Source organism: Pseudoalteromonas sp. XMcav1-K, from assembly GCF_044005875.1.
GTDB lineage: Bacteria > Pseudomonadota > Gammaproteobacteria > Enterobacterales > Alteromonadaceae > Pseudoalteromonas > Pseudoalteromonas spongiae.
The window spans coordinates 1-57671 of record NZ_JBIPJE010000038.1 but is presented as its reverse complement, the minus strand read 5'-3'; the positions used below and the strand labels follow the sequence as shown (position 1 = coordinate 57671).

Annotated in this window: 57 protein-coding genes and 1 rRNA gene (1 of these 58 running past the window's edge); 8 read left to right on the top strand and 50 right to left on the bottom strand. The window is 40.9% G+C overall.

The features are described from left to right. Positions 1-2269, top strand: partial view of an alpha/beta hydrolase family protein gene (locus tag ACHSBP_RS08010; RefSeq protein ID WP_395388493.1) — the 3' portion only. 197 nt of this gene lie to the left of the window's left edge; the window shows 2269 of its 2466 coding nt (coding positions 198-2466); the start codon falls outside the window, past its left edge; the stop codon is at positions 2267-2269. Between the two features lie 149 nt (positions 2270-2418). Beyond that, positions 2419-3105 carry a response regulator transcription factor gene (locus ACHSBP_RS08005; RefSeq protein ID WP_010561224.1) on the top strand — a complete coding sequence of 229 codons (687 nt, stop codon included), beginning with the start codon at positions 2419-2421 and terminating at the stop codon, positions 3103-3105. Positions 3106-3186: 81 nt separating this feature from the next. Here ACHSBP_RS08005 and ACHSBP_RS08000 read toward each other — a convergent pair whose 3' ends face one another. The 13 genes from ACHSBP_RS08000 to ccoG form a co-directional block, all read right to left on the bottom strand. Beyond that, positions 3187-4899 carry a TonB family protein gene (locus ACHSBP_RS08000; protein ID WP_010561225.1) on the bottom strand — a complete coding sequence of 571 codons (1713 nt, stop codon included), beginning with the start codon at positions 4897-4899 and terminating at the stop codon, positions 3187-3189. 84 nt (positions 4900-4983) lie between these two features. Further along, positions 4984-6498, bottom strand: coding sequence for a YifB family Mg chelatase-like AAA ATPase (locus tag ACHSBP_RS07995; RefSeq protein WP_010561226.1), 1515 nt, complete (start codon positions 6496-6498; stop codon positions 4984-4986). 59 nt (positions 6499-6557) lie between these two features. After that, complete coding sequence (locus tag ACHSBP_RS07990; RefSeq protein WP_010561227.1) at positions 6558-7178, bottom strand: trimeric intracellular cation channel family protein; 621 nt, start codon at positions 7176-7178, stop codon at positions 6558-6560. A 2-nt stretch (positions 7179-7180) separates the two neighbouring features. Beyond that, positions 7181-7582, bottom strand: coding sequence for an ACT domain-containing protein (locus ACHSBP_RS07985; protein WP_010561228.1), 402 nt, complete (start codon positions 7580-7582; stop codon positions 7181-7183). A 65-nt stretch (positions 7583-7647) separates the two neighbouring features. Next, entirely contained in the window at positions 7648-8247 is a 600-nt protein-coding gene (gene leuD, locus ACHSBP_RS07980) for a 3-isopropylmalate dehydratase small subunit (protein WP_010561229.1), read from the bottom strand. Continuing rightward, positions 8247-9647, bottom strand: a complete 1401-nt coding sequence (gene leuC, locus ACHSBP_RS07975; RefSeq protein ID WP_010561230.1) for a 3-isopropylmalate dehydratase large subunit — start codon at positions 9645-9647, stop codon at positions 8247-8249. Before leuC ends, leuD begins: the two co-directional genes overlap by 1 nt. Positions 9648-9708: 61 nt before the next feature. Then, entirely contained in the window at positions 9709-10788 is a 1080-nt protein-coding gene (gene leuB / locus ACHSBP_RS07970) for a 3-isopropylmalate dehydrogenase (RefSeq protein ID WP_105171115.1), read from the bottom strand. Beyond that, entirely contained in the window at positions 10785-12332 is a 1548-nt protein-coding gene (gene leuA / locus ACHSBP_RS07965) for a 2-isopropylmalate synthase (RefSeq protein WP_010561232.1), read from the bottom strand. Before leuA ends, leuB begins: the two co-directional genes overlap by 4 nt. A gap of 366 nt (positions 12333-12698) precedes the next feature. Then, positions 12699-13805: an EAL domain-containing protein gene (locus tag ACHSBP_RS07960; RefSeq protein WP_010561233.1), complete on the bottom strand. Its 1107-nt coding sequence runs from the start codon at positions 13803-13805 to the stop codon at positions 12699-12701. Between the two features lie 242 nt (positions 13806-14047). After that, positions 14048-14680, bottom strand: a complete 633-nt coding sequence (locus ACHSBP_RS07955) for a thiol:disulfide interchange protein DsbA/DsbL (protein WP_010561234.1) — start codon at positions 14678-14680, stop codon at positions 14048-14050. A 10-nt stretch (positions 14681-14690) separates the two neighbouring features. After that, complete coding sequence (locus ACHSBP_RS07950; protein ID WP_010561235.1) at positions 14691-15317, bottom strand: thiol:disulfide interchange protein DsbA/DsbL; 627 nt, start codon at positions 15315-15317, stop codon at positions 14691-14693. A gap of 9 nt (positions 15318-15326) precedes the next feature. Continuing rightward, positions 15327-16301, bottom strand: coding sequence for a serine/threonine protein kinase (locus tag ACHSBP_RS07945; protein ID WP_010561236.1), 975 nt, complete (start codon positions 16299-16301; stop codon positions 15327-15329). Beyond that, positions 16302-17726: a cytochrome c oxidase accessory protein CcoG gene (ccoG, locus tag ACHSBP_RS07940; RefSeq protein ID WP_010561237.1), complete on the bottom strand. Its 1425-nt coding sequence runs from the start codon at positions 17724-17726 to the stop codon at positions 16302-16304. Positions 17727-17853: 127 nt separating this feature from the next. Here ccoG and ACHSBP_RS07935 point away from each other — a divergent pair, with 127 nt between their 5' ends. Further along, entirely contained in the window at positions 17854-18201 is a 348-nt protein-coding gene (locus tag ACHSBP_RS07935; protein ID WP_040641533.1) for a hypothetical protein, read from the top strand. Between the two features lie 518 nt (positions 18202-18719). Here ACHSBP_RS07935 and ACHSBP_RS07930 read toward each other — a convergent pair. Genes ACHSBP_RS07930 through gspC form a run of 13 tightly spaced genes read right to left on the bottom strand, consistent with a single transcriptional unit; the run spans position 18720 to position 30538 of the window. Further along, positions 18720-19313 (bottom strand): UPF0149 family protein, encoded by a 594-nt coding sequence (locus tag ACHSBP_RS07930; protein ID WP_010561240.1) that lies wholly within the window; start codon positions 19311-19313, stop codon positions 18720-18722. 9 nt (positions 19314-19322) lie between these two features. Next, positions 19323-20090, bottom strand: coding sequence for a type II secretion system protein N (locus tag ACHSBP_RS07925; protein WP_010561241.1), 768 nt, complete (start codon positions 20088-20090; stop codon positions 19323-19325). A 1-nt stretch (position 20091) separates the two neighbouring features. Then, positions 20092-20562 carry a type II secretion system protein GspM gene (gene gspM / locus ACHSBP_RS07920; protein WP_010561242.1) on the bottom strand — a complete coding sequence of 157 codons (471 nt, stop codon included), beginning with the start codon at positions 20560-20562 and terminating at the stop codon, positions 20092-20094. Then, the gene (gspL, locus tag ACHSBP_RS07915; protein ID WP_010561243.1) at positions 20559-21755 is read right to left on the bottom strand and encodes a type II secretion system protein GspL; all 1197 of its coding nucleotides are present in this window, start codon (positions 21753-21755) and stop codon (positions 20559-20561) included. Before gspL ends, gspM begins: the two co-directional genes overlap by 4 nt. Then, a complete protein-coding gene (gspK, locus tag ACHSBP_RS07910; RefSeq protein WP_010561244.1) occupies positions 21752-22735 on the bottom strand; it encodes a type II secretion system minor pseudopilin GspK in 984 nt (327 codons plus the stop codon). Before gspK ends, gspL begins: the two co-directional genes overlap by 4 nt. Continuing rightward, positions 22735-23355, bottom strand: a complete 621-nt coding sequence (gene gspJ / locus ACHSBP_RS07905; RefSeq protein WP_010561245.1) for a type II secretion system minor pseudopilin GspJ — start codon at positions 23353-23355, stop codon at positions 22735-22737. Before gspJ ends, gspK begins: the two co-directional genes overlap by 1 nt. Then, on the bottom strand, positions 23356-23730 hold the full coding sequence (gene gspI / locus ACHSBP_RS07900) for a type II secretion system minor pseudopilin GspI (protein WP_010561246.1): 375 nt from the start codon (positions 23728-23730) through the stop codon (positions 23356-23358). After that, on the bottom strand, positions 23723-24307 hold the full coding sequence (locus ACHSBP_RS07895; RefSeq protein WP_010561247.1) for a prepilin-type N-terminal cleavage/methylation domain-containing protein: 585 nt from the start codon (positions 24305-24307) through the stop codon (positions 23723-23725). The genes gspI and ACHSBP_RS07895 overlap by 8 nt, the downstream gene beginning before the upstream one ends. A 21-nt stretch (positions 24308-24328) precedes the next feature. Then, positions 24329-24754, bottom strand: a complete 426-nt coding sequence (gspG, locus tag ACHSBP_RS07890) for a type II secretion system major pseudopilin GspG (protein ID WP_010561248.1) — start codon at positions 24752-24754, stop codon at positions 24329-24331. 38 nt (positions 24755-24792) lie between these two features. Then, positions 24793-26013, bottom strand: a complete 1221-nt coding sequence (gene gspF / locus ACHSBP_RS07885) for a type II secretion system inner membrane protein GspF (protein WP_010561249.1) — start codon at positions 26011-26013, stop codon at positions 24793-24795. Positions 26014-26015: 2 nt separating this feature from the next. Then, positions 26016-27524 (bottom strand): type II secretion system ATPase GspE, encoded by a 1509-nt coding sequence (gene gspE, locus ACHSBP_RS07880; RefSeq protein WP_010561250.1) that lies wholly within the window; start codon positions 27522-27524, stop codon positions 26016-26018. Further along, positions 27517-29583, bottom strand: a complete 2067-nt coding sequence (gspD, locus tag ACHSBP_RS07875; protein WP_010561251.1) for a type II secretion system secretin GspD — start codon at positions 29581-29583, stop codon at positions 27517-27519. Before gspD ends, gspE begins: the two co-directional genes overlap by 8 nt. Positions 29584-29605: 22 nt before the next feature. Next, on the bottom strand, positions 29606-30538 hold the full coding sequence (gene gspC, locus ACHSBP_RS07870) for a type II secretion system protein GspC (protein ID WP_010561252.1): 933 nt from the start codon (positions 30536-30538) through the stop codon (positions 29606-29608). 230 nt (positions 30539-30768) lie between these two features. Between gspC and hslR the strand changes: the two genes are divergently transcribed. The 3 genes from hslR (at position 30769) to pckA (ending at position 34035) form a co-directional block, all read left to right on the top strand. Then, complete coding sequence (hslR, locus tag ACHSBP_RS07865; protein WP_010561253.1) at positions 30769-31191, top strand: ribosome-associated heat shock protein Hsp15; 423 nt, start codon at positions 30769-30771, stop codon at positions 31189-31191. 40 nt (positions 31192-31231) lie between these two features. Then, positions 31232-32071 (top strand): Hsp33 family molecular chaperone HslO, encoded by an 840-nt coding sequence (gene hslO / locus ACHSBP_RS07860; protein WP_395388492.1) that lies wholly within the window; start codon positions 31232-31234, stop codon positions 32069-32071. 353 nt (positions 32072-32424) lie between these two features. After that, positions 32425-34035: a phosphoenolpyruvate carboxykinase (ATP) gene (gene pckA / locus ACHSBP_RS07855; RefSeq protein WP_010561255.1), complete on the top strand. Its 1611-nt coding sequence runs from the start codon at positions 32425-32427 to the stop codon at positions 34033-34035. A gap of 50 nt (positions 34036-34085) precedes the next feature. Here the strand turns inward: pckA and ACHSBP_RS07850 are convergent, their stop codons facing one another. The 23 genes from ACHSBP_RS07850 to ACHSBP_RS07740 form a co-directional block, all read right to left on the bottom strand. After that, complete coding sequence (locus tag ACHSBP_RS07850; RefSeq protein ID WP_010561256.1) at positions 34086-35450, bottom strand: TrkH family potassium uptake protein; 1365 nt, start codon at positions 35448-35450, stop codon at positions 34086-34088. A 1-nt stretch (position 35451) separates the two neighbouring features. Beyond that, positions 35452-36105 carry a potassium channel family protein gene (locus tag ACHSBP_RS07845; protein WP_395388491.1) on the bottom strand — a complete coding sequence of 218 codons (654 nt, stop codon included), beginning with the start codon at positions 36103-36105 and terminating at the stop codon, positions 35452-35454. Positions 36106-36350: 245 nt separating this feature from the next. Then, complete coding sequence (locus ACHSBP_RS07840) at positions 36351-37046, bottom strand: response regulator (protein WP_395388490.1); 696 nt, start codon at positions 37044-37046, stop codon at positions 36351-36353. Next, positions 37043-38077 carry a DUF4118 domain-containing protein gene (locus ACHSBP_RS07835; RefSeq protein ID WP_395388489.1) on the bottom strand — a complete coding sequence of 345 codons (1035 nt, stop codon included), beginning with the start codon at positions 38075-38077 and terminating at the stop codon, positions 37043-37045. Before ACHSBP_RS07835 ends, ACHSBP_RS07840 begins: the two co-directional genes overlap by 4 nt. A 231-nt stretch (positions 38078-38308) precedes the next feature. Then, complete coding sequence (locus tag ACHSBP_RS07830) at positions 38309-38689, bottom strand: DUF6768 family protein (protein WP_395388488.1); 381 nt, start codon at positions 38687-38689, stop codon at positions 38309-38311. A 52-nt stretch (positions 38690-38741) separates the two neighbouring features. Continuing rightward, positions 38742-39212 (bottom strand): RNA polymerase sigma factor, encoded by a 471-nt coding sequence (locus ACHSBP_RS07825; RefSeq protein WP_395388487.1) that lies wholly within the window; start codon positions 39210-39212, stop codon positions 38742-38744. Positions 39213-39516: 304 nt separating this feature from the next. Further along, on the bottom strand, positions 39517-39771 hold the full coding sequence (locus tag ACHSBP_RS07820; RefSeq protein ID WP_395388486.1) for a hypothetical protein: 255 nt from the start codon (positions 39769-39771) through the stop codon (positions 39517-39519). A 9-nt stretch (positions 39772-39780) separates the two neighbouring features. Next, positions 39781-40488 (bottom strand): hypothetical protein, encoded by a 708-nt coding sequence (locus tag ACHSBP_RS07815; protein WP_395388485.1) that lies wholly within the window; start codon positions 40486-40488, stop codon positions 39781-39783. A 348-nt stretch (positions 40489-40836) separates the two neighbouring features. Further along, positions 40837-41079, bottom strand: a complete 243-nt coding sequence (rpsQ, locus tag ACHSBP_RS07810) for a 30S ribosomal protein S17 (RefSeq protein ID WP_010561264.1) — start codon at positions 41077-41079, stop codon at positions 40837-40839. Next, positions 41079-41270 carry a 50S ribosomal protein L29 gene (gene rpmC, locus ACHSBP_RS07805; protein WP_010561265.1) on the bottom strand — a complete coding sequence of 64 codons (192 nt, stop codon included), beginning with the start codon at positions 41268-41270 and terminating at the stop codon, positions 41079-41081. The genes rpsQ and rpmC overlap by 1 nt, the downstream gene beginning before the upstream one ends. Further along, on the bottom strand, positions 41270-41683 hold the full coding sequence (gene rplP, locus ACHSBP_RS07800; protein WP_010561266.1) for a 50S ribosomal protein L16: 414 nt from the start codon (positions 41681-41683) through the stop codon (positions 41270-41272). The genes rpmC and rplP overlap by 1 nt, the downstream gene beginning before the upstream one ends. A 13-nt stretch (positions 41684-41696) precedes the next feature. Beyond that, positions 41697-42395, bottom strand: a complete 699-nt coding sequence (rpsC, locus tag ACHSBP_RS07795) for a 30S ribosomal protein S3 (protein ID WP_010561267.1) — start codon at positions 42393-42395, stop codon at positions 41697-41699. A gap of 11 nt (positions 42396-42406) precedes the next feature. Beyond that, positions 42407-42739, bottom strand: a complete 333-nt coding sequence (rplV, locus tag ACHSBP_RS07790) for a 50S ribosomal protein L22 (RefSeq protein ID WP_010561268.1) — start codon at positions 42737-42739, stop codon at positions 42407-42409. 12 nt (positions 42740-42751) lie between these two features. Further along, entirely contained in the window at positions 42752-43030 is a 279-nt protein-coding gene (rpsS, locus tag ACHSBP_RS07785; protein WP_010561269.1) for a 30S ribosomal protein S19, read from the bottom strand. A gap of 16 nt (positions 43031-43046) precedes the next feature. After that, the gene (rplB, locus tag ACHSBP_RS07780; RefSeq protein WP_010561270.1) at positions 43047-43871 is read right to left on the bottom strand and encodes a 50S ribosomal protein L2; all 825 of its coding nucleotides are present in this window, start codon (positions 43869-43871) and stop codon (positions 43047-43049) included. A gap of 17 nt (positions 43872-43888) precedes the next feature. Next, positions 43889-44191 carry a 50S ribosomal protein L23 gene (gene rplW / locus ACHSBP_RS07775; RefSeq protein WP_054979005.1) on the bottom strand — a complete coding sequence of 101 codons (303 nt, stop codon included), beginning with the start codon at positions 44189-44191 and terminating at the stop codon, positions 43889-43891. Beyond that, positions 44188-44793, bottom strand: a complete 606-nt coding sequence (gene rplD, locus ACHSBP_RS07770) for a 50S ribosomal protein L4 (RefSeq protein ID WP_010561272.1) — start codon at positions 44791-44793, stop codon at positions 44188-44190. The genes rplW and rplD overlap by 4 nt, the downstream gene beginning before the upstream one ends. 17 nt (positions 44794-44810) lie before the next feature. Then, positions 44811-45446 carry a 50S ribosomal protein L3 gene (gene rplC / locus ACHSBP_RS07765; RefSeq protein WP_010561273.1) on the bottom strand — a complete coding sequence of 212 codons (636 nt, stop codon included), beginning with the start codon at positions 45444-45446 and terminating at the stop codon, positions 44811-44813. A 27-nt stretch (positions 45447-45473) separates the two neighbouring features. Then, a complete protein-coding gene (gene rpsJ / locus ACHSBP_RS07760) occupies positions 45474-45785 on the bottom strand; it encodes a 30S ribosomal protein S10 (protein ID WP_010561274.1) in 312 nt (103 codons plus the stop codon). A gap of 738 nt (positions 45786-46523) precedes the next feature. Continuing rightward, positions 46524-49157: a TonB-dependent siderophore receptor gene (locus ACHSBP_RS07755; protein ID WP_010561275.1), complete on the bottom strand. Its 2634-nt coding sequence runs from the start codon at positions 49155-49157 to the stop codon at positions 46524-46526. A gap of 298 nt (positions 49158-49455) precedes the next feature. Next, entirely contained in the window at positions 49456-52080 is a 2625-nt protein-coding gene (locus ACHSBP_RS07750) for a TonB-dependent siderophore receptor (RefSeq protein WP_010561276.1), read from the bottom strand. A gap of 235 nt (positions 52081-52315) precedes the next feature. Beyond that, on the bottom strand, positions 52316-52591 hold the full coding sequence (locus ACHSBP_RS07745; protein WP_010561277.1) for a hypothetical protein: 276 nt from the start codon (positions 52589-52591) through the stop codon (positions 52316-52318). A 58-nt stretch (positions 52592-52649) separates the two neighbouring features. Further along, on the bottom strand, positions 52650-55571 hold the full coding sequence (locus ACHSBP_RS07740; protein ID WP_395388483.1) for a TonB-dependent receptor domain-containing protein: 2922 nt from the start codon (positions 55569-55571) through the stop codon (positions 52650-52652). Between the two features lie 321 nt (positions 55572-55892). Here ACHSBP_RS07740 and ACHSBP_RS07735 point away from each other — a divergent pair, with 321 nt between their 5' ends. Then, entirely contained in the window at positions 55893-56645 is a 753-nt protein-coding gene (locus ACHSBP_RS07735; protein WP_010561279.1) for a LytTR family DNA-binding domain-containing protein, read from the top strand. 100 nt (positions 56646-56745) lie between these two features. After that, entirely contained in the window at positions 56746-57135 is a 390-nt protein-coding gene (locus ACHSBP_RS07730; protein WP_395388482.1) for a hypothetical protein, read from the top strand. 423 nt (positions 57136-57558) lie between these two features. Here ACHSBP_RS07730 and rrf read toward each other — a convergent pair. Further along, a 5S ribosomal RNA gene (rrf, locus tag ACHSBP_RS07725) occupies positions 57559-57671 on the bottom strand; the annotation flags it as partial.

Here is a 57671-nt window from a genome sequence, read left to right as displayed (position 1 = left end):
AGTTTCGTTTTTTGGTAATACACTAAAATGGCAAAACTTAAGCAAGGTAAATGCACTAACTGAACCTGGCTTACAAGCACTTAAGTTCACATTAACAACAACGCGCTTCACACCTGCAACACTTAAGTTAGATGGTGTTAAAGAAGCGAGCTTTTATCTTAATGGCGAGTTGCTCTCTAAAAAAGGCGACGCTTATAAACTACCGCTAACAACAGGACAACACCAAGTAATCATTATTACTGAAAGTGTTGAAGATTGGGGCAAGGTAGCTTTAGATTTAACCAGCGAAATTGAAGAGAGCAAAATCAGTGTTTCTACTGATGCGCCAAACACACTAAGCGCAAAACAATTATTTGATAGCAAAACCGTTAGTAACCTAAGCATTTCACCAAACGGTAAGCACTTAATTTGGCAAACGCGCAGCTATAACGATAAAAATGCAAATAAGGCAATTAGAGAAACTGTTATCAAGTCGGAAAAAGACAACGAGATTGTTTACTCATTACCAGCTAACGCCAGCAATTTTGCTTGGTCAGACGATAATATTCACCTTGTATACACAAGCAGTAAGGTGCTTTATAAACTAAACCTTAAAACGCTAACCACCAGCGCATTAAGTGAAGATCTATCTGGTATCAGCAATGTCGATTTTTATGATAACGACACGCTTATTTTTACTTGGGTTAAACGCCCTGAAAAGTCGACATCGCTTACTAAGTATTATCATGGTTTAGAAGATCGCTGGTCGTATGCACGCAATAAAACCAGTGTTTACTTATACGATGTAAATTCAGGCTTAATGCGCCAAGTTAGCCCAGCTGAATTTAGTGTTAGCTTACAAGATTTTGATAACGAGCGCGGTACGCTGTTATTAAGCCGTTCTATTTCTGATTATGCTGCACCGCCACATATGCTAACAGAACTGCTGGAATACAACTTAAAAGACAATAGCCAAACTACTATTGGCAAGTACCGCACTTTTAATAGTGCGCAGTATTCTAGTGATGGTTTATACATTACCGCTGGCCCTGAATTCCGTGAAAAAGCAGGTAAAACGGTTGCTGACTCTCAGCTTAGTAACAATTACGACACGCAACTGTATTCAGTAAGCTACGATGGTAAAAACATCACCGCGTTATCAAAAACATTTGATCCAAGCATTGGCCAATTTAGCGTATTAAAAAATGACGATGTGATTTTAAATGTCGGTGAAGAAGACAAACGCCAGCTATATGTATTTGATGAAAGTAAAAAGCGTTTTAATAAAGTAAAAACGAATCTTGACGTAATTGAACGCTTTAGTGTGTCTAATGAGAAGTCACCTACCCTTGTTTTCGCTGGAACTGGCGCACAATTGCCACAACAAGTGCAGTTAAAAACTAAACTCTCTAATACTAAGTCAAAAACCTTATTTAATAGCAAAAAAGCATTCTACGCTAATACCCAATTGCCAAGTTTGGAAGAATTTAATTTCACTAACGATCAAGGTACTGAAATTAAAGGGCGCGTTTACCTACCAAGTAACCTTGATAAACAAAAGCAATACCCTGCGTTAGTTTACTACTATGGCGGTACTTCACCTGTAAATCGCGCATTTACCGGCCGCTACCCATTTAATTTATGGGCAGAAAATGGCTATGTGGTTTACGTATTACAACCTACAGGTGCAACTGGCTTTGGCCAAGATTTCTCAGCTAAACACGTAAATGCATGGGGTGAATACACAGCCAATGACATTATTAAAGGCACTCAGGCATTCCTAGATAAATACAGCTTTGTTGATAAAACTAAAGTAGGTAATTTAGGTGCCTCTTACGGTGGCTTTATGACTATGTTGTTGGCAACCAAAACAGATATGTTTAGCGCATCAATTTCCCATGCGGGTATTTCAAATATTACCTCTTACTGGGGCCAAGGTTGGTGGGGTTACTTATATTCGGGTGAAGCCTCTAAAAACAGCTTCCCGTGGAATAACGCTAAGCTTTATTCAGAGCACAGCCCAGTATTTAACGCTGATAAGGTAAAAACACCGTTATTACTTATTCATGGTGATGCTGATACCAATGTACCTGTAGGCGAGAGCCACACTATGTACACTGCCTTAAAGCTACTAGGTCAAGATGTTGAACTAGTTGAATATAAAGGCGCAGACCACCAGATTTTTGCGCGCGATAAACGCTTCCATTGGTGGAATACCATGCTTGCATATTTCGACAAACATCTAAAAGAACAACCACAATGGTGGAACGACTTATATACACAAAAATAAGATTTAAGTATTACTAAATAATAACGGCCCACAATGGGCCGTTATTATTTCTGTACACATGCATTTTGTGACATAACATTTCTATTTTTCATTCAGTGCAAAATTGGTGATAATATTGCTTCGGGCAGAAAAACACATTAACGAGCATTATGACAATACAAGTACTTCTAGTTGAAGATGACTCCTTGCTAGTAAGGCGCATTCAATCACATTTTAGCAATAGTGATTTTAGTTTTGTGGTAGACGAAACCGGCGCAAATGCAGCTGAAATCATTCGTTCTAACCACGAAATCAAACTAGCGATTGTTGATATTGTACTGCCGCAGGTAGACGGCCTAGTGCTCGCTAAAGAGATAAATCTAGTTTCCGATATCGGTGTGGTTGTACTTTCAAGCCGCGATTCGCAAGAAGATCGCATTTTAGGGTTAGCACAAGGTGTAGATGACTACATTTGTAAGCCAGTTGATTTACTTGAGCTAGAGCTAAGATTAAAAGCGCTTGCTAAGCGTCTTAACTTGTTTCAAACCAATGACGAATACATTGAATATTCAGATATCAAAGTGCACCCAGAACATCGCACACTTATCATTGCCAGTGGCGATGAAATACGATTAACTGAAGCAGAACATAAAGTACTAATTTCATTAATAGGTAATGCTGGTAAACCAACTAGCCGTGAAAAACTATCGGAAGAAATCGGTCAATCTGACTGGAGCCCATCAGACAGAACCGTTGATGTATTAGTTGGTCGCCTACGCAAAAAACTCGGCGATGAAAAAGAACAAAAGCGTATTGTTACAGTACGTGGCAAAGGCTATATGATTGCCCTAGGTTAATGATAACAATTTACTTAACTAGCGAATAAACATAAAAAAGGCCGCTTTTGCGGCCTTTTTTAATTGATTAATGTTAGCTTTTTACCAAGTGCCAAGTTTTGAATTTTCGTAAGCTGCTAATCGCGCTTTCGCTGCATCAACAAAGTAATCTTTATCCCACGCCTCTTTAACTGCTTTTTCTTGCATATCAATGGCTTCTTCAAATTGACCTAATTTTGCATAGGCCGCTGCCATGTATTCATATGCCCATGGGTCATCTTTCTCATCAACCACTTTTTTGGTTAATTCAATCGCGTAATTTAGCTCACCTTGATTATGTGAGTCGCGCGCATAAACACCAGCAAGTTCACGCATTGCAATATAATCACCCTGCTCAGAAGCGGCGGTTAGCCACTCTTTTGCTTGATTAAGCTGCTCTTTGTTTGCGTTCGTTTTTTGTAAAACACATTTTGCAGCCAAGGTTTGTGCTGGTGTATGACCAAGGTCCGCTGCAGTACCTAAAATACGCAAATTACAACCCGAGCCTAACAACATAAGTGACGCAAAATCACCGCCTTGCGCTGCTTTTAAACGCCAGTAGCTCGGCATTTCTTCACGCGGTTTGGCAATAATCTTTTTCAGTTTTACATTTTGGCGATTAAGGTAATTTGAGTAGGTATTATTTCGCGTTTCATTGTTATAGAAAAACTCAGCTAAAAATGGACCATATTCAGCTTGTTCATCGCCGCTTACCAAGACGTGCCAGTTATTCATAGTTTTAACTGCCAGTTCATCGAGTTCTTTCGGTGCTTTATAATCACCAGTTGCCTCAAAGCGAAGCGTATTACCTTGCTTATCTAACCATACTAAATATGCAAAGTTATAAAAATCTTCCTCGAGCTGAGTGTTATTAGAAAAGTTATCGGCATTGCTCGCGAGTAAATTCGCCTCACCTTGTGAACTTGAAACCGTGTCGTCTGGTAAATAAGCCACCTTCAACATGTTGTCGTCGCTCATTAACTCTAACATATCAGCTAATTCTGCTTGTGCTTTGCTGTTGCCACGCTTTGCTTTAGCAAGTAATTGTTTGTGTTTGCTCGCTAGCTTTTTACGCGTTTCTTCTGGAATATCTGTACGTTTAAACATGCCGCTAAACTGCGCTTGGCTAAACTTTCGTAATGTACCGCCCACTTTTAAGATTTGGTAACGTGAATTTTCAAGTTTTTCACGTACACTCTGTGCAAATTCATCAGTAGGATAGCTTTGTAACAACTGCATATCTCGCACAATACCATTGCGGTCGATATCAAATAGATATCGCGCCATACCTGGAATACCCTCTTTAAATAAACTACCTGGGTACTTAGCTTCTGGATTTTCAGTGCGTTTAGGTGGCGGGTTATACGCACGGCCAAATGGCAATGCATAACGAATATTCTTGCTACCAGCTTTACCATAAAAACCAATTAATTCATCTGCTTTGGCTTTTGCAGCTTTGGTTTGCGCTGGGGTTAAGCGGCGTTCAACTGTTTTTAATGCTTGCCTTGCTGTTAGAAAGCCATTTTCAATGGCTACGGCTAAGTATGCGTATGCTAAAACGGGGTCTTGCGGTACGCCCTGTCCGCGTAAGTATTGAACACCCAAATTAAATTGGCTTTTACCATGACCGAGGTGAGCTGTTTTTTGAAAAAGTTTAAAGGCTTGCGCGTAGTCTTGATTGAGATAGAGATCCATCGCGCGATCAGCATTTGCGCTTGCTGAAAAGCTTTGACCCACCAATAAAATACCGGCTATTACACTCGCTAACTTTTTCATTTCAACTCCTGTCAATTGCACCAAACTTCATGTTAACAGCTGGTTAATAGTGGTGCAACTGAGGAAACGCCTAAGCTGCAGTATTTATACACGTGTGAGCGTATTTAATAGTCGCTCGAAGGCACGGTAACTAATCGCCTCTTTAATATGTGTCAGCGCAACCGTTTTTTCAGCGGCTAAATCAGCAATGGTGCGCGCTACTTTTAGCACACGATGATACGACCGCGGCGATAAATCGAGCTTATCAGTAACAAGTGCCATAAACGCTAAGCTTTCATTATCGAGAGTAACGACTTGATCAAGTTCGCTATTGCTAAGTAATGCATTTAACTTGCCCTGACGTTGGTATTGTCGCTGTTGCGCGGCAACAACCCGATTACGAATAATCTCAGAGCTTTCGCCTTGCTGTGTTGACTGTAATTCGTGGGTTTTTAGTTTAGGAAGTTCTACTTGCAAATCGATTCGATCAAGAAATGGCCCTGAGACACGACTTAAGTATTTAAGAATTTGTTCTGGCGATGCGCGATTATCACGATGACACCCTGTAGGGCTGGGGTTTAACGCACAAATTAGCTGAAAATTAGCTGGGAACTCTGACTGCCTTGCTGCGCGCGATATAGTGACTTTTCGTGTTTCTAATGGTTCACGCAAACTGTCTAATACTTTGCGTTCAAACTCAGTAAGCTCATCTAAAAATAGCACGCCATTATGGGCAAGGCTGATTTCACCTGGCTTGGGATTAGAAGAACCACCAACCAAAGCAACCGCAGAGCAAGTATGATGCGGTGCACGAAACGGCCTTACCTGCCACTCACTGTTGTTGATAGTTTTACCGATAATTGAATAGACAGTTGCAGTTTCAAGCGCTTCAGATTCAGTAAGTGGCGGCATAATGGTCGCCATTCGTGCTGCCAACATGGATTTTCCAGTACCAGGCGGACCAAGAAACATTACATTGTGTTTTCCCGCTGCAGCTATTTCAAGTGCGCGCTTGGCCTGAGCTTGACCTTTTACTTCTGCCATATCAATTGTGTAGCGCGAAGTTAACGCTTCAGCTTGTGGGCTATTTAAAGTAAATTCAATCGCTTGCTGGCCCGTTAAGTCTTGGCAAACCTGATTTAAACTACTGGCATGCTTGGTATTGCAGTTTGTTACCAACGCCGCTTCACTGGCGTTGAACGCTGAAATATAAACCGTTTTGCCACTATTAACGTTTGCGATTAACGACGATAGCAGCCCCAACACCGGACGAATTTCCCCACTTAAAGACAGTTCGCCAAAAAATTCAAGTTGTCGCAAATCGAGCTGGCCCAATTGATTAGAAGCCAACAAAATACCAACTGCTATGGCTAAATCGAAACGGCCACCTTCCTTCGGTAAATCGGCAGGCGCTAAATTTACAGTAATGCGTTCCTGCGGAAATTTAAATTGGCTGTTGATGATTGCGCTGCGCACACGATCTTTAGCTTCTTTAACTGATGCCTCAGGCAAACCGACTATGGTAAATTTAGGTAGGCCACTGGTGATATGTATTTCAATGGTAACAAGCGGGGCATCCATCGCGACTTGTGCGCGAGAATAAACACAGGCAAAAGACATTCCATTGTCCTTAATTTATTTCTTTCTTTTAGTGTAGCGTATATTTAACGCTCAGCTGCTTACTTTTCTTTATTGTATTTAAACACGTGTAGGCTCCAGCCCCACTTTATTGCGCCCATACGTAAGCTTAATGTACCTAGCATTCCCACCAACATGGCAATATTTGTTGATACGCCTAAGTTCAAACTTTGAGTATACAAAATACCACCAAAAATACAGGTAGTTGCATACAGCTCACTTTTTAAAACCATAGGTGTGGTACGCGCAAGTACGTCACGGATCATGCCACCAAAACAGCCGGTAATTGTGCCCATTACAATTGCGGTTAGGTCTGGCATGCCTAAACTTAACGCTTTTTGCACCCCCATAACTACAAAAAATGCCAACCCTAATGCATCAGCTATTTCAAGCAACACTTGTGGAAAGCCGCGTTGACGATTGAGCCATACAATGGTGATGGCGCTAGCGATAAAAATCGAAATCAAATATGTGGGATCTTTTAACCAAAAAACCGGCACATCTAAAATCACATCGCGCGTTGTACCGCCGCCTATTGCAGTCGCGGATGCTAAAACCACTACACCAAAGCCATCTAGTTTCTTTTTATAAGCGACAAGTGCACCAGAAATCGCAAAAACGGCAACGCCAAATAAATCAATCCAATGGAATAACGAATCCATAATTAACCTGCTTGCTGCGCTAACGTTTCAAGCACATCGATAGCTTTGTTTGCATCTTGCTTGGCAACTAAAATATGGTCGTGATAAAAGCCCGCGATCACATTTGCGCTAATCCCATGCTTTGCTAACGCACTTGAAAATGCCGCCGTTAAGCCTACCGCATCAAGGCTTGAGTGAATTTGCAGTGTGATTAACGAAAATTCTGAAGCATATTCTAACTGCCATTCCACGGCTTGTTGTTTGGTGAGAACTAACGTCACTCCTTCAGGCTCGTTGATGCGCGCAAATACCTTATCCATATCAAACGCTTCAACATTTGATACAGATACAAATACATAGCTTTGCGGCTGTAACAGCGGTCGCATATTTTTTATCAGTAGTTGTAAGTTCGTTTCGCCAAACATAATTATTTTCCTGTATAAAAAAAGGCTGTAAACACAGCCTTTTTCATTCTAATTTCATCTGGCAGTTATTGCCAAGCTCTTTGGCTTGTAAGTTGTTGTTCAAAGGCATCAATCTTATCGTTTAGTGTTTCTGTTACACCAATAAAATCTAACCCTGATAACAAGCGCTGTTTAATATCGGGACGAATATCAAACTTAATATCATCAAAGTGTTCGCTTTTAATAACTTGATTTTGCAAATCAATTTCAACATTTACTTGGGAAATCTGCTCTGTTACGTGAAATAGGTGATCAAGTGTTTCGCTCGGAAATGCGATAGCAAGTATTTGATTATTCGCACAATTATTAAAAAAGATATCGGCAAAGCTCTGAGCTAAGATTACCGTAAAACCATACTGCTTTAATGCCCATGGCGCGTGCTCACGCGATGAACCACAACCAAAATTATCGCGTGTTAACAACACGCTAGCGCCTTGATATCGCGCTTCATTTAAAATGAACTCAGGGTTCGCATCGCCATTATCTAAATAACGCCAATCGTAAAAAAGCGCCTTATCAAAGCCATCACGACTTGTTGATGTTAAGAACTGCTTCGGAATAATTTGGTCTGTATCGACATTATTTTTATCAAGTGGTGCCATTAAACCGCTGTGAAAAACACTCATTAGATACCTCCTCGAATATCAACAAATCGACCATGAATAGCTGCAGCTGCTGCCATTGCTGGGCTTACTAAGTGCGTGCGACCACCTCGGCCTTGGCGACCTTCAAAATTACGGTTAGATGTCGACGCACAGCGTTTGCCAGCACCTAAGCGATCATCATTCATAGCTAAGCACATTGAACATCCAGGCTCTCGCCATTCAAAGCCTGCTTGCTTGAAAATATCAGCAAGGCCTTCGTCTTCTGCTTGTTTTTTAACTAAGCCTGAGCCTGGTACCACTAACGCTTCAACGCCGACCGCGACTTGCTTACCTTTAACGAGCGAGGCTGCCGCACGTAAATCTTCAATACGACTATTTGTGCAACTGCCAATAAATACCGTGTCGACCGAGAGATCTGAAATCTTTTGGCCCGGCTTTAAGTCCATATAAGCCAGCGCACGACGAATTGCATCAGCTTTAATCAAGTCACTTTGTGCATCTGGATCTGGGATTAATTGGTCAATGCCAATCACTTGCTCTGGACTTGTACCCCAAGTAACCTGTGGCTGAATATCCGCAGCATTCAATACAACGGTGTGATCAAACACGGCATCATCATCGCTCTTTAGGGTTTGCCAATACGCAACTGCTTGCTGCCAATCATCGCCTTTTGGTGCAAACGGACGCCCTTCTAAGTAGTCGTAAGTTGCTTGATCAGGTGCAATTAAGCCTGCTTTAGCACCCATTTCAATGCTCATATTACATAGTGTCATGCGCGCTTCCATTGAAAGCGCACTGATTGCTTCACCGCAAAACTCTGCAACATAACCTGTACCACCTGCGGTACCTAATTTACCAATGACCGCTAAAATTATGTCTTTTGCGGTTACACCAAGGTTAATTTTGCCATCAATTTGGATTTTTAAACTCTTGGCTTTTTTCTGCTGTAATGTTTGTGTTGCTAATACATGCTCTACTTCTGAAGTACCAATACCATGCGCTAACGCCCCAAACGCACCGTGAGTCGAAGTATGGCTATCGCCACATACAATGGTTGTACCCGGTAAAGTGATACCTTGTTCAGGCCCCATTACATGCACAATACCTTGGTTAATTGAATTAAGATCGTAAAGTACAATGCCAAACTCTTCACAGTTTTGCTTTAGTGCAATTAATTGGTTTTTTGAAACTTCGCTTGCAGCATCTAATGAGCGACTTTTTGTCGATACGTTATGGTCCATTGTTGCAAACGTCTTTTCAGGACAACGGACTTTACGGTTTGCTTCACGCAGGCCTGCAAATGCCTGTGGTGATGTAACTTCATGTACTAAGTGTCGATCAATATAAAGTAAATCACTTTCTTCATTAATGGCAGTAACTTTGTGAGCCTGCCAGATTTTATCGTATAAGGTCTGAGCCACGTCATTCCCCTTGCTATTATCGGTGACGGAGGCCTGTTAAATTCAGGCCTAAAATTTAAAATTAAATACGCGCAATAATTTCTTTTGCAACGTCTAACGTGGTGTAACCCGCGGTAGGGAAAATATCTGGAGTTCCCACTCCGGCTGCAACAGCTTCTGCCACTGCCTTTTCAATCGTGCGTGCGGCTTCATCTTGCTTAAGTGAGTAACGCAGCATTAACGCCGCACTTAGAATTTGTGCGATTGGGTTAGCAATGCCTTTGCCAGCAATATCTGGTGCTGAGCCACCAGCAGGTTCATACAAGCCAAAACCAGTTTGATTTAAGCTTGCCGATGGCAATAACCCCATCGATCCTGTGATCATTGCGCATTCATCCGATAAAATATCGCCAAACAAGTTATCGCATAGCAATACATCAAACTGACTTGGTTCTTTTACAAGTTGCATCGTTGCGTTATCGATATAAATATAATCAAGCGCCACGTCTGGATAATCTTTGCTTACTTCGGTTACCACTTCACGCCACAGTACGCTCGATGCCAGCACATTTGCTTTATCTACCGAAGTAACTTTGTTTGCACGTAACTTAGCGGCTTCAAACGCAAAGCGCGCAATGCGTTCAATTTCTTTACGTGAATACCTTTGTGTATCGAATGCGTATTCATCAGCACCTTCGCCACTACGGCCTTTATCACCAAAATAAATGCCACCGGTAAGTTCACGTACACATAAAATATCAAAGCCTTTTGAGCTAATATCTGCACGCAGTGGAGATGCAGCACTCAATGCAGGTAATAATTGTGCTGGGCGCAAGTTGCAGAACAAGCCAAAATGTTTACGAAGCGGCAATAATGACGCACGCTCAGGCTGCTCTGATGGTGGTAAGCCTTCCCATTTCGGACCGCCAACTGAACCGAACAAAATAGCATCAGCTTGTTCGCACGCAGCTAGCGTAGTATCTGGCAATGCCTTGCCAAATTGATCAATCGCTGCACCACCAATAGCGTGATGATTTAAGCTCAATGAAAAATTAAACTTTTCACTAACCGCATTTAATACGTCGATTGCGGCGGTCATCACCTCTGGTCCAATGCCGTCACCGGCTAATACTGCGATGTCGTAATTTGACTGGCTGCTCATACTGCTTTCCTTTGTAGTTTTAGATCAGACACTTGCTGCGCCCGATAAATTAAATTGTGAACTCGAACCAAAGCGCGTACTGACGCTTCTACTATATCTGCTGCTAAACCTGCGCCGTGATACTGACGACCGTCAAACTTAGCAATAATATCAACCTGACCAAGCGACCCCTCGCCTTGCCCTGTTGCGTCTAAATTATATTCAATTATTTCAACATCCATATTAGTCATACGTTTAATAGCTTTGAATGATGCTTCAACCGGACCGTTACCCGTAGCAGCTTCAGTTACTTCTTTACCACCTATGGTCATGCCAATACTGCTGCTAGCAATTGACTGAGAATTTGATGTTGAATGAACAAATGACAATTGATAGAAATCGCTTTCATCCGATTGATTATTAAAATAAATCATGGCTTCAAGGTCATAGTCATAAACCGTGCCTTTCTGATCGGCTAACGCTAAGAAGCTTTTGTACAACGCATCCATATCGTAATCTTCAGCTTGATACCCTAATTCGCTTAAACGATGCTGAATAACATGACGACCTGAACGCGAAGTCATATTTAATTGGTTGTTTGGCACACCGACTGTTTCTGGCGCCATAATTTCGTAAGTGTTTTGTGCCTTTAATACTCCGTCTTGGTGAATGCCCGAACTGTGAGCAAACGCATTTTCGCCAACAATGGCTTTATTTGGTTGCACTGGCATATTGCAAATTTGACTGACTTGTCGTGATGCGCGATAAATTTCTTCGCTGACAATATCGGTATGTAATTTAAGGTGATCTTCACGCATTTTTAAGATCATCGACACTTCTTCAAGTGAGCAGTTACCCGCGCGTTCACCTATACCATTAACCGTACACTCAATTTGACGTGCGCCCGCTTGCACTGCGGCAATTGAGTTAGCAACTGCTAAACCTAAGTCATTGTGACAATGCACACTTAAACGTGCTTTATCGATATTAGGCACGTTATTCATTAAATGTGTGATCATTGCGGCATATTCATCTGGCGTTACATAACCTACGGTATCAGGCAAGTTAATAGTTGACGCTCCTGCATTAATCGCAGCTTCAACAATGCGGCATAAATCGCTATGCGGCGTACGCCCTGCATCTTCACAAGAAAACTCTACGTCATCAGTGTAGTTTCGCGCTTGCTTAATCGAACGCACCGCCATTGCTGTTGCGTCATCAAGGCTCATGCGTAATTTATGTTCAAGATGTAATGGACTGGTTGCGATAAAGGTATGAATACGACTTTTTTCAGCTGGTTTTAATGCTAAACCACATGCTTCAATGTCTTTTTCAACGGCACGCGCTAAACCACAAATTGATGGTCCTTTAACTTCACGGGCGATGCGTTCTACTGCTCTAAAATCAGCTGGACTAGAAACCGGAAACCCAACTTCCATAACATCAACGTTTAGTCGGCTGATTGCATGAGCCAGCTGAAGCTTATCGTCCTCTGTAAGGCTTGCTTTTAATGCTTGCTCACCATCGCGTAACGTCGTATCAAATATCCAAATTTTATCGCTCATACCTGCACCTTTGCCCTAATATAAAAAAACCCCGCATTTAGCGGGGTTTTTGCAAACTTTTCAGTCAAATACACTAAGCCCCGCTTCTGCAATTACGCAGTAAGAGGTTGTTTAGAAGTAGGCTAATCGTGTTTTTTGACATTTTTATTTAGTTTCCATCATTAACTAAGGCAATTTAACCATTAGCAAAAGAACAAAACAAGCATAAAAAATCCAAATAATCGGTATAAAAAGCGATTTAAAAGGAATTTAAATACAAAAAAACAAAGTTTATTGAAATATATTTTCACTTTTGACGAATTTAGAAAAATATTAGTCAATCGTGATAAGTGTTATGCATAAAAAATAAAATTAAAAATGAGCAAATTAAATACGATTATTTTTTAACATCTCAAAAACTTGGTTTACAGGGATCGGTGGCGCTAAATAATATCCTTGCATAAAACTACATGAGAAATTGTTTTGCACGAGCTTCTGCTGCTGGTAATTTTCAATGCGCGCAAATATGTAATTAATTGAATGGTAGTGATAGGCTTGCGATACCTTATCCATTTGCTGTTTATCTAAATGCTGAAGTTGCGCAACCGGTACTTTTACTTCATCAATCACTAATGGTAACTTTTCAATATTACTAAGCACATCATCATCGCCATCAATCGCTAAACTAAAACCCAGTTCTTTAAGCCCAGTTAATAATTCAATGACCTTAGCATTTGAGCTATAGAATGCGTCCAACGGGAACTCAAAAACGATTTGTTCAGGATTAATTCCCGCGATATCTAGATGCTGGCTCATCACTTTAAGTAAGTCATACTGTTCAAGATCGATAAGCGATAAGTTAATCGAAAGGCGTACGCTGCTAAATGCAGGCAATACTTCGGCAATGCGCTTAAAGAATACTTCGCTAAAGGTCGCGATCATCTGATGATTTTCGATAGCGTTCATTACTTCGCGCGTACTCAACTGAATACCATTTTCTTGAAAACGCACAAGACATTCAAACCCTGATAGTTTTTCATTTTGGCTGCGAAATTCCGGCTGAAAATCGAGATTAATACAATCTCGTCGTGAGAGAAGTGAAGCTAATTTGTCTTTATCGATAATTTTCTCAGTCACCGAACGCTGACTAAATACTTGGTTAAAATCACTTAATTTTACCGGTTTATTAATTTGTGCGACGAGTTCACAAGGTAAGAATAATGGCACCGCATCTTCATCATTTAGCAGTAGGACTAAACGACCTTTAAAACCTGTGCCAAGCAACCAGCTCGACATATCAACATCAGTAAACGCGCTTACTGCGATAACTAATGTGTCGTCACTGGTGCCCTGTACAACTTCACTTTGTAAACTAGCGAGATTGCCCGTAGTGAAAATTCTGCCAGCCCATAGATATTCTATACACTTTTGTGTAGTAGCCCGTTGTTCTTCACTACTATCAAATATGTATACGGTTTGTTCTTTTAATTCCATGATAAAAACCATTTAAATGTGTAATTTAAGTCAAGCATAAATAAATTAATTTACCAGTTGCGCGACGTCAGCAAATTGAGCGAATTAATCTCAACCGCAACTTAAAACAGTGCTTACTCGTACTCTTATTTAAGCTTAAATTACTGAGTGAAAATTATGGTTTATGCAACCATCCCTGAGATAATGCAAAATTTAAACACAAAAAAAGCGCCTAAACAGCGCTTTTTTACTAATTGCTTAAATTATTTTTGAGCAAGGTAATTGATAAGATTCGCCATATCTTCAGCACTTGAAATGCCTGACTTACGGCCAAAGTTAACTTTGTACTTACCATTAACAATAAAGGTTGGTACTGAACCCAATGCACCTTTGCTCTTAAAGAACTCTTGTTCTTTGCTCATTTTCTTCGCTTTAGTGCGTACGCCGAAGCTCTTGTAATATTTATCGAATATTGCAGCCTCAACACCTTTAGCTACAAATACATCTTTTACGTCTGCAACTTCATTAAAGCTTTTACGCTCACCGTGAATATGGTTAAAAATACCTGCTATCACTTGGTCTTTTTGTGGCAGCGCTTCAGCTGTCGCTAACGCTTGTGACAACATTTCTTGATTTTCTTTTGAACGACCGCCCATAAAGTTAACGTGCGCTTTTTTAAATGCCACGCCGTCTTTTAGTAAAGGTTTAATGTCGTAAATCACGTTTTCCATGTTGTTACATGCAGGGCAGTAGAATGAGAAAAACTCGGTGACTTCTGGCTTTTTAGTTGCGCGATCTGAGATCACTTCGTAGTGCACGCCTTCTTCAAACTGGTTGGCAATTGCCACAACAGGCAGTGCTAAAGCTAAAAGAGCAGCTTTAAAAAATGCTTTCATTATTACTCCGTTATTTTTCTAATAGATAGTCAACGAGCGCTTTTAGCTCATCGTATGATTTAATACTGGTTAATTCGATACGGTAAATATCGTTAACAATAAATGTTGGTACGCCAGTCAACGCACGTAGGTCTGAAAAACGCTTTTGCTGTTCAACCATGTACTGTTCTTGCGCAGCAATTGCCATGCTGCCAGCTAGCTGGTCAAATTTTTCTTCTGTCACAATATCGTTTAATACAAATAAGCGACGCACATCACCGATTGTTGCGAAGCTACCGCGATTGCGATGAATAAATGAGAAGATAGCATCGCTCGCTTCACTCGCTTTACCAGCTTGTTTTGCAACTAAGTAACCAACAGAAAGCAACGATTGAGTTTTTGGGTCAATGCCGTTTAAAAAGTTTACATGACTTTTAACAAAAGTATCTGCTGGTAGTTCTTTATTTAATCGCTGGGCGATCATTTCAAAATTGTAGCAATGCGGGCAGTAGTATGAGAAAAACTCGGTTACTTGTGGTTTTTCAGATTTTTCAGTTTTAATACGTGAAAAGTGTTTCCCCTCTTCAAACGTAAACTCCTTAGCAAATAGTGCTAACGGAAAAATTAATGCAACAATTAAAAATAACTTCTTAGTCATAGGGTTCTCTTATGGCAAAAGCTTTAACGGTGCTTCGTGCAACGCAGCCAATTGCTCCTTTAAACTTAATATTTGTTGTTCCCAGTATTTGTCTGATGCAAACCACGAAAAGTTCCGTTGAAATGCTAAATCACTCCAACGTTTTGCAAGCCAGCCCATATAATTAATCATACGTAAGGCGCGCAAAGGTTCGATCAGCTTCAGTTCTTGCAAATCCAGTGATGAGAATTCGTCATATGCACACAACAACGTATCCATTTGCATGCGTTGTTCACTTTCATCACCGCTTAACATCATCCATAAGTCTTGAACTGCCGGCCCCTGACGTGCGTCATCTAAATCAACGAAAGTCAGTTCATTGCCTGTCCACAGAATATTGCCAATATGGCAATCACCATGCAAGCGGATCTCGTTAATTGGCGAATATTTCTCTTCAGTTAACGTGATAACCTGTTGCAAAACAGTCATAAACGGTGTTTCTAAGCTTGGCGATATTAAATTACTATCTATTAGAGAACGTTTAGCGTCGTGCAAAAACTCTTGGCAACTTATTGTTGGCCTAACTGCAAACTGTTTAGTTTTAGCCACATTATGTAAACGACCGATAAAACGACCTAAAACTTCCAGGTGATCGTAATTATCTGCTTCAAACGTTCTACCACCTACACTCGGAAACAGCGCAAAACGGTAGCCTTGGTATTCAAATAAACTGGTATTGTCGCGTTTTATTGGCGCGACAACTGGCACTTCACCGTCAACCAGTTCATAACTAAAATCATGCTCTTCTTGTATTTGCAAAGAACTCCAACGCTCTGGGCGATAAAACTTCACTACATAACGTTTGTTATCTTCAGCCACAAACTGATAAACGCGGTTTTCATAGCTGTTGAGCGGTAAAAGCCCCGATATAGGGTAAACGCCAATGCTTTCAACCGCGTCTAAAATACGTTCAGGCGTTAAATCACTAAAATCAAAAGTCGACATTTAACGTCCTTTAAAGAACTTACTTGGCTGTGCAAGTTGCGTCTGCGTTTGATCTGTACGCTGCAATACAAAATGAAATTCGGTAATTGGCGATTTCAAATCATACGGATCAATTGCAATTGACAACGGCAGGCTATACGACTCACCGGAACGAATATGCACTTGTGTTTTACCAATAATATTAAAATTATTTAGCCCCTCAACTGCGATGGTGTATTCGTGATCTTGCTGTGATTTATTGAGAATTTTTAAGGTGTATGTGTTTTCAACTAAACCTTCATTAGTTACGCGGTAAAGCTGATTTCGGTCGCGAATAATATCAAGGTCCATAGGAATACGAGTCATCACATCCGCAACAAAAATACCGCAAATAACAAGCATTACGACCAAGTAGCCAATAATTTTCGGACGAAACGCGTGAGTTTTTTTATCAGATGTTAAGTTACGCTCTGTGGTGTATGAAATAAGCCCTTTGTCATAATTCATTTTATCCATCACTTCGTCACACGCATCGATACATGCACCACAGTTAATGCATTCGTACTGTAATCCATTACGGATATCAATGCCTGTCGGGCAGACATGCACACACATTTTACAATCAATACAATCGCCTAAACCAAGCTCTTTTGGATCTTGTTTTCTGCCGCGCGGACCACGGTTTTCACCGCGCTTTTCGTCATAGCTAACAGTGAAGGTATCTTGGTCGAACATCGCTGATTGAAAACGCGAATAAGGACACATATGTAAACACATGATTTCGCGCATCCAGCCTGCATTGCCATAGGTACAAAACGTAAAAAACAATACGCCACCAACGGCATATGCCGTTGCTTCAAAGGTGAAAAAATCCACCATGAGTTCACGAATAGGCGTGAAATAACCAACAAAGGTTAACGAGGTAAAAAGTGAGAAACCAACCCAACTTAAATGTTTCGCTGATTTTCGCCAAAACTTATCAAAGTCCATTTTACGCTGATCGAGTTTTTTACGCTGATTCGCGCTGCCTTCGATTTTTTCTTCAAACCAAATAAAGATAAACGTCCACACAGTTTGCGGGCACATATAGCCACACCAAACTCGACCATAAAAAGTCGTTACTAAAAACAGAGCAAACGCACCAATCATAAAAATCCAGGCAAGAATGGTTAAATCTTGCGGCCATAATGTCATGCCAAAGATATTGAATTTTTGATTGAAAATATCGAAAAGAACCGCCTGATGACCGTTGAAGCTCACCCATGGCAGTAACATAAAACTAAGCATGGCAATAAAACCAAGGTACTTACGTAACTTTTGGTGTAAGCCTTTTACAGCACGAACATAAATGCGGTTGCGCGGGTTAAAACGGTCAAATTTTTCCGCGTCAGGCTTATGTACCTTTACTTCGGTTGGGATATTTTTTACTTTAATTTGCTTGTCCATGGCGCCCCTAGGTTTGCAAACTTGTAGATAAGTTGCTTAATTATAACAATTGTCTTTGCTAGTGCGATGCATTTTATTAAACTAAATGCACAGCAAATTAGTGCTAAATCAAAAAAAAGAAAAGTTTATGAAAAATTACTTCTTATTTGTATTGGTCATTCTTATCTTAGCCAGTGTTGATCACCCAAGCATTGCTAAGCCGCGACAAGAGCTTTATGACAAAGTTATGGGCGTACTGAGCGATTCGAGCAAAGTAAAAACAGATCAAGAAGCTGCTCGTTCATTAGAGCGTGCCAAGGAAAAACTTCGTTTATCGCAAACTGCTGAGGACTATTTAACTAAGCAACTTGCCACTAACCAAAAAATGTCATCGTTTAACACCCGTTACTGTGTACAAAAAGAGCTTAATTCTTATTTTTACGGGGATGACTTAAGACAAATTTGTAAAATTATTGCGGAAGAATCTAAACGTTAATTATGGATTTTTCACAGCTTAATAAAAAGTTTGCAAAAAACTTTAATGATCAAAAAGCCGTTTTAAAAAAGCTCTTAAAAGGCGGTACAGTTAATTGCAATACGTGTAACAAGCCCCTTAGCGTAGCACTTAACGACAAAGACGGTGAGTTTATTGTAAGTTGTGGATCTGGCTGCACTCGGCTCACTCTTGAGATAGATTAGTTAACTCAAGCTAAGAAAAGCAAACTTTAGTTGTGAGTATCTAGGGTCTGTTGACCTTTCAAGTTCGTTTTTACAGCAGTTTGATTGGGTTTTATACAAGGCAGAGGCTGCGTGGCATAGTTATTCTATGTGAGTCAGCCGATAACACAGTAGAAAAGCCAATCAAGCGCTGCCGAATGGTTCTTTTGAGCGCACTTTTCTCATTGTTGCTCGATATTTGCTTAGATTACTAGGCCACACATCGAGCGCCGCGATAAAAGCACGCTCAAAAAGAACAAAAATAGAACAGCAAAGGTCAACAGACCCTAGATGATCTCATTCGAGATCATCTAAATCATCCTCTTCAATGAGCCCTGCATCCAGTACACATGCTTCGATAAGCTCTGCATACCCCTCAGCAAATGCTTCAAGCAAGCTGATAACATCATCACACAATGAAGCGTCGTTATTTAGATCTGCAAAAAAGCATAAATAACCTAACGTCATAGCCAGTGCTTCGCTTAGTTCCCCATTGAGATTATTCGCCGATACAATTGGCTCTATGTAATGCTTAATGCCTTGAGTAAAACCTAGCGCCCATAAATGAAGCTCACTGTCTTTTGATAAATTAGCAGCGCTCGGTTGCATCATGCTAATGCGAGAAGAAAGCGCATAGCCTTTTTCAAAAACATGATCGCTAACATCATTGTGAAAGGCCATTAACGCAAACAGTTTATCGTCGGCTAATTGCTCGCTTTTACTACCAAGCGCTTCACTTACCCAAATATCTTCAATGATCGGAGCTGGCGCCGCTATAAGCGCAAATAAATACCCTTCAAGCTGGGATAATGGCATCGCATAAGGTGCCATTTCACTGCTTGCTAACCAGCTCGCCAACGCGTGCTTATCTATTTGTGTAAATTCAATCATGTTTTGTACTTAGAACTTAAACGGGTAGCGCCCGCTATTATCTGGCTTACCCAAAAACTTAACGGCATCATGAACTTGTTTTGGCAAACTTGCATCTGGTTTAACAAAGCCACTAACACTCATCAAGCGCATGCCATATTGCGCTTCTAGCTGCAGCCCAAGTTGGTTCTCTTCATTAATATTTAAAGTTAGCGACCCATTATCACACCCAAGCTTACCCTTGATAGTGTCAAACTCAATCCAACCTTGTAGACCTTGCACCGATAAATTGTGCGTTTCAGCATTACCAGCTAAAACATGACACAACTTATCTTTTGCTACTAATGGCAATTCAGCATTGCTCACTTTTACTTTTAAATTACCTTTACTTGGCAGCGCCATTGGCAATTTCACATTATCCATAATACTTGATGTCGAAACACGGATATTAGCACGGCTTAACTGCACCGTTTCCGCTGAAAATGGCAAAGTAACTGACGCTTTACCGTAAGGCGTATCAAAACCCCGTAAGCTACCAAACTTAATATCAGCACTCACCTTGCCAGTTAACAGACTAGCTGGTTTTAACTGCCACTCTAGCTTATCAATAAGTTGTTGATTAATTTGAGCCTGAGCGATGCGACCTTGCCAAATCGTGCCTGACACACCTACAACTTTAATATTTTTTGGTAAGTAGCTTTGTGCAAAGCCAAGCACAACCGAGGCTGGCGCAAGATATATAACAAACGCAATAAATGCGATAATAAATAACAAGATAAGAGATATCGTTTTTTTCATATTACTTCTCAACCACCAAGCGACTTATGCTTACCATGCCTGGCTCGGCACCTCGATTAATATCAATCGCAGAGATCGTTAAACCACTATCTTCGACCAGTGATTCAAGCCAAATAAGTAGTTTATTAAATTCAACTGATTCGATGGTAAGACGCAGTGTCTCATCTTTTGGCTGCATTTTGCTAATGCTGATTTGCGCGCGACGGCTCGAAACATTAATAATCTGACTTAAGCTGCCACTCACCGCGCGTTTACCTTGTCTGCCGCCATTAATTTTTGCTGCACTTTGTTTTACAAATTGCGCTAATTCTTGCTGTTGCTGCAAGGTTTTTTCCGCTTTTTCAATTTTATTGTTTAATGGACGAATAATTAACATCACAATAATAAACAAGGTAAAAATTACCGCTGCGCATTTCAGCAGTAGTTGTTCATTTGGTTTAAGATTCTGCCAATATGTTTCTAACTGGTTCATGAACCCGCCTTAATTTTTATTTCGCCTACCACCAGATTACCCGAGTTGCTAAGTGATCCTTGCTCGACTTGCAACGCTGAACGTTCCAATCGTTGTTTTACAACATTAAAGCTCTGGAAATCTCTTGCACTGGCGCGTAAGCGTAGCTCACCGCGCTTACTGTCAAAACGTAATGTTTCAGGTGTAAAACCTTCAACATCTTTAAATACAGGCGTTAGGTGGTGTAGTAAGAACAAAAAGCCGGTTTCGCCACCAGACGATACTTGTGACAATTTAGACTGAATTTGACGGCGAATTAGGTTTGGTCGCACTTTTGAACCGGGAAATGCTTGTTGATACGCTTCAATTGTCTCAGCTTTTGCAACAGCAACTTTCTGCTCCAATTGGTACGCAGTTACCGCTTTCAAAACAAGGCCAAACATTAAAGCTACACCTGCGGCAATAGCAGGCACTTGCCATACAGGCCACACACCTTTACTTTGTTTTTTAACCTGAAATGCACCTTGCAACATATTAAATGGCTGCGTCGCAAGCTGTTTGGTAAAAATCGCTAGCGGTAAGTCATAGTGTTCTAATTTTTTTACCGCGTTGTCATATTCAAACTCTAAATCGCTAAGATGTGCGAGCGATTGTGCATCTAGGGTCGCAGTAAATTCGTTTACCCAACTTGTTTCCACCTCGGCAATGCGCCAAGCATCAAGTCTAAACAACCAGTTGTTTTCAAGCGCCGTAACAGTTACATCGGCGTCATCAAATTGTGGTAGTAACAGCGCATCAGGCAGTGCACGCGTTGGCGATAGCTCTGCTGTTTTTAAAATATCCAACCAGTTTTCAAACCACGCTCGCTGACATACAGCCACTTGCAATGCATGCTTTTCGCCTAACATGCAAGGTTCACCGATGCTAATCAAGACATCATCAAGTTCACACGCCAGTTCTTCTTCTAGCATAAATGGCAATGCTGACTCTAACTTACGGTTATATTTAGTCGGTAAAACTACTGTTTTAAGCTGCACTTTGCTGGCAGGAAATAGCGCGATAACTTCCCGTGATTGCGCTTTTTCAGCTAATTCTTCAAGTACCAAACTATTATCAATTCGGCCACTTGCTATGGTTTCATTCGCATTGCTAATAAGCCAATGGATCGGATCATTAACCGATTGCCCTAAGCGAATAATTAAGGTTTCTTTCACTGTACGCCTCCAAATCTACGCGCCAGTACACTAACTTTTTGATTATCTGTTATATGTATTATGGATTTCATCGCAAAATTCGTTTCAAAGAAGCTTGCCTTTATTTGCGCTTCAAAATAATTACTGTTTATTACAAAGCGTTTATCTTTATCGTCTAACGATTTAGCGCCATTTTGTTTGGCATCATTAATGAATTTATTAAGGTCATCCCAGCCCTCATTTGGACGCTGACTTATTATTGTCTCTGCTTGACTCTCTGAAATATCCAGCATTGCAGCCAATAACAAACTCTGTTCAGGTTGCAGAGTGTTCACATTCACTTTAAATTCATCGTATTGGGGAATAACGCAAACATAAGGCTTTAATTTTTCCACGATGATCGGGTTAAAGCCACGAATTAATCTCAGCTCAGATACGCTAGCAAATAAGTTATTGGCTGTCATATAGGGAATACTGTAAGACATGTACTCACCCTCTTCGACACCCTGCCTTTTTGGCATGCTATCTTCATCCAGCCAATCAAATACACTATCTGCAAGTGCTTCTTTCGATTCTTCCATCGGTAAATCAGGAATCAGATCGAGTAACGCCTCTAATGTTTTATGTGCTTCATTAAAGTTTCGAGTGCTAGCATTGTTTGGGTCAACAAACCGCAGCGCATTAAGGTTTAAACACGCCTGTAAATCAATGATTTTACCTGCAACTGTACCGTCTTCAACAGGGTAAGGTGGCGTTTCAACAGCCCACTTTTGTGATAAGTCGATACGATCTTTATCTTGTTTTTTTACTTCAATCAGCAATTGCTTAGCCAGAGCTTCCCCCGCCATGGCATACCAACGTGCCTGCTGCTGTAATACGAGATTACTTGAACGCTGTACTTCTACCATCAAGCGCGCATTCATTTTAACTGCCAAAGATGCTGCCAACGCCACCACAAATAAAACAATAATTAACGCTGCACCCGTTTGCTTTAGCCTCATCAGGTTGCCTCATTCTCTGGCAGCAGTAAAATGCGACTTACGATAATTTCATCGGCTAACGCGATTTCTACTTTGATAGCTTTAGGCAAGCTAGGATTTGTCCAATTTTCTTCCCATTTATCGTTGTCGCCACGAAAACTAATGGTGAAGTCTTTAATGTCTTCCAGTAATACTTGGCTTTTCGGTTCAGTGCCATCGAGCGAATCGACATAAATGCGATATTTGCGCACTAAGTTATCTTCTTCTACAACATAACTGAATAACTGTAATTCACTGCGCGGCAATAAATTAACTGGGTTACTCCAACCATCTCGCACGCCTGCAACACCGTGATATTGACTATCAAATAAAAAACGATCAGCCATTAAAAACAGCTCTAAACTATCACCCGATTCATTGCGTGTGTTACGTAGTGCTAATTGGGTAAAATCTTGCTGCATCATACGGAAAACCGTATTCATAGCGCCTATTTCCGCTACTTTTTCTTTTGAGTTTTGATTGGCATTAATCGCAGTCGATAAAATTTGATGGCTTGCCAGCGTTACCATTGCTAATACTGCTAGTGCCACCAGCACCTCAATTAGCGTAAATCCTAAATAGCTATTGCGCTGAGTGACCACTTACTTACCCTCACTTTTGGCAATGTAAGTAATAAGCTCATAAACATCGTGTTTACGTGCTTCATCTGAGTACACTAACACTCTTGCTTCAAGGAGGTTGGGGCTTTCGGTTTTGGTAATTTTGTGACGCCAATAAAACTTAATTCCCGCTTGCTCTTCATCACCGGTTTTATTATCCGCTGGCGGCCAGCTGGTAGTAAGCGTTAATTCTGCTAATTGATTTTCAGCAACCCAGCTTGCAAGCTGTTGCTCTTCAATATTTGATAGGTGATTAATGTGATCACCAACCGCTTTCATTGCGGCAATGCCTGCAAGTGCACAAATGGCCATTGCAATCATCACTTCTAATAACGTAAAACCGCGCACTCTAAGCATCGTCGTCCAATTCCTGCGACAATTCAACCGGTGCCATTAACTCACCTTTAATGTAATAAGGACGCGCTTTTTCGTTATCAGTTAGCGTTAGTACTAGCTGAAAAGGGCTCACTTCACCGGAAGACAGCAATAAAACCTGTGGAATTTTCATTTTCTCAAGTTCCAATAAGCTTTCTTCATCTTCACTGTTAAGAAGCTGACGCCAGTCAACTTGTTGCAACAAGTTTTCCTCACCCCACGGCAAATCTTCAAGTGCCATTTCAACACTAATAAATTCACTGAACTGATGTGGTTTAAATACTTCAGGCTCTGTAATTGCAACCCACTTTTCGCTATCAAACGCCAGCAGCTCAAACGTATTAGTATTTTTATCAATATGAAAGCCCAGCTCAAGCTGGTTCATAACGGCAAATTCAGAGGCAAGATTAATCATGGTATGAAGCTTAAGTGCTTCGGTTTCAAGTTGTTCTTCTTGCTGATCATTAAGCGTAAGAACAACAAGGTTCATGGCAAAGCCGATAATTACCAATACCGCTAAAATTTCGAGTAAGCTAAATCCGCTTTGCCACTTTTTCATAATTTAAACTAACGTTAACGATTAACGCTCGTCTTCGTCATCCCAGTTACCAATATCATCTTCTGTACCAGCAACACCGTCTGGACCCATTGAGAAAATATCAATTTTGCTAAACTCACCTGGGCTTACTAGCTGATATGGGCTTTCCCATGGATCAACGGGTAGCTTTTCAATAAAACCACCTTCAGGAAAGCGTTTTGGTAACGGCTCAATCGTTGTTTCTTCAACTAACGCCTCAAGGCCTTGTTCTGTTGTTGGGTAACGATTGTTACGTAGCTTGTACATATTCATTGCATCTTCTAATGCGCTGATATCAATACGTGCTTTGTCAATTTTTGCTTCTTCTTGTTGACCCATAATGTTCGGCGCAACTATGGCCATGATCATGCCAATAATTACCAGAACTACCATGATTTCAAGTAATGAAAATCCACTTTGCTTTTTCATTTAACACCTCTATAAAACTTAACGCTTATCCGATCGCGTTATCCGATCGCGTTATTCATCGCCATAATTGGCTGTAAAATTGCCATTACAATAAACATGACAATGATTGCCATAAGCGCAATCATTAATGGCTCTAGTAGCTTTAGTGAAATATTCACTAACGCTTCAAACTCTTTATCTTGGTTATCTGCCGAGCGCTCTAACATTTGTTCAAGCTCGCCTGACTTTTCACCACTGGCTATCATATGCAGCATCATAGGTGGGAACAGTTTAGTTTGATCAAGTGACGCTTTAAGGCTGGCACCTTCACTGACTTTTACTGCTGCCTCAGCGACTGCTGCTTTCATTTTTTCATTTGCTAAAACTTCGCCCGAAATTCGCATGCCTTCTAACAGCGGCACAGAACTCGATGACAAAATACTTAGCGTTCTTGCAAATCGTGCTGTATTAAGGCCACGCGCTACTTTACCGATAAACGGTAGCTGCAATACACGGGCATCGAACCAAAAACGTATTTTCGGTTTTTTTAACGCATTCTTAATGGCAAAGATACTGCCAAAAATGGCGATTAATGAAAACAGCCAATAATTTTGAATAAAGTTACTTGCCGCAATTACTGTTTCAGTGGTCCAAGGCAATGCCAGCTTTGAGCTTTGAAACGACTTAACGATGGTCGGTACCACAGTGCCCAGCAAAATAGATACAATTGCGACAGCAAATACAACAAGAATAATGGGATAGACCATAGCTTGCGTTATTTGACTACGCATATGCTGTCTTTGTTCAGTGTAATCAGCCAAACGCACCAATACTTGATCAAGGTGCCCCGACTTTTCGCCCGCAGCAACCATAGCACGATATAAATGGTCAAAAATATGAGGAAACTCAGCTAGGCCTTCAGCCAAACTGTAACCTTCAACCACTTTTGAACGCACTGACATCAACATGCTTTTTAAACGTGGCTTTTCACATTGTTCTGCCACAGCAAGAACAGCAGCTTCAACAGGCAACGCTGATTGCACAAGCGTTGCTAATTGACGCGTGATCAGTGATAACTCATGCGCAGATATTTTTGCTTTAAACAATCCACCACGATTTTTAACTTGCTGCTTTTCTTTATCCGCAGCTTGCTCCACCTCTAGTGGCGTAAGCCCTTTTTCGCGCAGCATTTGGCGAATTTGCTTTGCGGTATCTGCCTCTAAAATACCTTTTTTATTTTTACCGCGACCATCGAGCGCTTTATATTCAAACGCAGCCACGATTAACTTTCCTCACGCGTCACGCGAAGCACTTCTTCAAGTGACGTTTGCCCTGCAAGTACACGGTTACAACCGTCTTGGCGAATACTTGGCGTGGTTTTACGTACGTATTTTTCAACGGCTTGTTCGCCTTTGCCATCGTGAATAAGTTCGCGTACTGCTTCATCAACCACCAGCAACTCATGAATACCAGTACGGCCTTTATAACCGTTGTGATTACATTCGCTACAGCCTACAGGGCGACAAATTTCAACACCTTTACCGTGTTCTATACCAAGCAATTCACATTCTCTTTCATCGGCTACATGCGACTCTTTACAGTCACATAACGTTCTAACTAAGCGTTGCGATAATACGCCAAGTAGTGACGAAGAAAGTAAGAATGGTTCAACACCCATATCTTCCATACGAGTAATCGCACCGGCTGCCGTATTAGTGTGCAGCGTTGATAATACTAAGTGACCGGTTAATGACGCTTGTACACCAATTTGTGCGGTTTCTAAATCTCGAATTTCACCAACCATCACTACATCAGGGTCTTGACGTAAGATGGCGCGTAAGCCGCGGGCAAAAGTCATATCTACTTTAGGGTTAACCTGCGTTTGACCGATGCCAGGGATTTCATATTCAATTGGGTCTTCAACCGTTAGGATATTACGGTCTCGGGTATTAATCTCAGTCATACCCGCATACAAGGTGGTACTTTTACCTGAACCTGTTGGGCCGGTAACCAAAATAATGCCATGCGGTTTACGAATTAATTCGGCGAATGTTCTGCGGTTATGCTCTGACATACCGAGATCTTCCAAATCCAAACGTGCATTGTTTTTATCAAGAAGACGTAATACGACACGCTCACCAAAGCTTGATGGCATCGTTGAAACACGTACATCAACTGCACGGCCTGCAATACGCAAACTAATACGACCATCTTGCGGAACACGTTTTTCTGCGATGTCGAGCTTTGCCATTACTTTAATACGCGAGACAAGTAATGATGCAAGTTTACGATTTGGCTCTAATACTTCTTTTAAAACACCATCAACACGGAAACGAATTACCAAGTTTTGCTCGAACGTTTCAATATGGATATCCGATGCACCTTCTTTAATCGCTTCACCTAACATGGCGTTGATTAGTTTGATAATTGGCGCATCATCTTCTGAGGCAAGTAAGTCTTCTGTTTGCGGTAACTCTTCTGCCAGCGAGAACAAATCGACCTCATTGCCGATATCTTCCATAATCTGCTGTGTTTCTGAGCTATCGCGTTGATAAGCCACCTCTAACAGTAACTCAAACTCATCTTTAGTCACTTGCTTAAGCGAAAAGGTACTTGCAGCAACACGCCTTACTTCAAGTAATGCCTGCTGATTTAAGTCGCCTGCGTAACTTACTACTAACTCGTTGTTTTGTGTTTGCATCAAGATGCTGTAGCGCTTAGCAAAACTGAATGGTAAACGCTTAACAGGCACTACGGGTGCAACACTAACCTCAGAAACTATCTCAGTCATCTTGCTGATTCTTTTTGTTTTCGCCGTGTAAGAACTCTTGATACGTTGGTGGTAACACAAGCGCATCGTTCCACTCTGGTAGTACTGGTGGTACTTCATTTGGCATTAAGTTAATGCCATCGTCTTTGCGTTTTACCTGCTCGCCACGAATAAAGTTATACTTACCATGACTTAGCTTGTTCATGCTTACACTATCACGCAGAATTGTCGGGCGAATAAAGACCAATAAGTTACGTTTTTGCTTAGTTGAAGACGTTGATTTAAATAAGTGACCAAGCACTGGAATATCACCTAGCAATGGCACTTTTTGCACGCTTTCTTGTACGTTTTCGTCAATTAAGCCGCCGAGAATTACCATGCTACCGTCATCGGCCAGTACAGTGTTGCTAATCGAACGCTTGTTAATTGAGATATCAACCGCAGTTGCACCTGATACACTTGATACTTCTTGTTCGATTTTTAATTGAACCGCTGTACCTTCGTTGATTTGTGGTGTTACTTTCAGTTTTACACCCACTTCTTTACGCTCTACCGTTTGGAATGGGTTGGTATTGTTACTGCTTGACGTTGAGCCAGTAAGAATAGGCACTTCTTGACCAACTAGCATCGACGCTTCTTCGTTATCCATAGTGGTTACAGAAGGTGTTGCTAGAATATTTGAGTTAGTATCTGATGATACTGCCTGCACAATCGCCGCCCAATCGTTTTTCGCGATCCCCACTGCTAAGCCGCTAATACTGCTAAGTAGACCAGCTAACGGCTCAATATTACCTTCAACGGTTTCATCGTACTGTGTGCCTGTGCCCGTTTCTGAACCAATTACATTTTTCTTAACTGTTTTATCACGAGCTAACTCTGCCGCCGCGGCAATAGAACCAATTGGTGCGCTGCTGCCGTTGTTAAACTGTACCATGCCGCCTTGTTCTGAAATCCACTGCAGACCAAAGTTAACGCCATCGCCTTCAAGTACTTCAACAATAATCGCTTCAACAAGTACTTGTGCACGGCGCACATCGAGATCTTTGATTACTTTTTCAAGCGAACGCATCACATCAGGATTTGCTGTTATTACAACTGAGTTTGTGTCTTCGTGCGCTTCAATACTGATTTGATCTTTGTTAGCTGAACGACCAGATGTTTTACCTTGGTTCTTTTCGTCATTAATTGACTTACTCACACCTTGTAGAACTTTCACTAAGTCTTCTGCTTTGGCGTAACTTAGGTAAAATACTTTGGTGTTACCTTGCGTTTCAAGCTCGTTATCAAGGCGCTTAATTAGGGCTATCGCTCTGTCACGCGCTTCACCTTCACCACTTACGATGACACTGTTGGTGCGCTCATCAGCAACCACTTTAGGGATTAAGAACGCTGGAATGTCATTTTTACCTGTAGTTGGCTTATAAATGGTCTCGACAACTGACACAACGTCGGTGGCTGTCGCGTAGTTAAGCTTCACAATATCAACCGATTGGTCACCGGCTTTATCAACTTGTTTAATTACCTGTACAAGGCGATTAACCGTTGCCGCGTGACCCGTTAACATCATTACGTTTGATGCGGTGTATTGTGCCACGTGGCTGCCGCCTTTTTGGTCACTAAACTGACGAACAACTGGACCAAGCTCTTGTACGCTAACGTTTTTTACACGCACAACGCGGGTGATCATCACATCGCCCGTCACTTCTTCATCGTCATCCAGTACAGGAACATTCTTTTTACGGCCGTCGGCACTTTTATCAATTTTGATAAAACCGGTTTCCATTTCAATTGCAGTATAGCCGTATACTTCTAATACGTTTAAAAAGAACTCGTAATACAGCTCTTCGTCCATCGCCTCGTAACTGCGCACATTAATTTTGCCACGCACATTAGGGTTAATGATGATGGTTTTTTTTAAGTCTTTACCAACAACATTAATGAATTCAGTGATTTCTGTATTTTTGAAACTAGGTGAATACTCCACCGCAAGTGCAGAATAGGAAACACCTACAGCAACTAATAATGCTGCATATTTACGTAATCCTTTGTAAACCTTGCTTAGGTTTAACACGCTTTTCATTTAGTTACTCCGAGTCGTATTCTTATTCTAGGCTAAATAGCACGTCGAGAGTTTGCCCTTGACGCTCGATAACTATTGTCGCAGATGATGCATTTCTAAGTTCACCAATCGCTGCCATAGCCTGTTTCATATCGGTTAGCTGATAGCCATTAATTGAAGTCGCAAGGTCCCCACTTTTAAGCCCCATTTGTGAAAACAGTTTAGGGTCTTTACCTGGGCTAAGGTTATATCCAACAATTTGTCCATCAACCCGTTTAGGTGAGATGCGAATATAATCAAAAAGTTTCCCAGGTTCTTCAAGTAATTCTCTGCGCTTAGCTTTTAGTTCTTGTTTAAGGTCTGCATTTTTCGTTGCATTTATTGCAGGAGCCGGAGACTCATTTGCTGAACGAAGTTGGTTAAATGACTTGCCTTGTTTTTTGGTAGGTTGCTTAACGGTTTTTGAGTAATCAATACCATCGAGCATTAAGGTTTCGAAACGACCGCTCACTTTAATAATTACGCGGTCCGCAAAAATGGTTTCGATTTGTGCACGAGTACCTTTAACTAACTCGCCTACTGAATAGGTTTCTTGCATATTTTGGCTTTCAATAATGGCATGACCAGCTTTTTCATCGCCAGCAATCGCCACTACACCCGTTAATTTAATATTTAACGTTGTTTCAGGTGCATCACTGATAATTTCTTCTGTTTTCTGCTCTGCTTGTTGCGTTGCATTACCAAAAATATTTTGCGATACCAGCTCTTTACTGCTGTAGTTGAATGCGCTACCCGAATCACTGTTATTCACAGTAATAAATGCAGCTTGCTGAGTCGGCTTTGGCCATAACATCCAAGTTAATTGCGCAGCTAAAAATGCGACATAAATAACCACAACAATAAGTACAATATTGCTTGCTTTTTTATGTGGAAATTTTGCTATAACCTGTTCGATTTGCGCTTGGTTTATCTGCATTATTATAATTTGTTTGCTTATTTTTGAACGACCATCTTAACCTGTCAGCTTTTCTACAACAAGCAGGTAATCTGGAAAGTGGCTGGAATTTACACTGTAAATATGACAATTCTGTGTCAGGGCTTGATTCCCTTTGTCTCTATTTTTGGTAAATAAATGTATCAACTTTGTCTATATTGGCATTTATGGTATATTTCACGTACTTTTCAGTGCAATTATTCACTCACTCCATGAGTAAAAAGCAGAATTCAACACACACTTCAGATCACGACGACAGTCTAAGCGTAAGATTAGACAAGTGGCTTTGGGCTGCACGCTTTTACAAAACACGTGCGATTGCTCGCGAAATGATTCTTGGGGGCAAAGTTCACTACAATGGCCAGCGATGCAAACCTAGCAAAACCGTTGAGTTAGGTGCGACAATTAAATTCTCGCAAGGATTTGATGAAAAAATTGTCACCATCGAAAAAATTAGCGATCAAAGACGCGGTGCGCCAATTGCGCAAACGTTGTATCAGGAAACACAAGAGAGCGAGAAAAAGCGTGAAGAAAACGCTTGGGCACGTAAAAACAATGCCTTTTTCTCTCCAAGCCCTGAACAACGCCCTGATAAAAAGCAGCGTCGTGAGCTTATTAAATTTAAACATAGTTAACATTTATCAAGCAGTACGCTTGAAACAAGGTATCTGACCAATGCAGCAAGATTTATTACACAGATATATTTTTGAAAACCATGATGTACGTGGTGAGTTAGTACAACTTGATCAAACGTTTTCAGAGATAGTCGAAAACCACAATTACCCAACTGAAGTGAAGCAGTTGATCGGTGAGCTATTAGTAGCAACCTGTTTACTTACAGCAACGTTAAAGTTTGAAGGCGAAATTGCCGTTCAACTACAAGGTGATGGACCTGTAAAATATGCCGTGATTAATGGTAACCACCAGCAAACTATGCGTGGTATTGCCCGTATTCAAGGTGAGATTACAGATACTGGCGTGTTAAACCTAATTGGTAAAGGTCATATGGTTATTACCATTACCCCACTTAAAGGCGAGCGCTACCAAGGTATTGTACCTTTAGTGTCAGACAGCCTAGCTGAATGTTTAGAGCAGTACTTCCAACAGTCTGAACAGCTACGGACACGCATGTGGATTAGCACTGATGCTGACGCAGAAAAGTGTTCAGGCATGTTGCTACAAGTATTACCTGTAAACAAAGAAAAAGCGGAAGAAGACTTTACGCATTTAGAAGCGTTAACAAATACCATTAAAGACGAAGAGTTATTAAATCTTGATGGTCATACAGTGTTAACGCGCCTTTATCATGAAGATAACCCGCGTTTATTTGATCCTCAGCCAGTAAGTTTCCGCTGTGGCTGTAGCCGCGATAAAATTGCAGATGCAATTGTTAATGTTGGTAAAGATGCATTGCTTGAAGATGCGAAAGAACAAGGCGCTATTAAAATTAACTGCCAATATTGTTTAAAAGAATACCAATTTAACAAACGTGATATTGAAAACATTTTTAACTAATACAAAAAATGTTTTTTATTAAAAAAGCAGGCTAAAAGCCTGCTTTTTTGTTATCTAAATTAGTTTAGCGTTTAACCGTTCCTAAGAACATCAGAATTGCAATTAACTTGCCGCAAATTCCCTGCATAAAAAGTCTATAAAAAGTACAAAAATAAAATGACAGCGATGTCATTACTTTAATGCATATTGGGTATTTTGAAATGACACCGGTATCATGAAAAAAAATACATAAATCCTAGAAAAATCGGGGGTTTCAGCTTTGGTTTTACTCTAGTATTAAGATAGAATTGACGCTCGAATTTTATTCGATTTTATTTTACTACCCGTTCAAAACCCCTAGGAGTGTTTAAACTATGTCAGCTTTAGAAAACTCGATTGATTTGTCGCAATATGGCATTCACGATGTTTCAGAAATTGTTCACAATCCATCTTACGAGTTACTTTTTGCGGAAGAAACTAAAGCGGGCCTTGAAGGTTATGACAAAGGTGTCGAAACTGAATTAGGCGCAGTTAACGTGAAAACTGGTATCTTTACCGGTCGCTCACCAAAAGATAAGTACATCGTACGTGATGAAACCTCAGCTGACACTGTGTGGTGGTCTGATCAAGGTAAAAACGACAACAAACCAATGACTCCTGAAACTTGGTCACACCTAAAAGGTTTAGTGACTAAGCAGCTTTCAGGCAAGCGTCTTTTCGTAGTTGACACATTCTGTGGTGCGAACGAAGACACACGCCTTAAAGTACGTTTTGTTACTGAAGTAGCATGGCAAGCACATTTCGTTAAAAACATGTTCATTCGTCCTTCTGAAGAAGAGCTAAAAGATTACGAGCCTGACTTCATCGTAATGAATGGTGCGAAAACCACGAATGACAAATGGCAAGAACAGGGCCTTAACTCTGAAAACTTCGTTGCATTTAACCTAACTGAAAAAATCCAATTAATTGGTGGTACTTGGTACGGCGGTGAAATGAAAAAAGGTATGTTCTCAATGATGAACTACTACCTACCACTTAAAGGCATCGCGTCAATGCACTGTAGTGCTAACGTAGGTAAAGATGGCGACGTTGCTATTTTCTTCGGTCTTTCTGGTACTGGTAAAACAACACTTTCAACCGATCCTAAGCGCGAGCTTATTGGTGATGACGAGCACGGTTGGGATGACAACGGCGTATTTAACTTTGAAGGTGGTTGTTACGCAAAAACAATTAACCTAAGCAAAGAAAATGAACCAGACATCTACAATGCAATCCGTCGTGATGCATTATTAGAAAACGTATCAGTTGATGAAAACGGCAAAATTGATTTTGACGATAACTCAACAACTGAGAACACGCGTGTTTCTTACCCAATTCACCACATTGACAACATTGTTAAGCCAGTTTCTAAAGCAGGTCACGCGAAGAAAGTTATCTTCCTAACTGCTGACGCGTTTGGTGTACTACCACCAGTTGCTAAATTAACGCCTGAGCAAACTCAGTACTACTTCCTATCGGGTTTCACTGCGAAGCTAGCGGGTACTGAGCGTGGTATTACTGAACCTACACCTACTTTCTCAAGCTGTTTTGGTGCTGCGTTCTTATCACTTCACCCAACGCAGTACGCTGAAGTACTACAAAAGCGTATGGAAGCTGCTGGCGCTGAAGCTTACCTAGTAAACACAGGTTGGAACGGCACAGGCAAACGTATTTCAATTAAAGCAACGCGTGCAATCATTGACGCTATCTTAGACGGCTCTATCGATAACGCTGAAACTGAAATCGTGCCACTGTTTAACCTTGAAGTACCTAAGTCACTTGAAGGTGTAGAAGGTGATATTCTTGATCCTCGTAACACTTACGAGGATGCAAGCGTATGGACTGACAAAGCAACAGACCTAGCTAAGCGTTTTGTTGATAACTTTGACAAGTTCACTGACACAGAAAACGGCAAGGCGCTTGTAGCGGCAGGCCCGAAACTTTAATTAAGTCATTCTCCTTAATTAAAAAAGCCAGCATTTAGCTGGCTTTTTATTTAGCCAATGGCTAATTTAGTTTCGGCATAACGCAGTTTCTTTTGCCTTGGCGTTGCTAAAAAGTAAGCTAATGTTAAGGGCCCTAGCCTTCCCATATACATCATAAAAATAATAATTAACTCACCAAAGGTGGAAAGTTCACCGGTTAAACCCCGCGACAAACCAACCGTGCCTAACGCTGAAACAGTTTCAAATACAATATCTAACATATCGGCCTTTTCGGTAAGTGAAAGTACAAATATTGCGAGCCACGTAATCATAATCGACACCATAGCTAACGCCAGCGCCTTCCTAATTGTTTCACGCGAGATCTCTCGGTTAAAAACATAGATTTGATTATCACGTCTTAGATATGAATAAGTCGCTAAAATAAGCACCATAAATGTCACCACCTTGATGCCGCTAGCGGTACTTAATGACCCTCCCCCAATAAACATTAGGACCAACATCAACATGGTGCTTGCGTCTTCAAGCTGATTAATTGGTAAGGTATTGAAACCTGCCGTTCTAGTTGTTACCGCTTGAAACCAAGCGGCAAGCCATTTACCAGACTCACTTAATGGCACGAGTGTATTAGGATTGTTATATTCGATGCAGTAAATAGCAATAATCGCCACCGCGTTGATTAGCACGGTACCAATAATCATTAAGCGGCTATATACGGTAAGGCGTTTCCAACGACGATTGCGTTTTATATCCATCCATACCGAAAACCCTAAACCGCCGATAATAAACAGCCCGGTGATAGTGAAGTTAATAACGGGATCGTCAACATACGACTCTAAGCTATTACTGCTCAAGGCAAAACCAGCATTGTTGAATGCGCTAATAGTATAAAAAAAACTATGAAATAAGCTGTCGGCCCAACCGAGCTCTGCACGCCAATATAAGGTTAAAATCAACATGCCGATAAATTCAACGGTTAACGCAAAGATCAGCACAGATTTGGCCGTAGTAATAAGCGTTGATGAGTCGGTTTGGTTAAACGCTTCTTTTGCAACCGTGCGCTCAAAAAAGCCTATTTTTCCACCTAGCGCCAGTAAGGTAACGATGGCAAAAGTCATTAACCCGAGCCCACCACATTGAATCAGCAATGCAATTACAACTTGCCCAAATAAGGTAAAGCGAGAACCTGTATCAACCACCACTAATCCTGTGACCGTAACCGCTGAGGTTGCGGTAAATAGGCTTTCTATCCAACTAATCGGCTCGTGCACAGAAATTGGTAATTTAAGCAACACAGTACCTAATAGAATTAGCGCAAGAAATGCGGCACTCAGAATAAAAGGCGGTGCACCAAAAAGCTTTTTGCGTTTTTTCACTGCGTGAGCAAGATGATCTGAAGTAGCATACGAAGCGATCATATTATGCCAACCTTGATGCCAAGCTCTTTAATTCAGCACGCGTACCGAAAAGCAGTAAAGTATCGTTCTCTTTTACAACAAAATCTAATGAGATATGTGATATCACATCCTTCGCGCGCTTTATTAAAATCGCATGCGCACTATTTTTTACGTTGCTTAATAAGCTTTCTAAGGTAATGCCGTTGAATGTTGCTTTAATATGGATCTCTACCACATATATTCCATCACCAAGGGGAAGATAATTATTAACCATTGGGTAATTTAGCATTTGTGCGACCCTTACCCCCATCTCCTCTTCGGGGTGGATAATTCTTTGCCCCCCTAATTTTGACACTATGGTATGGTGGGCTTTGGTGCTGGCTTTAACCCATATTTGCTCAACGCCCAAATTTTTCAGCGCTAAAGTGCATAACAGGCTGGACTGCATATCTTCACCAACCGCCACAAGTACGGTATCACTGCTTAATAAGTTCAACTCATTAAGCGCTGCCTCATCTTTTGAATCACACATAATTGCCTGAGTTAACTGGCCTGCATATTTTTCAACTAATTTTATATCTCGATCAACACCGGTAACGGTGTGGCCAAGTGAGATTAATTCAAGACTTGCGGCAATACCAAAGCGGCCAAGTCCTATCACTGTGTAGTGCGCCATAAAAATCCTATTTTATAGTTAGAGCATAAAATTTGGCTGACTATTGCGCGATATACGCATAATCACCCCATCAAAAGTGGGCAAATAGCCCCACCTTTCAGATTAAATATGTAATACCAATTCACTTAATTTTTGCCAGCAGAAACCCGTCCGTCATACGGTGGATGACAGCTATTTATTAAGTTCTTGGGTTTGTTGCTAAAACATGTTTAGCACTGGGTTAATGCGTTGCTATATTGGATGCTTCAGGTTTTACCCTGAGCGTTGACTAAGCGATAACCAACACCCGTCTCGGTTTTAATTACGCTCGGCTGATTCGCGTTATCATTAAATTTTTTACGTAATTGACGTACCAAAATACGTAAATAGTGAGTGTCGTGAGCGTGGGTTTCGCCCCACAGACGTGTTAACAACTCGGTTTGATGAACAAGTTCGCCTTTGCGTTCAAGCATCATTACCATAAATGAAAATTCCTTTTTCGTGAGACTGATTTTACGCTCTCCCAACCAACATTCTCGCGTGCTAGTCGACAAACGTGACTGTTCATACTGTAAGCTATCCGATGGCTGAGATAAGCCAACCAAATCCCTCAGCAATACTTTAAGCCGCACCATTAACTCTTTAACACCGAATGGTTTGCTTAAGTAGTCATTCGCCCCGGCTTCAAGCAAGCGTACTTTTTCTTCTTCTTGGTCGCGCGCCGTTAAAATCAATATCGGTACTTTACTGGTTTGTCTTATATGCTGTAGTAGCGTCAAACCATCACCATCGGGTAACCCTAGATCTAATACCACGATGTCGGGCTGCTCTGCCAAAAATTGCGTCATCGCAGATGAAATTGTATAGGCACCGATATAGTCAAACCCTTCTGTTACCAAAGATATGCGAATAAAGGTATGGATCTGCTCCGTATCATCTACTACTAATACTTTGCGCTTCATTCATTTTCTCCCTGTTCATAACAAGGTAAAGTGAGCGATATCAAACACCCTCCATTTACGGCTTGGCAATGCATACTACCTTGATGCGCTTCAACAATTCCTTTTGCAACACACAGCCCTAAACCGATACCTGAATCAGCATTTTTTAATTTCTTTTCTGAATAAAACAAATTGAAGACTTGGTTTGCCATTTCTGGTTTAAACCCGTCGCATTGATTAAATACATCAATCGCTAAATGGTGATGCGTACGATAAACACTAACCTCAACCGGCTGTCTATCGAATGAGTAGATGACTGCATTATCAAGTACGTTAAAGATCGCTTGCTCTAGCAATGCTGTACTCATTAACGTGCTGGTTTGCCCTATTTTTACGGTAACATGCACCTTGCTCCGCCTATCACCTAAACGCTCCATAGCATTTGTCAGTACATCCACCACCGATTCAACATGTTTTACCATTTGTATTTCGCCATGTTGCAACTTTGTCGCATGCAATAAGTTTTCAATGTAATGATGTAAACGGTGGCTTTCGACTGTGGCGCTATCAAGCAATTCAGTAACTTGCTGCTGAGTTAATTGGCTATAATAGCGCTTTAAAGTACTTAAATTACCAATAATACCAGCCAGTGGCGTACGTAAATCATGTGAAACCGAGAGTAATATCTGATTGCGCAGCTGCACTTGCTTGAGATTTGACTGTTGCGTGCGATAACGCTTTGCAAGTTCCGAAGTACAAAAAGCGACCGCAATAAATACCGCTAAATTAATCACATCGGCAATATGAAACATCTGTAGCGAATAACGTGGTGCGGTGTGTAAAAAATTAAACGCAATCGCCTCAAAAATGGCCGCGCTATACACCATCCTAGATGAGTAATTTAACGCCACAAAAACGATTGAAAGCTGCAAAATCAGTAAAACAACAGTGGTTGAGTGCAGCCACTGACCTAACAAAAAAGAAATTAAAATTGCGATACAACAGACCACAAGTGCAAGGTACTTGCAGTCACTAAAATAGCTGTTAACCATAAGTTTTCGTTATCAACTTAAGAATAAGCTAACTGTATCAAAGAGTAACCGAGCTAGCGCGTAAAAAAAGCGTAAAATATTGAGCGCATATAGAAAAGTTTTAATTTTAAAAAACCAGCGTTTAGCTGGCTTTTTGTTTTATATGCATATCTGTTATGACTGTAAAAACTGAAGAATAAATAGCAGCGCTTGCAGTAATATTAAAACAACGGTCTTTAGCTTCTCCATCAATTACTCCGACTTACTGGTTGCAACTTTTAAGTCATTAACCGCAACTTCAAGGCGCTTTATTTCACGCATTAAACTACTTCGATTCATTTCGTTATAAAGCCAACTTTTAGCTGCAATATGAAATTGAAAACTGAAAATTGCGAGTATTCCCCAAAACAATTGTGCATCGGCAGCTTGCGTAAAAAATTGATAGACAAGGTAAGCGAGCCCGAGAAAATTTATTAGTACTAAAACATTTACTAATATAAACCAGGGTCGCATCGCGCCTTTTAAACCCGCATTTAGCAATGCACCTAGCCCATTATTTTGTTCCGCCAAAATGCGGTCGATTTCAGCTGAATCTGCATCGAGTTGTTTAACAATTCTTTCATCAATATTCATCTTGCTTATCCTCTACACTCTTTTGTAACGCTTTTCTGGCACGATATAGCCTCTATTTAACAGTACCTAGCGGTACTTCTAATACCTCGGCTATTTGTATCAATTGCATTTCTTCCAAATAGAACAAATGTATAACCTGCTTATCTATATCTGGAAGTCGCTCTATCAAGGACCCGAGATCTAAGCTTTCAGGTTTAGTTAACGCGACAATATCAAGCACATCTATATCGTTTGCGATAGTCTCTTTATCTCGCTTTGCTGCGCGCATTAAGTCATATACGCTCCAGCGGACTGCTTTGAACAACCAACTTTTAAATGCTCTAGGGTCATTTAATTTGTGAAGATTATTAGCGATTTTTAACCATGCATTTTGCACCGCATCATGAACTATTTGCGGGTCGCTCGATAGTTTATACGCAAAGCGAGTTACGGCTTTTTGGTAGTGACGACACAGATAGGTGAACGCTTTAGTGTTCCCTGATTGAGCCGCTAAGACCAGTAACTCTTCCTGCGCTTGATACATTTACACTTCCAAAGTAGATTGTTTGATTATCAAGACGTGAGCGCTCGAGCAAAGGTTCACGCAGATAGAATTAAATTTTCCCTTGAGGTACATAAATGACGATACACCAATTTTATTGTGCATGTGATCAGATATAACGCTAAATAAACATTTAGCTCGCAATTGACACTCATCCTACATAGATAAATGTAGCGCAATGAATAATATATTTAGTCAGCAAAATGGTGAGTGATTAATTGAATTGGTACTAAGTTTAGTAGGTATTTACATCAATCTTGAAAGTTAAATAAGGTTGTCGCTAAAGCTAATCAGGCTCTTTTACACCAAAGACGTCTAGTATGATCTCAAATACATTTTCAATTAGCGCCATTTGCAGCTCTGCCACCTGCATTTCTCTTTTCTCGTTTAAACACTCTTTATACTCGGCTTCTATTACTGCCATAGGCTGTGTTTGGTTTTGAAATGCATTTTCTCTACATTCTCTTATGTCACGCTGCTTCAAACCAGTTGAACAACCAGCACTTATTAGCAGCAAGAAAATACATACACAATTTTTCACGCGTATCCCTTATTTTTTCTTTAAATACTTATCCAACGAATTTTTCAGCAATATTTCATTATCTGATTTTTCACCCGGGCATGGAAAGCCAGATGATGATGGCATGTCCATACTACCCATTTCTGAACTACTATCAACAAGATAACACTTACCTTTATATTTTATTGTCTTACGGGATGAGGTTACACTTCCAGTAACAACTTCAGCTTGCCTATTTACTAGGTCTTGATATTTTTGCGACGGCTTAATTTTGACTTTAGGTTGGCTTATCTGGTTATTGAATTGTTGCGATTTAAAATAAGCTTGCTGTTCTTTTTCTATTACACTCTCAAGGCTCTTATAACGATTAAACTTTATCACTTTAGTCTTGGTTTCATTCGACTTTTTCTGAGTTTTAGGTGCGATTTCCAACGGTTTTTCAGTGCTTTTTGGGACTGGTAATTCAGCAACTGTTAGGGTTTTATTTTCCTGCCCAACAACTACTTTTTTTATAATTTTTTCAGGGACGTTTTGTTGTTTAGCTTCAGGCTTTTGCTCGTCTTTAGGTTTCACCATTTCAGCTAGTATTTTGCGCTGCTGCGCGACAGGTATGATATACGTTTTAAGAGACGCTGCCTGTGTTGAACTTGGCTGTTTGAATGTTTGAGTTACCAGTAAGTAGCCTAGAACAAAGTGTACGGTAATAGAGGTCAGCAATGCCATTTGCTTAGAACGCACAGCAACACCTTTTAAAAATTTATAATTATTATGAATATGTTAGGAGTCTTGCAAGGGGTTAAAGTTCAGTGAATAAAATCTAAACAATGTAAGAAATCGTAAGTTAGCAGCTACCAGTTGTTATTGTCACAAACTTACCCAAAGAGCCAGTTAATACTAAACATTGACGATTAGTAACTGTGGTGCCACCTTTAGGAGATGTCTTCTTATCATGCGTGTAGCTTAGTAGTGCACTAAATAAATTTACCGTAGATTGGCGGCTTCACTTACAGCTTAATTTGCTTTATTCCAAACGTAAAAAACCCCGACCTAGGCCGGGGTTTTTAGCGTTTACTTAATTAATAAAAATTAAGCAATAACGTCTACTAAAGTCCAAGATTTGTTCTTAGAAATAGGAGCACATTCACGAATAGTAACTGTGTTGCCTACTTTAGCAGTGTTGTTCTCATCGTGTGCGTGTAGCTTAGTAGTACGCTTGATGAATTTACCGTAGATTGGGTGCTTCACCTGACGTTCAATAGCAACAACGATAGACTTGTCCATCTTGTCACTAACTACGCGACCTTGTAGAGTACGGATTTTATCGCTCATTATGCACCTGCCTTCTGGTTGATAACCGTTTTAACACGCGCGATATCGCGACGTACTTTACGTAGTAAATGAGACTGAGCTAGCTGACCAGTGCTCGCTTGCATGCGCAGGTTAAACTGCTCACGAAGAAGCTCTAGAAGTTCAGTGTTTAGCTCTTCTACGCTCTTGTCTTTTAATTCGCTAGCTTTCATTACATTACCGTCCGAGTTACGAATGTTGTCTTGAATGGTAGTTTACGAGCTGCAAGGTCAAATGCTTCACGAGCAAGCTCTTCAGAAACACCTTCCATTTCGTAAAGTACTTTACCAGGCTGAATTTCAGCAACCCAGTATTCTACGCTACCTTTACCTTTACCCATACGAACTTCAAGCGGTTTGTTTGTAATTGGCTTATCTGGGAACACACGGATCCAGATTTTACCTTGACGCTTGATGTGACGAGTCATAGCACGACGAGCTGCTTCGATTTGACGAGCAGTCATACGGCCACGGCCAGTCGCTTTAAGGCCGAATGAGCCGAAGCTAACTTTGTTACCGTTTTGCGCTAAACCGCGGTTGCGGCCTTTGTGCATTTTACGGAATTTTGTACGTTTTGGCTGTAACATTGATCGCTACCCCTTACTTAGCTTTACGAGCTTTTTTCGGTGCACGCTTAGCTGGCTTCTCAGCTTCTTGTTTCAGTGGAAGACCACCGATAACTTCGCCTTTGAAGATCCAAACTTTAACACCGATGATGCCGTAAGTAGTTAAAGCTTCTGAAGTTGCGTAATCGATATCAGCACGTAGAGTGTGTAGAGGTACACGACCTTCACGGTACCACTCAGAACGTGCGATTTCAGCGCCGCCTAAACGACCGCTAACTTCAACCTTAATACCTTTAGCGCCTAGACGCATTGCGTTTTGTACCGCGCGCTTCATAGCACGACGGAACATTACACGGCGCTCAAGCTGTGAAGAGATGCTGTCAGCTACAAGCTGTGCGTCTAACTCTGGCTTACGAACTTCAGAAATATTGATCTGAGCCGGAACACCTGCAAGTTTAGTCACTGCTTGACGTAGCTTCTCAACGTCTTCGCCTTTTTTACCGATAACAACACCAGGACGAGCTGTGTGGATTGTTACACGGATTGATTTCGCTGGACGTTCGATAACGATTTTAGACACAGAAGCCGCTTTTAATTCCTTTGTAAGGAAAGTACGAACTTTGTGATCGCCAAATAGCGTCTCAGAGTAGTCTTTTGTATTCGCGTACCAAGTAGATACCCAAGGTTTTGAGATACCTAGGCGAATACCAGTAGGGTGTACTTTTTGTCCCATTAGTTAATCTCCTAGTTATCTGAAACCACAACAGTGATGTGGCTAGTACGCTTAAGGATGCGATCCGCACGACCTTTAGCACGTGGACGAATACGTTTCATTGTAGGACCTTCGTCTACAAAAACTTTCGCCACTTTAAGCTCATCAATGTCAGCACCTTCGTTATGCTCTGCATTCGCAATAGCAGACTCTAGTACTTTCTTAACTAAAACAGCCGCTGATTTCGGGCTGTACGCCAGTATTTCTAGCGCGCGATCAACAGGTAGTCCACGGACTTGATCTGCAACTAAACGTGCTTTTTGCGCTGAACCAGAGGCGAATTTGTGTTTAGCTAATGCTTCCATCATATTCCCCTATTAACGCTTTTTAGCTTTCTTATCAGCAGCGTGGCCGCGATAAGTACGTGTAGGTGCAAATTCACCTAGTTTGTGACCGATCATTTCGTCCGAAACAAATACAGGGACGTGCTGACGACCATTATGGACAGCGATGGTCAATCCGATCATATTAGGGATGATCATTGAACGACGGCTCCAAGTCTTTATAGGCTTCTTGTCACCGCTTTCCAACGCCTTCTCTACCTTCTTCAGCAAGTGTAGGTCAATAAAAGGACCCTTCTTGAGAGAACGTGGCATGGCAATTCCTCAACTATTACTTAGTACGACGACGTACGATAAATTTATCAGTACGCTTGTTCTTACGTGTCTTAGCACCTTTGGTAGGCTTACCCCATGGAGACACAGGATGACGACCACCAGAAGTACGACCTTCACCACCACCGTGTGGGTGGTCTACTGGGTTCATGGCAACACCACGAACTGTAGGACGAACACCACGCCAACGGTTAGCACCAGCTTTACCTAGTGAACGAAGCATGTGTTCTGCGTTACCTACTTCACCTAAAGTTGCGCGACAATCCGCTTCAACTTTACGCATCTCGCCTGAACGTAGACGAAGTGTTACGTACTGACCTTCACGAGCAAGGATCTGAACGTATGCACCCGCTGAACGAGCGATTTGAGCACCTTTACCAGGCTTAAGCTCAACGTTGTGAACAGTAGAACCTACAGGCATGTTACGCATTGGCAATGTGTTACCAACCTTGATTGGTGCATCAACACCAGATTGGATTGAATCACCAGCTTTAAGGCCCTTAGGTGCGATGATGTAACGACGCTCACCGTCTGCATATAATACAAGAGCGATGTTTGCGCTACGGTTTGGATCGTATTCTAAACGCTCAACTTTAGCCGGAATACCGTCTTTAGTGCGTTTGAAATCGATTACACGGTAATGGTGCTTATGACCACCACCAATGTGACGAACCGTGATACGACCGTTGTTGTTACGACCACCTGATTTAGAGTTTTTCTCTAGTAGCGGAGCGTATGGCTTACCCTTGTGTAGATCAGGGTTAACCACTTTAACGACGTGACGACGACCCGCAGAAGTTGGTTTACACTTTTGAAGTGCCATAATTCTAACTCCTTAAATTACTCGGCGCCGCCGACAAAGTCTAATTCGCTGCCTTCTTTAAGAGTAACGTAAGCTTTTTTCCAATCAGAACGCTGACCGAAACGCATACCAGTGCGCTTTTTCTTACCCTTAACAACAAGCGAACGAACACCCGTTACTTCAACTTCGAAAAGTTTTTCTACAGCTGCTTTAATTTCAGCTTTAGTTGCATCTTTAGCTACTTTGAACACAATAGTGTTGCTAGTTTCAGCATTGATAGTACTTTTCTCAGAGATGTGCGGAGCACGTAGAACTTTTAATAAACGTTCTTCAGAGATCATGCTAATGCCTCCTCAAGTTGCTTAACAGCTGCAGCTGTAATAAGAACCTTATCGAAAGCAATTAAGCTTACTGGGTCAATGCCCGCAACGTCACGTACGTCTACTTTATATAGGTTACGTGCAGATAAGAATAGGTTCTCATCAACTTCTTCAGTTACGATTAGAACATCTTTAAGCTCTAGCTCTTTAAGCTTGCTTACTAGTTCTTTAGTCTTTGGTGCTTCTAGACCAAAGTTTTCAACAACTACTAAACGCTCTTGACGAACTAGTTCAGATAGGATGCTTTGAATCGCACCGCGATACATCTTACGGTTAACTTTTTGGCTGTGATCTTGCGGCTTAGCTGCAAAGCTCACACCACCGCTGCGCCAGATTGGGCTGCGGATTGTACCAGCACGTGCACGGCCAGTACCTTTTTGACGAAATGGTTTCTTACCGCCACCACTTACTTCAGAACGTGTCTTCTGAGCTTTAGTACCTTGACGAGCACCTGCTGCGTAAGCAACAACTACTTGGTGTACTAATGCTTCGTTAAACTCACGACCAAAAGTAGCTTCGGAAACCTCAAGAGCGCCTGATGCGTCTTTTAACGTTAATTCCATCACTAAATCTCCAGGACTTAAGCTTTAACAGCTGGTTTAACGATTACGTCGCCATTTACTGCGCCAGGTACTGCACCTTTAACAAGTAATAGACCACGTTCTGCGTCAACACGAACAACTTCTAGGTTTTGAGTCGTTACACGCTCAGCACCCATGTGACCGGCCATTTTCTTACCTTTAAATACTTTACCAGGTGATTGGTTTTGACCAATTGAACCCGGAGCACGGTGAGATAATGAGTTACCGTGAGTAGCGTCTTGCATGCTGAAGTTCCAGCGCTTAACACCACCTTGGAAGCCTTTACCTTTAGAAGTACCAGTTACGTCAACTTTCTTAACGTCGTTGAATACTTCAACAGTAATTTCGTTACCAACTTCGAAGTCACCTTCGTCGCCAGATAGACGGAATTCCCACAGACCACGACCAGCCTCAACACCAGCTTTAGCGAAGTGACCCGCTTCTGGTTTGTTTACACGGCTAGCTTTCTTCTCGCCTGCAGTCACTTGAAGCGCGTTATAACCGTCAGTAGCTTCAGATTTAACCTGAGTTACACGGTTTGGCGTCGCTTCGATAACGGTTACTGGGATTGAAACGCCATCTTCAGTGAAGATACGAGTCATGCCCACTTTACGACCGATTAGACCTAATGCCATTTTCCTAAAACCTCTCTAATCTTCCGATTAACCCAGGCTGATTTGAACATCAACACCAGCAGCAAGGTCTAAACGCATTAGTGCGTCTACAGTCTTGTCAGTTGGCTCTACGATGTCGATCAGACGTTTGTGGGTGCGGATTTCGTACTGATCACGCGCGTCTTTGTTAACGTGCGGAGAAACAAGTACAGTGAAACGCTCTTTGCGTGTAGGAAGTGGGATTGGACCACGAACCTGTGCACCAGTGCGCTTAGCAGTTTCCACGATTTCCAAAGTTGATTGGTCAATCAAACGATGGTCAAAAGCTTTTAGGCGAATACGAATGCGTTGATTAGACATTCAATTAAACCTCAATAAAAAGAGCATTTTAAAAAGAGCATAAAAAAACCGTCAACTCATCCAAAAATTGGAAAGCGACAATCTTCTTATATCTTACCTTTGAACTCCAAATCGGAGTTCCTGTTCATGGGCTTGAAATCCAAGCCTCTATATTTAACTTTCAAAGTTTGCAAGCGAACTCACAATTTTGAAAGTTTGCGTATTATAGTGATGTTGATGATAAATGCAACAATTTTTTTGGGCAGAGTTTAGGATTTAGGATTTAGGATTTAGGATTTAGGATTTAGGATTTAGGATTTAGGATTTAGGATTTAGGATTTAGGATTTAGGATTTAGCAGATATTCTGAAGTCTAGAATCTTAACACTCAAGTCTCTTTGTGGGGAAAATAAAATGGGGGGTGGATAAATCCCCCATTTGGTCCAAAGAAAATCGCAATGTTAAATATCAATGCGATGAGCTTAGACTACTGACTGAGCGCCCTATTCTCTAGACTAAAGTGATAATACGAACATATTTGGTGATAAACGGCGAAACTATTACAATTTGACATGAAATTCTTATCTATCATCGATGATAAGATTACTCATTTGTAACGAATAGCCACAAGACAAATTGCTCTTACATTTTTCTATCAAGAACTTTAGCTTGAGATAATATCTGGAAACCCTAATTACTCATAAACTAAAACAAAAAAATAGGAGCCTAAGGCTCCTATTTTTCGCTATGCTAATTTCTATTAGAACGCAATAGAGTAGTTTGCATATACAACACGGCCAATGATGTCATGGAATGAATCATTGAAACCATCACGTAGCTCATCATTTAAGTCAGCAATGTTATCAGTTAAGTTACGAGCACCTACTGTAAGCTTGCCATACTGATCCGTAGTGTATGATGCAGATAGGTCAATAGTGTTCCAGCTTGAGAAGTCTTGACGCTCGATATTTGCTAATTCATCTTCAGGTGATTCACCTTTAAATGCTGCTGTATAACGATATGTAAGATTTGCGTCAAAATCACCTATGCTATAACCGAAACCAGTGTTGAAACGGTACTCAGGAGTATCTTGATAACCAACTTCATCAAAACGAGGAGCAGTTGGTGTATCTTGTGTTTCATACTCTAGGGTATATGAACCTTCAAAGCTGTAGCGAAGTTCACCAAAGTCACCTAAGTCAAATCGACTTTTTACACTTAAATCAATACCACTTGTAGTAATACCCGCCATGTTAATCGAGCTAGTGTTAACATTTGTTAAAGTACCATCAGCATCACGTGTAATATTAATACGGTTAGGATCAAAATTATCAAGTAAACCAGCCGCTTCTAAATCAACAACTGATTGTGCGCTAAGAAACTGTACCTGCTCATTGATTTCAATGTTGTAGTAATCCACTGTCATTGATGTACCATCAAAAATATCCCAAACTAAACCTATTGAGTACTGATCAGATTCTTCAGGATTTAGCCCCTCATTACCAGCGCTACGACGTTCAATCTGTTGAGGCTCACACACGTCTGCATCTTCACGATCAGGTGGCGGAAGAGCTTGACAGCGAGTGGTATCAATTACGCGGTTGAAGCTTAACGCTTCGTCACCAAGTAAATCATCTAAGCTTGGCGCTCGGAAGCCTTGACCATAAGACGCGCGAAGAACTAGGTTATCAAGCGCTTGATAACGCGCGTTTATCGCTGATGATAATTTACCTTTATCTGGCACGCTATATTGGTCGTAACGTGTTGCAAGTTTAAGGGTTAAGCTTTCCAACACAGGTAGGTCTACTTCAGCAAATGCCGCTTTATAGCTTCGCTCACCTGCACTATCACCACCAAACGCACCCAATACATCCCCATTTGCAGTCTGTCGATCCATTTTATCTACATATGTATCATCACGATATTCAGCACCCACAGAGTAAGCAAGTGTGCCGCCGCCAAGCTCAAGATTTGTATCAGATGCCCAACTAATCAATGCCGCTTTTGATACAGTTTCTGCTTCACGCGTGAATGTATGCTGGAAACTAGCCATATCATCTGCTGAAGCATTACCACCAAGAGCAAACGGATTCCAAAGACCTTCATTTACAGCTTCTCTAAATTTATCTTCAAAAACGTAGTGCTCAGTTTTGATATTAACTTTTTGCGTACTGTGTTGTAGATCAACCTTAAGTGACCCCATATCAGTGTTGTAAGTTAGTGACGTTGAGAAGTCTAACACGTTACTATCAAACGTAGTTTCACGATCAGCAGCACCAACCATACGAGTCCAGTATTCTATACGCTGCGGGTTTGCAGTACCGAAAGTAGGGTTGTTCGGATTGTCTGCTTCCATATAAAATGGATCATTACCAAAGCCTGTATTAATACTGGTTGATGCTGTTTCAGAGCTGTCAAAAAGTACCATTACTTGTGAATCCCAGACTAGGTTATCAGTAATGTCGTAACCTAAATGACCAAAGATTGAATCTTTCTTACGGTCAGGTAAAAAATCTTTCCCATCTAGGTAATTGAAGCCGCATCGCTTATCGTCTTCACCACGATCCACAATCATATCTGCAGGACAATCTGGACCTGGCATACGCGCACCAATAGCATTACCTTCGTCATCCACAGGGCGATACGTACCATATGGAGAATAAATAGTTGAACGGTTGTAACCAGTTTCCCAATCAGCTTCTAATTGAGGTCGGCCACTGCCACCACCAGCTAAACCTTCCCACTGCTTATGCTCCATAACAACTGTTGAGCGAGCTCGCTCACCTTGCGAACCGAATGTAAGTGAAACGCCTGCTTCATCACGTTGACCACGTGTTGGGTTTGCAAATGAACCTTTAACTAATAACCCTTCAAAGTCTTTTTTAAGAACAATATTAATTACGCCACCAATTGCATCTGAACCATAAATAGCCGATGCGCCATCGCGTAGAATATCGATACGTTCAACAGCTTCAATTGGCACAAAGTTCAGGTTCGTACTTGTACCACCGAATGTTGCAGAAGGTGCGATGCGACGACCATTGATAAGTGTTAGTGTTCTGGCCGAGCCTAAACCACGCATACCTGAACTTGAGTGGTTTTGTGCCGAACTACCGCCCGCACTTACAAAGCTACCTTGTGTGTTATACGGCATTTGCGCAATAACTGCTGATAAATCAGTTAAGCCTGTTGCTGCAATATCTGCTGATGTAAGGGTTGTAACAGGAAGTGCCGATTCCATGTCTGTTCTTTGTATACGTGAACCTGTTACTTCAATTCGCTCTACTTCTTCTGATGATGCGTTTTCTTCTGCTGCATTTACTGAAAAGTTGATAGACGATAGTAGTGCCGAGGTAATAGCTACCTTTAACACTGACTTGTTAAATTTTTTCATTTATTTTATCTCCCTGGAATAATATTGCGCTAAACTAGTTAAACGCAGACCTCAACCTAATTACATTAAGCAGGTATTTCCATTTGTATTATTCAAGAGGATCCAATTTGAGGATAAGCGGCGAGAGTTGAATTCAAAAACTATAAACCTGAAATATAAAGAAACACGTATTAACTTTCTGTTGATTAATATTTAAAGATTCACACCAGCAATACTTGAAATAGTAAATTAATCCCTTAATTTAAGACATAAAAAAGCCAACGACAATGTCGCTGGCTTTGAGTTACTAAACTACTAATTAAAATGAATATTTAACGCCGAGTGTAAATACTCGTCCATCAAGTGAATATAAATCTCGTGAAGTTGCTGCAGAGTCCTGCACCCAACCACCTACAGTATCAATTGCCGGATCTTCGTCTGTTAAGTTACGTACACCAAAAGCAAGGTCTAACCCATCCATCGCAGAATAAATAGCATTAATTGAATGAGTATCCCACGCTTCAAACTTACCGCCTGTGTCCGAGTCTGTTTCAGCAATCCACTGGTACATATAATTCACGCGTAAGTCGCCAATTTCATATAAGAAATTGAAATTAGCACGATTTGCTGGATAACCTTGTGTACCTGGTTGATCAAATAATACACCTAAGATTTCTTCTTCATAAGTTGCAATATGAGACCATTGTAGTTCAGGTCTAAAATCACCAAAGCTGGTTTCATGCAAATACTGGATCTTTAAATCAACACCTTCAACAGTTCGTGATGCAAGGTTAGCAACAGGATTAATTAGGCCACAATCTGGGTATTTTTTAACTGCGCATCGCGTTATCGCTCCTGGTATACCATTTTGCGAAGGAGCACGATTAACAATTACACCTGCAGGAAGATTGTTCGCTTGCTCAAGCTCAAATACATCTTTAAATTCAATTTGAGTAACAACATCTTCAAGCTCAACACTATAGTAATCAGCTGTAATTAAGAAGTTATCTACCGGTTCTAAAATGATACCAAAGTTATATGATTCTGAAGTTTCAGCTTTCAAGTCTGGGTTGCCCGCTGAATATGTCTCTTGCTGACCTGCTGGGCAATCTTTATCTGCGATACCTTGTGCACGACAACGAGTCGTATCAACGATACCATCAAAACTCTGTTGTGGTTGCGCATATAAATCCGTTAGATTTGGTGCTTTAAAACCTTGACCATATGAAGCTCGTAATTTAAGCCAGTCAGTCGCAACATAAGATGCTGAAATTGATGGTGAGACTTCTGAGCCAAAATCATCATAGTCATCATAACGCACCGCCATATTAATATCTAAACCTTCAATAATCGGTACATAAAGTTCGCCAAATACTGCGGAACGTTTACGCTCACCAGCCGCGCTGTTACCTGATGAACCTAATACATTGCGTGCTTCGCGATATGCATCATAAATATCTTTATAATCTTCACTTACATATTCTGCACCAGCAGACCATTGAAGCCCGTCGCCACCTAATCCAAGTTCAATATCCGTTGAACCATTCAACACAACTTGGAATGAAGATGTTTCATTGCCTAGGTCACGAGATAGCGTAGCGTTACTATTTGCAATAGCAGCTTTATGCTCAGAATCTTCAGAATATGGGTCTAAGTAATTATATGCCCCACTAGCCACTAACGCTTCTATGTTAGATTTTAGAATGTAATTTTCGCCTCGGCTATTCGCATCGTATCGGTATTTACGGAAACTAACATCATATTCAATATCAGTTGAGCCTATAACACCATTAAAGCCAAGTACTGCATCAATTTCAGTCGCATCAATGCTATCGTTTCGAGTTCCGTGGCCTTTAAATCGGTGATAAAGAATAAAGTTTTCACCTACTGGATTAATAGGTGCGTCTGCCGAAACAGAGAAACCACCAATGGCTGGTGCAAAACGACCATATGACTCAACTTTAGAAATTCGACTCTCAAAATAGATCTGATGGTCATCACCAAGCTCTCTTCTAGCATCAACAAACGTAGAAAAGCGCTCAACATCCATTGTGTTATACGACACTTCACTAAAGATATAGCCACAACCTTCACCAGCGTAACCGAAAGGGTCGCGAACTAGTAACGAGGTATCATCATTACACGGGCCTACAGCGAAACCTTCTGTAAAGTCTAAATCAAAGCCGGTATTACCCCCAGCATTTGCACCGGTAATATCGATACCATCACGCGGGATACCAGTGCCAGTTTGCACAAAACCTGTATAGTCACGATCTTTATCTGCGATATGATCTTTCTTCGAATACTCAAACGAGAAAAGAACGCTTGAAACATCACTTGAAGTACCTGTAGTGATCTTGAAAGATTCTCTATCACCACCGTCTTGACTAGGAATATCACTGTTGTATTCAACAACTGTGCCATCGAAGTTTTTCTTCATAATGATGTTAATAACACCACCAATCGCATCCGCACCATAAACAGCAGATGCACTATCTGTAAGAATTTGAATACTTTCAACCGCAGACATTGGGATTGTGTTGATATCAACCGCCGAACTGCCAGTGAAAGCATTGCCCGGCACACGGCGACCATTTATTAGTACAGCAGTACGATCTTCACCTAAACCTCTAAGGTTAACTAGCGCGGCACCGCCAAAACTGCTACCCGATTGTTCGCGGTAAGAACCTAACGTGTTAAATGATGTATTTCGTAAAACGTCAGCTACACTATCAAAACCTTGTTCTTTAATAGATTCTGCTGAAATTACTGTGACTGGTGTGGCTGTTTCAAGGTCTGAACGTTTAATACGTGAACCTGTAATTTCAATACGCTCTACGTCTTCAGCTGAACGTTCTTCAGCTGCATTTGCATTTAAGTTAACCCCTGTTAACAACGCGGATGTCATTGCTATTTTTAGCGCTGACTTTTTAAATGTATTCATTATTATAATCTCCCTGGAAAAATTGCGCGACTTAGTCAAACGCAAATTGCAACCTAATTACATTGGAAGACTATTGCTATTTATATTACTTTAAAGGAATGAAGTAAGTGGTAAACGGCTCAAGGTTAGTTATAAAGCCATAAGCCGGAAACAAAAAGATACAAATATTTACTTTCTAGTGTTCTGTATATAGAAAAAGTTGGGGCTGCTCTTGCTGAATGAAGCTCTTTAGCATTTACTGCCCACGCGTAATCTCTGGTTTGTTCAACCGCTTAAGTGTATTTTGCGCAACTTCTTCATCACGCTTAATTTGCTCAATTGTACGACACACTTTAGTTTTTCGATTGCTACCTGTGCGAGACATTATTTCACATCTCACTCCATTAACGTCGTTATCAGCTTGTTTTTTCTGTACACTAGCAACTTGATCTCGCTTAAACATATCTTGTGACGATTCACAACCGACTATGAATAACAGTGAAACACTCAAAATTATTAGAGATTTATACATTTTATTGTCCTTAAATAAAAAAGGGGTGATTAAACACCCCTACCAGGGTTATAGTCCGTTAAAAGCTAACAACAGCACGTAAGTACATATAACGGCCAATAATATCGTAAGTTGCGACGTCAGTATTTGCACCGAATGCCGAGAATACGAATGGCGGTTCTTCATCAAATAAGTTATCAATACCAGCAGTAACTGTTAAGTGATCTGTCACTAAATAACTACCCTGTAAATCAACGACTACATTTGATTCAACATTACGGTCAAATCCATCTTCAGCAGTCCACCAACCTTTTTCTGTTTCAGTAACGCCATCAATGTAACGGGTAGTAAGTGTTGCATCCCAATCATCTTTTGACCAACCTACTGTAAAGTTAGTTTTTAATTCTGCAAAGTGACCATCGTGGTCTACTTCAAAACGGCCAACATGATCAATTGTTTCAGATGCTAAGTGCTTATCGTATTCTAGTAAGTAAGTACCATCTAGTGACAGGCGCCACTCGCCAAAGTTTGAATCAAAAGTATAGCGAATATCAAAGTCAATACCTGCAGTATCGATACCACCTACGTTTACCGCATAATCATCAACCGTAATAATACCGCCATATGCAGCACTGTCTGGACCAAATCGGGTAATACGGTCACAGTATTCGCCTTGCTTAAAACACCCTGATAAAGCACTTTGAGTACCTACTGTAGATAGCGCATTATCAAGTTGAATTTCCCAGTAATCGACACTGAAAGAAAGGTTTTCAATAAAGTCAGGTGTGTACACCATACCTACAGTTAAAACATCAGCTTCCTCTGGCTCTAATTCAATTGTTCCTCCCCAGTTTGATGCTCCACCTGTGTTTGAAGGGATTTGTTCAACACCATCGGAGTTATAACCGTCAGCTGGAACACCAGTAGATAAACAATTAGCCCAATTAGGCGAGTTCTTTACTTCGTTATATCTATCTTCATCTAACTTACCCTCAGAGTCACGATAGGCGCTAGCATCACATTCATCTACAGCCTCAGGAAACCCAATAGCTGCACCGCCTACTAAGTCATCAATTGTTGGTGCACGGAACGCAGTTGACACCGTTGAGCGCAGAAGTAGTGCATCTGTTGGCATCCATTTCAATCCGATTTTACCTGATGTGTTATCACCAAACGAGCTGTAATCAGAATAACGGAACGCAGCACTTAACTCGAGCATATGAGCAAATGTTGCTTCATCTAGAATTGGAACAATTACTTCACCAAACACTTCTTGTACATCATATCCACCTACCGTACTTACTGCGTTACCAGCGGTAGTTGTACCTTGAAGGATTAGCGAGTCAGGTTTGTAATAGCCTGATTCTTTGCGGTATTCATATCCCGCTGCAAACCCTACAGGGCCCGCTGGTAAATCAAATAAGTCACCAGAAACAATAGCAGAAAGAGTCTCTTGGCGGTTTTGACCTAACTCTGTTGTGTTATAGTCTCCCGAAATATACTGTAACATTTCAGGTGTAATTGCAGTATCAGTACCAGGTTGGCCAAATATGTTAAGTGGAACACACCCATCAATTACAGCACCTTCAGCATTCAAACATACAAGCTGAGCGCCATTCGCAGCATCTACAATTGCGTTACCGTCAGCATCGGTAATAAGTGACCCGTTTGCATCTAACCAACCTGTTGGACCTGCAGCATCACCTACTCGAGCTAGGTTGAAATAGCCTTCAGCACGCTCTGTTGCGTCACTTTGACCGAAATTATACGAGATCTCCCAATCCCAGCCATTTTCAAATACACCATTAAAACCTACTACAGTTCTAAATGTCTTGTAATCTCGTTCATTTTTACGACCGCCCGTTTCTAGCATACGGCGACGCCAATCATCTATCTGGAATGAATTACCGTCTGGATCTTTCGGACCATATTTTACGTTGTAATAGTTGTCTGGCGAATACGGTGCTGCAGTACCGAAGAAAATAAGTGGTGCTAATGGCTCAGGTGCAATTAAGCGTTTACCGACCGTTTGTACATAACTCATCTCCGCAAATGAGTTTACTTCACCTAAAACACCAAACTCACCTAGCAAGTAGTTTGCAAACACATTCACATATTTACGTTTACTTGGAGTTTGTAGATAATTCACTGGGTTATAGTTATATGAATCTGTCGCCCCATCATAAGGGCGCCAATCACCAAACTCAGGCCCTTGTGTTACATTGCCACCATCGTAACCATCCATATTGCTCCAAGGTGGCGCAGATGAACCGCCTCGCTCAGTGCTACCATCAGCATAGGCACGAAGTTCATACTCTGAAAAACTTCTGTCTCCCTGAAAGGCGTCACCTTGGTCGTTATAACCTAATGACACAACAACATTTCCGCGATCACTCGCTGTACCAAATGTTAAATCAACCCCTTTAGCTTCAGCATCACCTTCGCCACTTTGACCCGCGTTCAGTTTTAGTTCAAACCCTTCATAATCATTTCGCGTGATAATATTCACCACACCCGCGATCGCATCAGAACCGTAAGTAGCAGAAGCACCATCTTTCAAAACTTCTACACGCTTAACTACCGAAGTTGGAATAGTATTAAGGTCAACGGAAGCATTTGCGCCATTACCGCCAGCAACCACACGACGACCATTGATTAACACTAGTGTTCTTTCATCACCTATACCTCGCAATGAGAAACGCGTACTAGAATCACCGCCATTATTGGTCTGAGTATTGACCGCTGCGCCTGCAGATGAGGTTAAATTTTGCAGTAAGTCGCCAACGTTGTTAACACTCATTTTGCTAATTGCTGCTGCATCTATAGTCGTGACTGGGTTCGCACCTTCCATATCAGTTCGCTTAATACGTGAACCAGTAACTTCAATGCGTTCGACTTGGTTTTCCGCTGCCTCTTCAGCTGCATTAGCTGAAAAAGTAACGCCTGACAGTAGCGCTGTTGATACCGCTACTTTTAAGACTGACTTCTTAAATTGAGCCATATTAGATTCTCCCGGGAAATCTCATGTTATTATATTGTTGCTTTATTGTTTCAACCTAACTTTAACATCGTTTACAAAATAATAACAAGTATATTTAGTTACCACACCGAATACACAAGCGGCGCTAAAATCAATTTAAGCGGATTAGAATGTCGTTTTAGTTACAAAAATAAAAATAGTTTCACAAATACTTTACATCGCAAGGGTTACCTACTTAATAACCACTAACATTTTGTTACTCCTTGTTACCCAAAAAGACTAACACCATAGACAAATCAATGACAAAATGCACAGACCTTATAGTTAGAAGGAACTTGCGTAATGAGAAAGTTTAGTCTCGTTATTGCAGACGAAAAAGAAAGCAATAAGTCTGCACTAAAAACATTGTTAAAGGAGCACGAAAACTTTGAAGCAATTGCTTTGGCGTTTGACTGGTCTGAAGCAATCAGCATTGTAAACACAATGCAAGCTGACGTTCTTTTTATTAATCACAACTTGCTGCCTGATTTAGACGCGTTAGAAACATTAGCTCAAGAATGCCCTGACTATACACAGATCGTTTATCTTGGAGAATCAGAAGCTGAGGCAATTTACGCATTCGAACATGATTTTGCTGACTATCTTTTATTCCCATGCGATAGGAATCGATTTAGTAAGTGCATTAAAAAGCTTTCGTCACGACTCAATAACAACAAGCAACTCCCTTTTGAGAATATTCAAAGCTTAATTAATCAATTAAACTCGACTGATCAAACACTTATAGTAAAAGATTCTGGAAGAATTAAGTTGATCGATTGCAACGACATCGTCTGGGTTGGCGGCGCTGGTAACTATGTCGAACTATATTTAGTGAATGAAGAGCGCCCAACACTTCACAGAGAAACACTATCTGCTATGGAAACCAAACTAGCTGATTTAGGGTTTATACGCATTCATCGTAGTGTAATCGTCAGGAAAAAGTGTATTGCCGAACTCAAACCCACCGACAGTGGCGATTATCAGGTTACCTTGCGCAATGGCCATCAACTTAGCCTTTCAAGACGATATAAATCATCAATGACAGGCATCATCTAACAACTACGATATAATTCATGTGATAAGTGTTTGTATGATATAAATAGTTTGTTTGTGCTAGTATGAGTAAATAAAAGATAACTCGTATAAACACTTATCTATGAAATTTATTAAAATCTCACCGACGCTAACCTTAAGCATCTTGCTCTTTGGATGTCAATCAAATGACTTCAACACAGAGAGTAAAATTATTACCATTACTGATGCAGAAACTAAACTTCAGAAAGCTATTGAAGATAAATCATGTGATGCAAGCTATCAATGCCGTGTAATTTCTTATGGCGAACGCGCATGCGGTGGCCCAAGTCGCTTTGATATCTATTCAATTAAGACGAGCAAACAAGAAGACATTGAATTCTTGGCAACTGAAATTACATCCTTTGAACAAGCTTATAATCAAAAAAACAAAGCATTTTCTAGCTGTGAACATAATCCAGCACCTCAAACGCTTTGCTTGAACAAAAAGTGTGAAGTAATAGAAAGAGAATAATACAGCTCCCAAACCTAACGAAATCTTAATTTTTTAGATAAACCAATTACTCTTGATTAGGCACAGTCTATCAAACAGAAAACCCTTTATTTCTAATAAGCTAGTACCTGAAAACAGGTCTACTACGCTTCACAAACTAAGCTCTATTTATAGTTATACTTGTATTCCTTCCACAAATAGCTCATCAAACGATTCTAATGTACTTTAATGCACAAATACCATTAGCTTCGCGGATAGAGAACTTTTATCGACTTTACTTAATTAGACGAATTACAACCGACACGAAGTGTCGCAGTGTAATGAGGTGAGGTCATGGAAGACCGATGGAACCCAGCTTTATTGCTGAATTAAAGCGCTGTAAATTCATTAAACACTCAAACGCAAAAAGCCCGCTCATTGAGCGGGCTTTTTACTTAATTAGGAGCTTGGCGATGTTCTACTTTCACATGGGCGAACCCACACTATCATCGACGCTGTTTCGTTTCACTTCTGAGTTCGGCATGGGGTCAGGTGGTTCCAAAACGCTATAGTCACCA

Coding starts and splice junctions, on each gene's coding strand:
- ACHSBP_RS08005 (WP_010561224.1), top strand. CDS start 2,419: ATGACAATACAAGTACTTCTAGTTGAAGATGACTCCTTGCTAGTAAGG.
- ACHSBP_RS08000 (WP_010561225.1), bottom strand. CDS start 4,899: ATGAAAAAGTTAGCGAGTGTAATAGCCGGTATTTTATTGGTGGGTCAA.
- ACHSBP_RS07995 (WP_010561226.1), bottom strand. CDS start 6,498: ATGTCTTTTGCCTGTGTTTATTCTCGCGCACAAGTCGCGATGGATGCC.
- ACHSBP_RS07990 (WP_010561227.1), bottom strand. CDS start 7,178: ATGGATTCGTTATTCCATTGGATTGATTTATTTGGCGTTGCCGTTTTT.
- ACHSBP_RS07985 (WP_010561228.1), bottom strand. CDS start 7,582: ATGTTTGGCGAAACGAACTTACAACTACTGATAAAAAATATGCGACCG.
- leuD (WP_010561229.1), bottom strand. CDS start 8,247: ATGAGTGTTTTTCACAGCGGTTTAATGGCACCACTTGATAAAAATAAT.
- leuB (WP_105171115.1), bottom strand. CDS start 10,788: ATGAGCAGCCAGTCAAATTACGACATCGCAGTATTAGCCGGTGACGGC.
- leuA (WP_010561232.1), bottom strand. CDS start 12,332: ATGAGCGATAAAATTTGGATATTTGATACGACGTTACGCGATGGTGAG.
- ACHSBP_RS07960 (WP_010561233.1), bottom strand. CDS start 13,805: ATGGAATTAAAAGAACAAACCGTATACATATTTGATAGTAGTGAAGAA.
- ACHSBP_RS07955 (WP_010561234.1), bottom strand. CDS start 14,680: ATGAAAGCATTTTTTAAAGCTGCTCTTTTAGCTTTAGCACTGCCTGTT.
- ACHSBP_RS07950 (WP_010561235.1), bottom strand. CDS start 15,317: ATGACTAAGAAGTTATTTTTAATTGTTGCATTAATTTTTCCGTTAGCA.
- ACHSBP_RS07945 (WP_010561236.1), bottom strand. CDS start 16,301: ATGTCGACTTTTGATTTTAGTGATTTAACGCCTGAACGTATTTTAGAC.
- ccoG (WP_010561237.1), bottom strand. CDS start 17,726: ATGGACAAGCAAATTAAAGTAAAAAATATCCCAACCGAAGTAAAGGTA.
- ACHSBP_RS07935 (WP_040641533.1), top strand. CDS start 17,854: ATGAAAAATTACTTCTTATTTGTATTGGTCATTCTTATCTTAGCCAGT.
- ACHSBP_RS07930 (WP_010561240.1), bottom strand. CDS start 19,313: ATGATTGAATTTACACAAATAGATAAGCACGCGTTGGCGAGCTGGTTA.
- ACHSBP_RS07925 (WP_010561241.1), bottom strand. CDS start 20,090: ATGAAAAAAACGATATCTCTTATCTTGTTATTTATTATCGCATTTATT.
- gspM (WP_010561242.1), bottom strand. CDS start 20,562: ATGAACCAGTTAGAAACATATTGGCAGAATCTTAAACCAAATGAACAA.
- gspK (WP_010561244.1), bottom strand. CDS start 22,735: ATGAGGCTAAAGCAAACGGGTGCAGCGTTAATTATTGTTTTATTTGTG.
- gspI (WP_010561246.1), bottom strand. CDS start 23,730: ATGCTTAGAGTGCGCGGTTTTACGTTATTAGAAGTGATGATTGCAATG.
- ACHSBP_RS07895 (WP_010561247.1), bottom strand. CDS start 24,307: ATGAAAAAGTGGCAAAGCGGATTTAGCTTACTCGAAATTTTAGCGGTA.
- gspG (WP_010561248.1), bottom strand. CDS start 24,754: ATGAAAAAGCAAAGTGGATTTTCATTACTTGAAATCATGGTAGTTCTG.
- gspE (WP_010561250.1), bottom strand. CDS start 27,524: ATGACTGAGATAGTTTCTGAGGTTAGTGTTGCACCCGTAGTGCCTGTT.
- gspD (WP_010561251.1), bottom strand. CDS start 29,583: ATGAAAAGCGTGTTAAACCTAAGCAAGGTTTACAAAGGATTACGTAAA.
- gspC (WP_010561252.1), bottom strand. CDS start 30,538: ATGCAGATAAACCAAGCGCAAATCGAACAGGTTATAGCAAAATTTCCA.
- hslR (WP_010561253.1), top strand. CDS start 30,769: ATGAGTAAAAAGCAGAATTCAACACACACTTCAGATCACGACGACAGT.
- hslO (WP_395388492.1), top strand. CDS start 31,232: ATGCAGCAAGATTTATTACACAGATATATTTTTGAAAACCATGATGTA.
- pckA (WP_010561255.1), top strand. CDS start 32,425: ATGTCAGCTTTAGAAAACTCGATTGATTTGTCGCAATATGGCATTCAC.
- ACHSBP_RS07850 (WP_010561256.1), bottom strand. CDS start 35,450: ATGATCGCTTCGTATGCTACTTCAGATCATCTTGCTCACGCAGTGAAA.
- ACHSBP_RS07845 (WP_395388491.1), bottom strand. CDS start 36,105: ATGGCGCACTACACAGTGATAGGACTTGGCCGCTTTGGTATTGCCGCA.
- ACHSBP_RS07840 (WP_395388490.1), bottom strand. CDS start 37,046: ATGAAGCGCAAAGTATTAGTAGTAGATGATACGGAGCAGATCCATACC.
- ACHSBP_RS07835 (WP_395388489.1), bottom strand. CDS start 38,077: ATGGTTAACAGCTATTTTAGTGACTGCAAGTACCTTGCACTTGTGGTC.
- ACHSBP_RS07830 (WP_395388488.1), bottom strand. CDS start 38,689: ATGAATATTGATGAAAGAATTGTTAAACAACTCGATGCAGATTCAGCT.
- ACHSBP_RS07825 (WP_395388487.1), bottom strand. CDS start 39,212: ATGTATCAAGCGCAGGAAGAGTTACTGGTCTTAGCGGCTCAATCAGGG.
- rpsQ (WP_010561264.1), bottom strand. CDS start 41,079: ATGAGCGATAAAATCCGTACTCTACAAGGTCGCGTAGTTAGTGACAAG.
- rpmC (WP_010561265.1), bottom strand. CDS start 41,270: ATGAAAGCTAGCGAATTAAAAGACAAGAGCGTAGAAGAGCTAAACACT.
- rplP (WP_010561266.1), bottom strand. CDS start 41,683: ATGTTACAGCCAAAACGTACAAAATTCCGTAAAATGCACAAAGGCCGC.
- rpsC (WP_010561267.1), bottom strand. CDS start 42,395: ATGGGACAAAAAGTACACCCTACTGGTATTCGCCTAGGTATCTCAAAA.
- rplV (WP_010561268.1), bottom strand. CDS start 42,739: ATGGAAGCATTAGCTAAACACAAATTCGCCTCTGGTTCAGCGCAAAAA.
- rpsS (WP_010561269.1), bottom strand. CDS start 43,030: ATGCCACGTTCTCTCAAGAAGGGTCCTTTTATTGACCTACACTTGCTG.
- rplB (WP_010561270.1), bottom strand. CDS start 43,871: ATGGCACTTCAAAAGTGTAAACCAACTTCTGCGGGTCGTCGTCACGTC.
- rplW (WP_054979005.1), bottom strand. CDS start 44,191: ATGATCTCTGAAGAACGTTTATTAAAAGTTCTACGTGCTCCGCACATC.
- rplD (WP_010561272.1), bottom strand. CDS start 44,793: ATGGAATTAACGTTAAAAGACGCATCAGGCGCTCTTGAGGTTTCCGAA.
- rplC (WP_010561273.1), bottom strand. CDS start 45,446: ATGGCATTAGGTCTAATCGGTCGTAAAGTGGGCATGACTCGTATCTTC.
- rpsJ (WP_010561274.1), bottom strand. CDS start 45,785: ATGTCTAATCAACGCATTCGTATTCGCCTAAAAGCTTTTGACCATCGT.
- ACHSBP_RS07755 (WP_010561275.1), bottom strand. CDS start 49,157: ATGAAAAAATTTAACAAGTCAGTGTTAAAGGTAGCTATTACCTCGGCA.
- ACHSBP_RS07750 (WP_010561276.1), bottom strand. CDS start 52,080: ATGAATACATTTAAAAAGTCAGCGCTAAAAATAGCAATGACATCCGCG.
- ACHSBP_RS07745 (WP_010561277.1), bottom strand. CDS start 52,591: ATGTATAAATCTCTAATAATTTTGAGTGTTTCACTGTTATTCATAGTC.
- ACHSBP_RS07740 (WP_395388483.1), bottom strand. CDS start 55,571: ATGGCTCAATTTAAGAAGTCAGTCTTAAAAGTAGCGGTATCAACAGCG.
- ACHSBP_RS07735 (WP_010561279.1), top strand. CDS start 55,893: ATGAGAAAGTTTAGTCTCGTTATTGCAGACGAAAAAGAAAGCAATAAG.
- ACHSBP_RS07730 (WP_395388482.1), top strand. CDS start 56,746: ATGAAATTTATTAAAATCTCACCGACGCTAACCTTAAGCATCTTGCTC.